General features: G+C 56.4%; 58 protein-coding genes and 4 tRNA genes (1 of these 62 only partly in view). 29 read left to right on the top strand and 33 right to left on the bottom strand.

What is annotated here, in order from left to right:
• From HMPREF0183_RS06670 to purM, 6 genes are all read left to right on the top strand, one after another.
• Window positions 1-635: the 3' portion of an asparaginase gene (locus HMPREF0183_RS06670; protein WP_005884229.1), read on the top strand. 406 nt of this gene lie to the left of the window's left edge; 635 of the gene's 1,041 nt are visible here — the last part of the coding sequence; its start codon lies off the left edge, out of view; it ends in the stop codon at window positions 633-635.
• Window positions 632-994 (top strand): sterol carrier family protein, encoded by a 363-nt coding sequence (locus HMPREF0183_RS06665; RefSeq protein ID WP_005884227.1) that lies wholly within the window; start codon window positions 632-634, stop codon window positions 992-994. Before HMPREF0183_RS06670 ends, HMPREF0183_RS06665 begins: the two co-directional genes overlap by 4 nt.
• Before the next feature lie 45 nt (window positions 995-1,039).
• A complete protein-coding gene (locus tag HMPREF0183_RS06660; protein ID WP_005884226.1) occupies window positions 1,040-2,482 on the top strand; it encodes an aldehyde dehydrogenase family protein in 1,443 nt (480 codons plus the stop codon).
• An 88-nt stretch (window positions 2,483-2,570) separates the two neighbouring features.
• Window positions 2,571-2,984, top strand: a complete 414-nt coding sequence (locus HMPREF0183_RS06655) for a hypothetical protein (protein ID WP_005884224.1) — start codon at window positions 2,571-2,573, stop codon at window positions 2,982-2,984.
• A gap of 4 nt (window positions 2,985-2,988) precedes the next feature.
• Window positions 2,989-4,452: an amidophosphoribosyltransferase gene (gene purF / locus HMPREF0183_RS06650; RefSeq protein ID WP_005884222.1), complete on the top strand. Its 1,464-nt coding sequence runs from the start codon at window positions 2,989-2,991 to the stop codon at window positions 4,450-4,452.
• Window positions 4,453-4,464: 12 nt separating this feature from the next.
• The gene (gene purM, locus HMPREF0183_RS06645; protein ID WP_005884220.1) at window positions 4,465-5,553 is read left to right on the top strand and encodes a phosphoribosylformylglycinamidine cyclo-ligase; all 1,089 of its coding nucleotides are present in this window, start codon (window positions 4,465-4,467) and stop codon (window positions 5,551-5,553) included.
• A 103-nt stretch (window positions 5,554-5,656) separates the two neighbouring features.
• Here the strand turns inward: purM and HMPREF0183_RS06640 are convergent, their stop codons facing one another.
• Window positions 5,657-5,887, bottom strand: coding sequence for a DUF3073 domain-containing protein (locus HMPREF0183_RS06640; protein WP_005884218.1), 231 nt, complete (start codon window positions 5,885-5,887; stop codon window positions 5,657-5,659).
• A 198-nt stretch (window positions 5,888-6,085) separates the two neighbouring features.
• Between HMPREF0183_RS06640 and HMPREF0183_RS06635 the strand changes: the two genes are divergently transcribed.
• Together HMPREF0183_RS06635 and HMPREF0183_RS06630 are read left to right on the top strand one after the other, a co-directional pair.
• Window positions 6,086-6,901, top strand: coding sequence for a DUF8083 family protein (locus tag HMPREF0183_RS06635; protein WP_040348407.1), 816 nt, complete (start codon window positions 6,086-6,088; stop codon window positions 6,899-6,901).
• Window positions 6,902-6,919: 18 nt separating this feature from the next.
• Window positions 6,920-7,204 (top strand): hypothetical protein, encoded by a 285-nt coding sequence (locus tag HMPREF0183_RS06630; RefSeq protein ID WP_005884214.1) that lies wholly within the window; start codon window positions 6,920-6,922, stop codon window positions 7,202-7,204.
• 77 nt (window positions 7,205-7,281) lie between these two features.
• On the opposite strand, the gene HMPREF0183_RS06625 is transcribed toward HMPREF0183_RS06630, so the two are convergent.
• The 11 genes from HMPREF0183_RS06625 to HMPREF0183_RS06575 form a co-directional block, all read right to left on the bottom strand.
• Window positions 7,282-7,947, bottom strand: coding sequence for a pilus assembly protein TadG-related protein (locus HMPREF0183_RS06625; RefSeq protein ID WP_005884212.1), 666 nt, complete (start codon window positions 7,945-7,947; stop codon window positions 7,282-7,284).
• A 28-nt stretch (window positions 7,948-7,975) separates the two neighbouring features.
• Window positions 7,976-8,221, bottom strand: a complete 246-nt coding sequence (locus HMPREF0183_RS06620; protein WP_005884210.1) for a hypothetical protein — start codon at window positions 8,219-8,221, stop codon at window positions 7,976-7,978.
• A gap of 143 nt (window positions 8,222-8,364) precedes the next feature.
• Window positions 8,365-9,036 carry a response regulator gene (locus HMPREF0183_RS06615; RefSeq protein WP_005884208.1) on the bottom strand — a complete coding sequence of 224 codons (672 nt, stop codon included), beginning with the start codon at window positions 9,034-9,036 and terminating at the stop codon, window positions 8,365-8,367.
• The gene (locus tag HMPREF0183_RS06610; RefSeq protein ID WP_005884206.1) at window positions 9,029-10,216 is read right to left on the bottom strand and encodes a sensor histidine kinase; all 1,188 of its coding nucleotides are present in this window, start codon (window positions 10,214-10,216) and stop codon (window positions 9,029-9,031) included. The genes HMPREF0183_RS06615 and HMPREF0183_RS06610 overlap by 8 nt, the downstream gene beginning before the upstream one ends.
• Window position 10,217: 1 nt before the next feature.
• A complete protein-coding gene (locus tag HMPREF0183_RS06605) occupies window positions 10,218-11,111 on the bottom strand; it encodes a type II secretion system F family protein (RefSeq protein WP_005884204.1) in 894 nt (297 codons plus the stop codon).
• Entirely contained in the window at window positions 11,108-12,034 is a 927-nt protein-coding gene (locus HMPREF0183_RS06600) for a type II secretion system F family protein (protein ID WP_005884202.1), read from the bottom strand. Before HMPREF0183_RS06600 ends, HMPREF0183_RS06605 begins: the two co-directional genes overlap by 4 nt.
• Entirely contained in the window at window positions 12,034-13,128 is a 1,095-nt protein-coding gene (locus HMPREF0183_RS06595; protein WP_425358124.1) for a TadA family conjugal transfer-associated ATPase, read from the bottom strand. Before HMPREF0183_RS06595 ends, HMPREF0183_RS06600 begins: the two co-directional genes overlap by 1 nt.
• Before the next feature lie 271 nt (window positions 13,129-13,399).
• A complete protein-coding gene (locus HMPREF0183_RS06590; RefSeq protein WP_005884198.1) occupies window positions 13,400-13,792 on the bottom strand; it encodes a hypothetical protein in 393 nt (130 codons plus the stop codon).
• Between the two features lies 1 nt (window position 13,793).
• Window positions 13,794-15,347: a CpaE/TadZ family protein gene (locus HMPREF0183_RS06585; protein ID WP_005884196.1), complete on the bottom strand. Its 1,554-nt coding sequence runs from the start codon at window positions 15,345-15,347 to the stop codon at window positions 13,794-13,796.
• A 2-nt stretch (window positions 15,348-15,349) separates the two neighbouring features.
• A complete protein-coding gene (gene cpaB, locus HMPREF0183_RS06580) occupies window positions 15,350-16,129 on the bottom strand; it encodes a Flp pilus assembly protein CpaB (RefSeq protein ID WP_005884194.1) in 780 nt (259 codons plus the stop codon).
• Window positions 16,126-16,887: a hypothetical protein gene (locus HMPREF0183_RS06575; protein WP_005884193.1), complete on the bottom strand. Its 762-nt coding sequence runs from the start codon at window positions 16,885-16,887 to the stop codon at window positions 16,126-16,128. Before HMPREF0183_RS06575 ends, cpaB begins: the two co-directional genes overlap by 4 nt.
• Window positions 16,888-17,097: 210 nt before the next feature.
• Here HMPREF0183_RS06575 and HMPREF0183_RS13390 point away from each other — a divergent pair, with 210 nt between their 5' ends.
• The 12 genes from HMPREF0183_RS13390 to HMPREF0183_RS06515 all read left to right on the top strand — a co-directional run bounded on the left by HMPREF0183_RS13390 (window position 17,098) and on the right by HMPREF0183_RS06515 (window position 30,132).
• Window positions 17,098-18,921 (top strand): OmpA family protein, encoded by a 1,824-nt coding sequence (locus HMPREF0183_RS13390; RefSeq protein ID WP_005884191.1) that lies wholly within the window; start codon window positions 17,098-17,100, stop codon window positions 18,919-18,921.
• 10 nt (window positions 18,922-18,931) lie between these two features.
• A complete protein-coding gene (locus HMPREF0183_RS06565) occupies window positions 18,932-19,471 on the top strand; it encodes a hypothetical protein (protein ID WP_156798187.1) in 540 nt (179 codons plus the stop codon).
• Window positions 19,472-19,495: 24 nt separating this feature from the next.
• Entirely contained in the window at window positions 19,496-21,304 is a 1,809-nt protein-coding gene (locus HMPREF0183_RS12130) for an OmpA family protein (RefSeq protein ID WP_005884187.1), read from the top strand.
• 7 nt (window positions 21,305-21,311) lie between these two features.
• The gene (locus HMPREF0183_RS06555; RefSeq protein ID WP_005884186.1) at window positions 21,312-21,668 is read left to right on the top strand and encodes a DUF192 domain-containing protein; all 357 of its coding nucleotides are present in this window, start codon (window positions 21,312-21,314) and stop codon (window positions 21,666-21,668) included.
• A gap of 39 nt (window positions 21,669-21,707) precedes the next feature.
• Complete coding sequence (locus tag HMPREF0183_RS06550) at window positions 21,708-22,940, top strand: hypothetical protein (RefSeq protein WP_040348402.1); 1,233 nt, start codon at window positions 21,708-21,710, stop codon at window positions 22,938-22,940.
• Window positions 22,940-23,350, top strand: a complete 411-nt coding sequence (locus tag HMPREF0183_RS06545; protein WP_005884182.1) for a hypothetical protein — start codon at window positions 22,940-22,942, stop codon at window positions 23,348-23,350. The genes HMPREF0183_RS06550 and HMPREF0183_RS06545 overlap by 1 nt, the downstream gene beginning before the upstream one ends.
• On the top strand, window positions 23,347-23,994 hold the full coding sequence (locus tag HMPREF0183_RS12125) for a prepilin peptidase (protein ID WP_005884180.1): 648 nt from the start codon (window positions 23,347-23,349) through the stop codon (window positions 23,992-23,994). The genes HMPREF0183_RS06545 and HMPREF0183_RS12125 overlap by 4 nt, the downstream gene beginning before the upstream one ends.
• Before the next feature lie 88 nt (window positions 23,995-24,082).
• A complete protein-coding gene (locus HMPREF0183_RS06535; RefSeq protein ID WP_005884177.1) occupies window positions 24,083-24,604 on the top strand; it encodes a hypothetical protein in 522 nt (173 codons plus the stop codon).
• Window positions 24,605-24,748: 144 nt separating this feature from the next.
• Window positions 24,749-26,272: an acetaldehyde dehydrogenase ExaC gene (exaC, locus tag HMPREF0183_RS06530; RefSeq protein WP_005884174.1), complete on the top strand. Its 1,524-nt coding sequence runs from the start codon at window positions 24,749-24,751 to the stop codon at window positions 26,270-26,272.
• A complete protein-coding gene (locus tag HMPREF0183_RS06525; protein ID WP_005884172.1) occupies window positions 26,272-26,688 on the top strand; it encodes a DUF779 domain-containing protein in 417 nt (138 codons plus the stop codon). Before exaC ends, HMPREF0183_RS06525 begins: the two co-directional genes overlap by 1 nt.
• Window positions 26,689-26,848: 160 nt before the next feature.
• A complete protein-coding gene (locus tag HMPREF0183_RS06520; protein WP_156798186.1) occupies window positions 26,849-29,278 on the top strand; it encodes a hypothetical protein in 2,430 nt (809 codons plus the stop codon).
• Window positions 29,278-30,132 (top strand): lytic transglycosylase domain-containing protein, encoded by an 855-nt coding sequence (locus HMPREF0183_RS06515; protein ID WP_005884168.1) that lies wholly within the window; start codon window positions 29,278-29,280, stop codon window positions 30,130-30,132. Before HMPREF0183_RS06520 ends, HMPREF0183_RS06515 begins: the two co-directional genes overlap by 1 nt.
• A gap of 59 nt (window positions 30,133-30,191) precedes the next feature.
• Here the strand turns inward: HMPREF0183_RS06515 and HMPREF0183_RS06510 are convergent, their stop codons facing one another.
• From HMPREF0183_RS06510 to HMPREF0183_RS06480, 7 genes are all read right to left on the bottom strand, one after another.
• The gene (locus tag HMPREF0183_RS06510; protein ID WP_005884166.1) at window positions 30,192-31,919 is read right to left on the bottom strand and encodes an AMP-binding protein; all 1,728 of its coding nucleotides are present in this window, start codon (window positions 31,917-31,919) and stop codon (window positions 30,192-30,194) included.
• 165 nt (window positions 31,920-32,084) lie between these two features.
• Window positions 32,085-33,437, bottom strand: a complete 1,353-nt coding sequence (locus HMPREF0183_RS06505) for an MFS transporter (protein ID WP_040348420.1) — start codon at window positions 33,435-33,437, stop codon at window positions 32,085-32,087.
• Between the two features lie 127 nt (window positions 33,438-33,564).
• Entirely contained in the window at window positions 33,565-33,987 is a 423-nt protein-coding gene (locus HMPREF0183_RS06500; RefSeq protein WP_005884162.1) for a cupin domain-containing protein, read from the bottom strand.
• A 97-nt stretch (window positions 33,988-34,084) separates the two neighbouring features.
• The gene (locus HMPREF0183_RS12120) at window positions 34,085-35,776 is read right to left on the bottom strand and encodes an OmpA family protein (protein ID WP_005884160.1); all 1,692 of its coding nucleotides are present in this window, start codon (window positions 35,774-35,776) and stop codon (window positions 34,085-34,087) included.
• A gap of 135 nt (window positions 35,777-35,911) precedes the next feature.
• A tRNA-Phe gene (locus HMPREF0183_RS06490) sits at window positions 35,912-35,984 on the bottom strand.
• Window positions 35,985-36,044: 60 nt separating this feature from the next.
• Window positions 36,045-36,118, bottom strand: a tRNA-Asp gene (locus HMPREF0183_RS06485).
• Between the two features lie 27 nt (window positions 36,119-36,145).
• A tRNA-Glu gene (locus HMPREF0183_RS06480) sits at window positions 36,146-36,218 on the bottom strand.
• Window positions 36,219-36,414: 196 nt separating this feature from the next.
• On the opposite strand from HMPREF0183_RS06480, the gene HMPREF0183_RS06475 reads away from it, so the two are divergent.
• Both HMPREF0183_RS06475 and ybaK read left to right on the top strand, forming a co-directional pair.
• On the top strand, window positions 36,415-36,765 hold the full coding sequence (locus tag HMPREF0183_RS06475) for a metallopeptidase family protein (RefSeq protein WP_005884158.1): 351 nt from the start codon (window positions 36,415-36,417) through the stop codon (window positions 36,763-36,765).
• A gap of 171 nt (window positions 36,766-36,936) precedes the next feature.
• Complete coding sequence (gene ybaK / locus HMPREF0183_RS06470) at window positions 36,937-37,437, top strand: Cys-tRNA(Pro) deacylase (protein WP_005884156.1); 501 nt, start codon at window positions 36,937-36,939, stop codon at window positions 37,435-37,437.
• A gap of 40 nt (window positions 37,438-37,477) precedes the next feature.
• On the opposite strand, the gene HMPREF0183_RS06465 is transcribed toward ybaK, so the two are convergent.
• Window positions 37,478-38,131 (bottom strand): YigZ family protein, encoded by a 654-nt coding sequence (locus tag HMPREF0183_RS06465; protein ID WP_005884154.1) that lies wholly within the window; start codon window positions 38,129-38,131, stop codon window positions 37,478-37,480.
• 115 nt (window positions 38,132-38,246) lie between these two features.
• Here HMPREF0183_RS06465 and HMPREF0183_RS06460 point away from each other — a divergent pair, with 115 nt between their 5' ends.
• Complete coding sequence (locus HMPREF0183_RS06460) at window positions 38,247-39,599, top strand: aspartate aminotransferase family protein (RefSeq protein WP_040348397.1); 1,353 nt, start codon at window positions 38,247-38,249, stop codon at window positions 39,597-39,599.
• On the opposite strand, the gene HMPREF0183_RS06455 is transcribed toward HMPREF0183_RS06460, so the two are convergent.
• From HMPREF0183_RS06455 to HMPREF0183_RS06415, 9 genes are all read right to left on the bottom strand, one after another.
• Entirely contained in the window at window positions 39,596-40,828 is a 1,233-nt protein-coding gene (locus HMPREF0183_RS06455) for a M20 family metallo-hydrolase (protein WP_005884150.1), read from the bottom strand. The genes HMPREF0183_RS06460 and HMPREF0183_RS06455 overlap by 4 nt on opposite strands.
• Before the next feature lie 93 nt (window positions 40,829-40,921).
• Entirely contained in the window at window positions 40,922-42,556 is a 1,635-nt protein-coding gene (locus HMPREF0183_RS06450; RefSeq protein ID WP_005884148.1) for an amidohydrolase, read from the bottom strand.
• 82 nt (window positions 42,557-42,638) lie between these two features.
• Window positions 42,639-43,487: a sulfite exporter TauE/SafE family protein gene (locus HMPREF0183_RS06445; protein WP_280990789.1), complete on the bottom strand. Its 849-nt coding sequence runs from the start codon at window positions 43,485-43,487 to the stop codon at window positions 42,639-42,641.
• A gap of 62 nt (window positions 43,488-43,549) precedes the next feature.
• Window positions 43,550-44,410, bottom strand: coding sequence for an amino acid ABC transporter ATP-binding protein (locus HMPREF0183_RS06440; RefSeq protein WP_005884142.1), 861 nt, complete (start codon window positions 44,408-44,410; stop codon window positions 43,550-43,552).
• Window positions 44,407-45,201 (bottom strand): amino acid ABC transporter permease, encoded by a 795-nt coding sequence (locus HMPREF0183_RS06435; RefSeq protein WP_005884140.1) that lies wholly within the window; start codon window positions 45,199-45,201, stop codon window positions 44,407-44,409. The genes HMPREF0183_RS06440 and HMPREF0183_RS06435 overlap by 4 nt, the downstream gene beginning before the upstream one ends.
• A 96-nt stretch (window positions 45,202-45,297) precedes the next feature.
• On the bottom strand, window positions 45,298-46,122 hold the full coding sequence (locus tag HMPREF0183_RS06430) for a transporter substrate-binding domain-containing protein (protein WP_005884138.1): 825 nt from the start codon (window positions 46,120-46,122) through the stop codon (window positions 45,298-45,300).
• Between the two features lie 142 nt (window positions 46,123-46,264).
• On the bottom strand, window positions 46,265-46,915 hold the full coding sequence (locus tag HMPREF0183_RS06425) for a LutC/YkgG family protein (protein ID WP_005884136.1): 651 nt from the start codon (window positions 46,913-46,915) through the stop codon (window positions 46,265-46,267).
• A complete protein-coding gene (locus tag HMPREF0183_RS06420; RefSeq protein WP_005884134.1) occupies window positions 46,912-48,417 on the bottom strand; it encodes a LutB/LldF family L-lactate oxidation iron-sulfur protein in 1,506 nt (501 codons plus the stop codon). The genes HMPREF0183_RS06425 and HMPREF0183_RS06420 overlap by 4 nt, the downstream gene beginning before the upstream one ends.
• The gene (locus HMPREF0183_RS06415; RefSeq protein WP_005884132.1) at window positions 48,414-49,217 is read right to left on the bottom strand and encodes a (Fe-S)-binding protein; all 804 of its coding nucleotides are present in this window, start codon (window positions 49,215-49,217) and stop codon (window positions 48,414-48,416) included. Before HMPREF0183_RS06415 ends, HMPREF0183_RS06420 begins: the two co-directional genes overlap by 4 nt.
• Window positions 49,218-49,299: 82 nt before the next feature.
• Here HMPREF0183_RS06415 and HMPREF0183_RS06410 point away from each other — a divergent pair, with 82 nt between their 5' ends.
• The gene (locus HMPREF0183_RS06410) at window positions 49,300-49,956 is read left to right on the top strand and encodes a YitT family protein (RefSeq protein WP_005884130.1); all 657 of its coding nucleotides are present in this window, start codon (window positions 49,300-49,302) and stop codon (window positions 49,954-49,956) included.
• Between the two features lies 1 nt (window position 49,957).
• Here HMPREF0183_RS06410 and HMPREF0183_RS06405 read toward each other — a convergent pair whose 3' ends face one another.
• The 3 genes from HMPREF0183_RS06405 to HMPREF0183_RS13505 all read right to left on the bottom strand — a co-directional run bounded on the left by HMPREF0183_RS06405 (window position 49,958) and on the right by HMPREF0183_RS13505 (window position 52,265).
• Complete coding sequence (locus HMPREF0183_RS06405) at window positions 49,958-50,956, bottom strand: inorganic phosphate transporter (protein WP_005884129.1); 999 nt, start codon at window positions 50,954-50,956, stop codon at window positions 49,958-49,960.
• A 52-nt stretch (window positions 50,957-51,008) separates the two neighbouring features.
• Complete coding sequence (locus tag HMPREF0183_RS06400; protein ID WP_005884126.1) at window positions 51,009-51,629, bottom strand: hypothetical protein; 621 nt, start codon at window positions 51,627-51,629, stop codon at window positions 51,009-51,011.
• A 258-nt stretch (window positions 51,630-51,887) separates the two neighbouring features.
• A complete protein-coding gene (locus HMPREF0183_RS13505; protein ID WP_425358125.1) occupies window positions 51,888-52,265 on the bottom strand; it encodes a MarR family transcriptional regulator in 378 nt (125 codons plus the stop codon).
• 141 nt (window positions 52,266-52,406) lie between these two features.
• Between HMPREF0183_RS13505 and HMPREF0183_RS06390 the strand changes: the two genes are divergently transcribed.
• Entirely contained in the window at window positions 52,407-52,778 is a 372-nt protein-coding gene (locus HMPREF0183_RS06390) for a VOC family protein (RefSeq protein WP_005884122.1), read from the top strand.
• Window positions 52,779-52,927: 149 nt separating this feature from the next.
• On the opposite strand, the gene HMPREF0183_RS06385 is transcribed toward HMPREF0183_RS06390, so the two are convergent.
• Complete coding sequence (locus tag HMPREF0183_RS06385) at window positions 52,928-53,500, bottom strand: hypothetical protein (protein WP_156798185.1); 573 nt, start codon at window positions 53,498-53,500, stop codon at window positions 52,928-52,930.
• Between the two features lie 168 nt (window positions 53,501-53,668).
• Here HMPREF0183_RS06385 and HMPREF0183_RS06380 point away from each other — a divergent pair, with 168 nt between their 5' ends.
• From HMPREF0183_RS06380 to HMPREF0183_RS06365, 4 genes are all read left to right on the top strand, one after another.
• Complete coding sequence (locus HMPREF0183_RS06380; protein ID WP_005884118.1) at window positions 53,669-54,628, top strand: hypothetical protein; 960 nt, start codon at window positions 53,669-53,671, stop codon at window positions 54,626-54,628.
• A gap of 5 nt (window positions 54,629-54,633) precedes the next feature.
• A complete protein-coding gene (locus tag HMPREF0183_RS06375) occupies window positions 54,634-55,776 on the top strand; it encodes a winged helix DNA-binding domain-containing protein (protein ID WP_005884116.1) in 1,143 nt (380 codons plus the stop codon).
• A gap of 108 nt (window positions 55,777-55,884) precedes the next feature.
• Window positions 55,885-56,307 carry a DUF2871 domain-containing protein gene (locus tag HMPREF0183_RS06370; RefSeq protein ID WP_005884114.1) on the top strand — a complete coding sequence of 141 codons (423 nt, stop codon included), beginning with the start codon at window positions 55,885-55,887 and terminating at the stop codon, window positions 56,305-56,307.
• 157 nt (window positions 56,308-56,464) lie between these two features.
• Window positions 56,465-56,537, top strand: a tRNA-Lys gene (locus tag HMPREF0183_RS06365).
• Window position 56,538: the final 1 nt, after the last annotated feature.

Here is a 56,538-nt window from a genome sequence, read left to right as displayed (position 1 = left end):
ACAACCCGTCGCCGGTGTTCTTCAACTGTTCTGGAAAACACGCAGCGTTCATGGCTGCGCAGGTTCATGCGGGCGAACCAACCGATGCGTACCTCGACCCGGACTCCTTCATCCAACAGCGAGTCCGCGAAGCCGTCACCGAATACTGTGGCGAAGCACCCGCCTTCACCGGTGTGGATGGCTGCGGTGCTCCCGTTCACGCGGTGTCCCTGGTCGGCCTCGCCCGAGGTGTCTCAAAAGTTACCGCGGGCCGCACCCTTTCGGGTAAAAAGTTAGTGCAGGCCGTGTTGGACAACCCGTGGGCGATCGAAGGTCAGGGGAGACCCAACACCGTGGCGATTGAACAGCTGGGGGTGTTCGCTAAGTTCGGCGCTGAAGGTGTTCTGGTCATGGGAACGCGCGAAGGCTACTGTGTGGCAGTCAAAGCATTGGACGGTTCGGGCCGTGCGACAACCTTTGTGGCCCTCGAACTCCTGGCGCACATTGGCGCACTGGACGCCCGTGACGTGCTCAATGTTTTACCCCACGTCACGCCAGCCATTACAGGTGGAACAAACCCCGATGGCAACACCAGAACCGTGGGAAGCATCAGCGCCGGTGCAGACCTCTACGCGGTGTTGCAGAGGCGCGCATGAGCAACCGCAGGCGTATCAAGGTTGAAGCCGGGCGCAGAGCTCTAAACGACTGGCGGGCAACTGACGCACCGGACCGCACCACTCTTGCAACGGCCGTGCGCTACAGCCTGGAAGAACTGGCAACCCGCGCGCCCGGAAACACCGTCGAAGTGCGTGTCCCGCCGTTTGGCGTCACCCAGTGCATCGCAGGCCCCACCCACACACGTGGCACACCACCCAATGTCGTCGAAACCGACGCCGACACGTGGCTTGCACTCGTGACCGGCGCACTCACCTGGGCCCAAGCCGTAGACGCAGCCCGGGTGAGTGCCACGGGAACCCGCTCCGACCTCGGCGAACACTTGCCACTGTGGCCGTGAACACACTGTGAAACACGCAAGCTCTCGCCGCGAGCGGGTGCCACAATGGGCGGTATGACCCATCACACAACATCGTTCATTGCCGGTCGGCATGTCCCGTCGATCAACACGTATGCCAACATCGATCCCGCAACGGGGCGGGAACTTGGGGAAGTCGGGCGCAGTACCGCTGACGAAGTCGACCAGGCGGTTGTGGCGGCAACTCGAGCCCAAAAAGAGTGGAAAACCAGCTCACCTGAACAACGCGCCAAACTGCTCGTCGCCGTTGGACGGCTCATTCAAGAAAACCGCGAAAAACTGGCGCGCATCGAAAGCGAAGACACCGGTAAGCCACGCACACAGGCGTATGCGGATGTTGACGTGTGCGCTCGCTACTTCGAGTTTTACGCCCACGCGATCGAATCGTATTACGGGCGCACGATTCCCTTAGGCGACGGCATGCACGCGTACACGCGCCGCGAACCCTACGGTGTCACTGGGCACATTGTCGCGTGGAACTACCCGCTGCAGTTGGTGGGCCGTGCGGTTGCCACCAGCCTGGCAACCGGGAACTGTGCAGTTGCAAAACCTGCCGATGAGACCCCACGTTCAACCGTGCTGCTCGCTGAGTTGGTTGCCCAAGCAGGGTTCCCGGTAGGCGCCTTTAACACGGTGACGGGTTTAGGGGCCGAGGCGGGAGCAGCTTTGGCAGCCCACCCAGGGGTTGCGCATTTAGGGTTTGTGGGCTCCACTCAGACAGGGTCGCTCATTGCGCACGCGGCAGCTGACCGCGTTGTTCCCACTGTTTTGGAACTGGGTGGCAAGAGCGCCAACATCGTGTTCCCAGACGCCGATATTGACGCGGCAATCCCCAGCCTGGTGCGCTCGATTGTGCAGAACGCAGGACAGACGTGCTCAGCGGGGTCACGACTCTTGGTACACCGCGACGTGCACGACCAGGTCGTAGACGCAATGGCTAAGACCATGAGCACCTTGACCATTGGGCGCGGAACTGACGACCCTGATCTGGGACCCTTGATTTCTGCCAAACAACTTGAACGAGTCAACGGGTTCCTCAACCGGCTCGAAGGTGGAGCCGTGGTGTGCGGAGGATCTGCGCCCGAAGGGCTCAGCGACGATGTGAAGGGTGGCGCTTTCTTCGCCCCCACGATTGTCGACGGGGTAGACCCGGCAAGTGAAATCGCGCAGGATGAAGTATTCGGCCCAGTCGTAGCGGTCATGTCCTTTGACAGCGATGAACAAGCTCTTGCGCTCGCCAACGGAACCGAATACGGCCTAGTGAGCGCCGTGTGGACTCAGAACCTTTCACGCGCACACCACATGGTTAACAACATTGACGCTGGCCAAGTCTTTGTGAACACCTACGGCGCTGGCGGGGGAGTGGAACTGCCTTTTGGCGGGTTCAAGAAGTCCGGGTATGGGCGCGAGAAATCCATCGAGGCTCTAGACGAATACACCCAGACAAAGACCGTGGTGATGAAGGTATAGCGAGACGGGGCGAAACGGCGGGTACACCGTCGACGTGCGAGTTTTTCACTCCAGGTAGACTTGTGTGGTCATCTCAGTGAGGAAGTGAATGAAGGACACAGTAGACGTCACCGTTCGCCGTAGCCCCCGCTACTCAGTTTTCGTAGGTCTAGGGGTCATCGTCGGTTTCATCATCGCCGGTATTCTGGCGTTCTTACCCGTCGATACCAGCACACTCACGCAAGAGTACTCACAAGCCGCGATGCTAGGAATCCTCATGGCGTTCCTGGGTATCGTAGGTGGATTCTTAGGGGCTCTCGTGGCCCTCATCATTGACCGTTCGTCTGTCAAAAACGCAAAAACGTATACGGTAAACGCGAAATACGAAAAGGTGACCGAACCCCAGAACACCACAGACGCGCCTGAGACCTCGGAAGTCTCTGACACCTCGGGACCGGAGGACACTGACACAGGCGCTGACACCTCGGGCGCCAAACCTGGCACACCACCTGTGGAACAATAGTCACGTGGCACGTGCAGATGGACTCCTCACAGATCAGATAGACCCTACCGAAAAAGCCCAAGACGAATGTGGCGTGTTCGGAGTGTTTGCGCCCGGCGAAGAAGTCGCCAAACTTGTGTACTTTGGGCTCTACGCCTTGCAACACCGCGGGCAAGAATCCGCCGGTATTGCAGCAAGCAACGGGTCGCAAATTCTGGTCTACCGCGACATGGGACTGGTATCCCAGGTCTTTAGCGAAAGTGACCTAGAAACTCTGCCCGGGCACCTGGCTGTAGGACACACCCGCTACTCAACGACCGGTTCATCCACGTGGGCGAATGCACAACCAACACTGGGGCCCACACCATTTGGCACTGTGGCGCTTGCGCACAACGGAAACCTCACCAACTTTGCTGAGCTGGAAGCACTGGCTGACGACCGTCGCCACATGCACCAAGAAACCGTGCGCGAAGCCACCCAAAAAGAAAAACGCACGCGCCAGTTCCGCGACTCCTCAAACGACACCTCGCTGGTCACTGAACTCCTCGCATCGACCGAAGGTGACAACCTCACGGAAGCCGCTCTTGAACTCTTCCCTAAACTGACCGGCGCGTTCAGCCTGGTGTTCATGGAAGAAAACCGGTTGTACGCGGCCCGTGACCCGTGGGGTGTACGACCACTGTCCTTGGGTCGTCTTGAACACGGTTGGGTCGTCGCTTCGGAGACAGCGGCACTGGACATTGTGGGTGCCTCATTTGTGCGCGACGTAGAACCCGGTGAACTCATCGTCATCGACGAAGAAGGCTTAAGGTCACACCGTTTTGCCGATCCCACGCCTGCCCGTTGCGTGTTTGAGTACGTGTACTTGTCACGCCCAGACAGTGTGCTCGAAGGCAAAACGGTACACGCCGCACGCACCGAAATGGGACGCGAACTGGCCCGCGAATACCCGGTTGAGGCTGATTTAGTCATCGCTACTCCCGAATCGGGAACCCCTGCCGCTGTGGGATATGCGGAAGAATCCGGGATCCCCTATGGCCAAGGCCTCATGAAGAACGCGTATGTGGGACGTACATTTATCCAACCCACACAGACCATTCGGCAACTAGGAATCCGACTCAAACTCAACCCGCTACGCGAAAACATCGAAGGTAAGCGTTTGGTGGTTGTGGACGATTCGATCGTGCGCGGAAACACCCAACGCGCCCTGGTGCGAATGTTGCGCGAAGCCGGGGCCAAGGAAATCCACATCCGCATTTCATCTCCGCCGGTTAAGTGGCCGTGCTTCTACGGCATCGACTTTGCATCACGCGCCGAACTCATTGCCAACGGACTCAACACTGACGAAATCTGTCAGTCCCTAGGCGCTGACTCACTGGGCTATATCAGCATGGACGGCATGATCAAAGCCACCCAGCAGAAGCCAGCCGAACTGTGTACTGCGTGTTTCTCTGGAACCTACCCAATTCCGCTCCCAGACAACATATAAAGGAGTGCTGACATGACTCAGAAACAGACCACCTACGCAACAGCCGGTGTCGACGTCGAAGCCGGTGACCGGGCTGTTGAACTCATGAAATCAGCGGTTGCCGCAACACACAACGAACACGTGTTTGGCCAAGTGGGTGGCTTCGCTGGCATGTTCGACGTCAGCTTCCTCAAGGACTACACGCGTCCACTGTTGGCCACCTCCACTGACGGTGTGGGAACCAAAGTGGCGATCGCTCAAGCCTTGGACATTCATCACACGATTGGCTATGACCTGGTGGGCATGGTCGTTGACGACATTGTGGTCTCAGGTGCCAAGCCTTTGTTCATGACTGACTACATCGCGTGCGGGAAGGTCATTCCTGAACGTATTGCCGGGATCGTGCGTGGTATTGCAGAAGCCTGTAAAGAAGCGGACGTTGCTTTGGTGGGCGGCGAAACCGCTGAACACCCCGGGCTTTTGAGGCCAGATGAGTACGATGTGGCCGGTGCCGCCACCGGTGCTATTGAAGCGGACGATCTGCTGGGCGCCCACAAGGTCAACGCCGGTGATGTGATTATTGGTCTGCCGTCCTCTGGTATCCACTCCAATGGCTACTCGCTGGTGCGTCGCATCATCGCTGACGCCGGTTGGGAACTCAGCCGTGACGTTGCCGACTTTGGTCGTACTTTGGGTGAAGAGCTCCTGGAACCAACCAAGGTGTACACGGGTGAACTTCTGAGCCTGTACGAACGCGTACCCGGTGCGGTCCACTCCGTGTCTCACGTGACCGGGGGAGGGCTTTCTGCAAACGTTGCGCGTGTTCTACCTGCTGGCACGTTGGCGGTCATGAAACGTGACACGTGGGACGTCCCTGCGGTGTTTAACGTGCTGGGTGATCTGGGGAACGTGCCACGCGCTGACCGTGAACGCACGTGGAACCTAGGCGTTGGCATGGTCCTTGTGGTGGATAGTGCCCGTGCCGCCGAGGTCGTTGCCGCCTACCCGGGAGCGTGGCACCTGGGTGAGGTTGTCAGCGACACCGGTGAGTACCGTGAGAACCCCGACTACGTGCAGGGTGCTAAAGGGGTAGACGGCGGAGCAGCCGTTCTTATTGACTAAAACAGGCGCATCCCGGGGGCGGGGTGCATGCCTGAAATCATTGCGTGAAAACGTGTGTGGGCCCAGCCGTTCTGGCTGGGCCCACACACGTGATGCGTCATGTTTAACGCCAGTTGTTGACCTCGGAATCTTCCTCTTCTTCGTCGTAGTGCGCGTATTTGTCTGCGTACTCGGCGTAATCCGGGTCCTCGTCGTACTCGTCGTAGTCGTTGTCTGAGCTTACAGATCCTGCACCGAGTTCACGCTGGAGTGCGTTCAAGTCAGTTTCCGGACTGTAGTATTTGAGCTTCCGGGCTACCTTGATCTGTTTTGCCTTTGCGCGGCCGCGACCCACAGACGTCGACCCCCTTATCTTTGTGTTCCAGGGCTTTGAGGTGGCTGTGCCCTGGCAGATCTCTTGTTAGTATTCGACAAAAGTCTAGCGTCAAGCAACGATAAAGGCCATTTGGCAAAGAGCATTCCAAGGAAAAACTGAGACACAATTGCGGGGCCCTCGGTGTGCAAAAACTGCACTTGTCGATAGCATGCACGTATGCCCTATCAGCGTGACTATCTTATTCATTTGCGCGTGTTTGAGCCTGTAGAAGTCTATTCACACGCACATCGCGGAGCCATTCCTCACAGGGCAGGTTTAGAAGATCTGGTCTGCGCTGACGCAGATCGTCGGCTCATTTCGATGCCGCCAGACCCCGTGCCTTCCAGATTTCGAGACGCCCCGCTGGTGCTGTCTGGTGAAGACGCAGGAGACAACCGTGACAGGGTGTGCCCGGTGCAGGATGACGTCCGTGGGTGGCAAGCACTCGACATTCTCATGGAAACAACACCTCGGGCTGAACTCGACGCGATGGTGCCAAAAGTGGCACGGAGGCGGGCGCACGTCCGCCGGGTCGACTGGATGAACTCCGAGGTGGACGACCGAGTCTTTACCCGCACCTCGGCCTGGGATGTGCCACCAATCTGGTGGCTGGCCGTGGACCCGGACACCGATACGATAGTTGAAGAAGAGCAACCCGACGGCGCCGTGCGGGTGAGGATCCGAACGGAAATGTTGACGGCCTCGGCTAGAACCGAATGGGCGCTGGACATTCTGCGCAACAAGTCCCAAGCCGAGTTTTTCACGGAATCGGTGTCCGATTTCCTGGAATGGTTGGACAGCTTTGACATGGGGTCCATTCTGGAACTGGACTTAGGTGGGATGAGCGACGTGCAGTGGCCGCACACCGGGGCGGAACTGGTGCTCGACTGGCTGGACGCGTTGGATTCTGACGACATGGAATCGGCACGGATCGCGTTTGACATGTTCACCGAGGAGTGGGAAATGCGCTCCCTGTTCGCGCACAGTAGCTAGACCGCTAGAATCGGTGGTGTGAACTCCCCACACATTCCTCCAAAACCCGCAGCCCCGCCCAAGCCCAAAGAACCCCCGGCGGCGGAGGCTGATTCCGATAACCCGTGGCTGAACCCGCAACAGCGTCGGTCATCTGAGAGTGGCGAACCTGGTAAGGCATCGAAACCTAAGAAGGCGAAGCGGCAACGAGCTAAGCACAAGAAAACGCGTGAACGGAAACCGGTGAATGTCCCCAAGCTGGGGTGGTACTTGTTTGCCGTCACAATGCTGGGTGCTGTTTTTGCGGCTCTAGCTTTGGGGTAAACGGCTCGCATGGAATAAAACATGGGCCAGGAAAACCTGGCCCATGTTGGTGTTTGAAGTATGGTAAGTCAAACTAACTACTTGTCGAGTTTGATGTCAAACACACGACGCCACTCCTTTTTGCGTGAGTCAATGTCACTCAAAGTTGTGGTTGCTCCGAAATAGTTGACGCGGGCTGTGTGGCCGTTGCCGGAACACACCATCGACCATGACAAAACGTGGAATGGTTTCGTTGGTGCGCGCTTAATGTTCGTCGAATAGCAGTGTACGTTTTCTGTTTTGATCTTCGCTACGGCATCGCCTGGAGCACTGATCTTTTTGCGCGCACGAGACCCCACTGGTGAACCAACTTCGCGCTTGTTGGACTGCACGTTTGCTTCGAACCGGTTTCCTTGGGCGACGTAGCGCGAAAGCTGGGACTCATTTTTCTGGGCAAACGTGAAAGCACCGTGGCGTCCCACCTCGCCCAATGGAGACAGCACCACGGTTGGATTCGCTGGTACTGCGGGGCCCGCAACAGGAGGCGGTGGGATGTGCGCACGTGCAAACGCGGGGATGAAGCGTTCTCGCACGTCGCGTGCTGCGGCGAGTGCGGAAGCGTCTGCGGCTTTTTGTGCACGCGTACGTGAGTCGTTCGCCTCACCGAAGATAAATGCTCCGACCGCGGCGGCGATAACCAACACTGACAGCAGGAGGACGGCCAGGGAGACCTGGCCGTCCTCGCGCTTTAAGCGAAACTTCATATGTTCACTCAGGTTCTAGTAAGCGGTCTTACTGAGTGTTTCCGAAAATGTTGGAGATGACGTTCACGATGTTCTCCTTAAGTGCATTCGCGATGTCAGTCTTGAATGCTCCAACCAATCCTGCAACAAGCAGGGAGATGAGTACTGCAATACCGAGGTATTCAATGGTTCCCTGTCCGTTTTCACGGCGTTCCTGGAGTTTTTCGACTGCGAGCTCAGCGAATGCGCGAGCGTTAACGTCTACCTTGTGAGCCATGAGTTCGAGCTTGTTCATGATGTACCTTTCGAGATATGTCCGGGTTGAGGGTGTGCCTGACGTTCTGTCTGACATGTTTAACTATTCCGCATATGCTGGCCCAGTTCGAGGGCGTACGGGCCCAATGTCGGGCCCAGTTATTTTTTGGGCCCACGGGCCCGTCATCGTTTGAGCCATATGCTGACCGCTTCAGCGCGTGATGTGACGTTCATTTTGGCAAATATGCGGTTGATGTGGTTCTTCACGGTCTTCTCGCTTAGAAAAAAGCTTTCGGCGATTTGGCGGTTGTTGAGTCCATCTGCCACTAAAACCATCACTTCAGTTTCGCGTCGGCTGAGTCCGAACTGATCGGTAGGAGACGGAACTGTGGCACTGCTGGGTTCGCTCACATTCTTATCTAAGTGCTCTTCGACGTGGGGGGTGGGGCTCAACAATGCGCTTGAGGCAGTAGGGGAAACAACCATGGCGCCCGCCAGAACTGACTGCATCGTTTGGTAGATATAATCAGTATTTAGCTCGCTATAGACAACATAGCCACTGGCGCCATTGGATATTGCGGCAGTTACATTCTCGGCATCTTCACTGTGTGTCAGCATGAGCACTTTACACGTTTTCGATATTTCTTTGGTTGCCTCGATTCCGTTCATCACCGGCATGCGTACGTCCAAGAGACACAGGTCAGGCTTGAGTTCTTCGACTGCCTTCACCGCTAGAGATCCGTGTTCCACTGATGCGACGACTTCAACGGAGTCGGTGGCTGCAAGAAGGGATTCGAGACCCATACGAACAATTCCATTGTCGTCGGCGATTACTACGCGAATGCTCTTAGACATATGCCTCTCCTTGCTCTTGATTGATATCGAGCAGCACGACTGTGCCCTTTCCGGGAGTTGAACTGATTGCGAGTGTTCCTCCAATATCAGTGGCGCGTTCACGCATGCTCGTTAAACCTATGTGGCCTTCTCTTTTCTGGCGTACACGAAAGCCTTCGCCGTAGTCAGTCACTGTGACTCGCATGCGTGTATCGGATTGTGTGAAAGCGACGCGTACTCTGTCAGTACCCGAGTGCAGTGCCGCGTTCGTAACCGCTTCGATAATGATCTTTTCGACGTTATGCGCATGCTCGGTGCTGACCTCGCATCCATTTATTACGAGCTCCACTGAAATACCATGAACGACCTCGATTTCATCGAGTCCGGCACGAAGGAGCTTTTCGAAATTATCTGAAGTGCCACTTCGAAGATTGCTCAATAATTGTCGTGATTCGTCGACAGCAGATTCGGCAGCATTTTTAATTGCTTGTGCCAGCCGGGCGCTGGCGTCGGGTTGCTTCCGAATTGTGTCGGATAAGAGCGAAATACCAACAAGCGACTTGACTGTTGAGTCGTGAAGCTCTCTGGCGATGCGTGAACGTTCTTCTCCCAGAGCAGCTTCCCGAGCGTTGCGGGTTGCGAGTTGTAATGCTGTATTGACCTGGGCTTGGAGCGTGCGCATCCGTGCTCCCAAAATGACAAAAAGAACGATAATAGACGCTGAAATAAGGTCACTTACGACTTGTTGCGCAGAGGTATGGTTTGGTGATCCGTTCGTGAGTGTAATGAGAAGGAAACCCGCAATGAGCAGGCCGGTCAGAATTACGCGGTTAACTCCATCGACAAGCAGACCAATGAGGAGCGCAGTTGCACCCAAGTAGAGAAAATATGACGAACTTGATCCAGCTCGCGCCATGACTAAAACTGAAATAAAAATGTCGATGCTGACTGCCAAAGGATGTTTTACAGCGAACGTGACTACACTGTCCCAAAAGGAAAAAGTGATAAGGGAGACAGACGCTAGTACGACTACCCCTGCTGTTTCCCAGAATGCGTACTCTGAATCCCCCCAAGCAATAAGAACGGGGTATAGAAGCACCATCCTTAACACGATGATGAATTTTCCGAGTTGAGTTGTGATGCTCTTCGTCTCGAGTGTTCTGGTGCCTCTATCGCTATACCGGTGCTTCGTCGTGACCACGTTAAAAGCTCAGCTCGTCGAGTCCTGCCACGAAGTAGACAGAAACCATGATGAGGGCCATAGTTCCCGGCACCATGATGATTGTTACGACTCCAGCAATCTTTGGGGACGCTTTTGCAGCTTTTTGACGTGCTCGCTGGGCCGTCGTCTGTCGCATATCTAATGCGATAGTAGCCAGTGTGTCAGCGAGAGGTGCACCGAGCTCTTCCGCTTGCAAGAGTGTCGTAATAAAGGAGTCTAGAGATTCTGAAGTTGTTCGCTTGCGAAGTGCAGAAAACGCATCATAAACGGTCTCGCCCATATTTAGCTGGTGCAAAACAGTATTGAGCTCATCCGCGAGTGGTCCTTGCGTTCTTTCGGTGACTTTCGCGATTGCAGAACGGAACGAGAGACCCGCCGAAACAGTAACGGCAAGAACGTCGAGAAAATCTGGCAGGCTATCTTCAATTGCCTCTTGGCGTTTTCGTCCAGATTGTATGAGTGCAAAATCAGGGAAAAGTAGTCCGATCGCGATAAATATGAACAAAATGAGTGGTGCTTTTGTGACAAGGAATATAGAAACACCACCTGCTGCGCACAGCAGAAATACTGAACCTTTGAAAGCCATGAACCCGGTAAAGTCCTGGTACTGCTTCTTATCGGTGAGTTGGATTTTTGACTCTACCCAGCTGGGATACTTGCCCCCGAACAAGCGACCGAGGCTCGGTCCTAATCGAGCGCCAAGGCGCTTGACAGGACCGTCCGCACGTCGTTTGAGGCGGGTCTCATCTTTGATAAGCGCCCTGTCTTCCGGAGAAAGGCTACTCAGTGGGTCGGTGCGATAAGCACGGAAACCAAGATAAAGAATAATGACGGCACTAGCCGCTAGGAGACCCGCTAACAGTCCTACGATCATAGCTTGACCTTGACTAGGCGGTTAATAGCAACAAGGCCAATTGCGTAACAGACAGTGGCGATGACGATCGCAATCTGTCCAATGATTGTTGAGGTGAGTTTTAACAGAAGACCATCATTGAAACTGGCAAGAAGAAGAACGAACCCAACCCCAAACGCCACTACCAAATAACCCGTATAGCTCGACTGGGAAACGAGCGTTTTTACTTCGCGTTTGGTTTCCTTGCGGAACTCCAGCGTGTCGCTCATATTGCGAAGCGAAGAGATCAGGGATCCGCCTGATCGCTGTGCAATCACCAAGGTACTCACTAAAACATCGAGGTCACGTCCGGAGATTCTTTCAGACATGCGTTCGAGAGCGATGTCGAGAGGGGTTCCGATTTCTAATTCGCGCTTGAGGGCGGAAAACTCCCGGCTGGCAGGGTCTGGAAGTTCAGAAGCGGCAACACCAAGTGCCGTGTGGATAGACAATCCAGCGCCGGTTGAGTTCGCCATGATGCGTGCGAATTCGGGCAACTGCTGAAAGAACTTTGCGCGCTGACGTTCTTTTAGCACGTCAAGAACTTTCCAAAACCCGAAAAGCAAGAGTGCTGAAAGTAGAAATGCATAGAGAATCGCGATGTAGCGGTTCAAGATAATGAAAACAACTGCAGTGATGAGAAGTGCAATGAGGAGGTACTCGATAGATGTGATGGAACGCAGATTCGCTTGAATAAGTTGCTGTGAGAGTTTGTCCCCAAACCTCGTTTTACGGAAGATTCGATCTGCAGGAAAAATGCGGGACGAGCGGAATGACACTGTACCGCCAGACCGTTCGGCGCGAACGATGTCGTGCTGTTCGCCGGTTCCAAGCGCGAAGACAACAAGCCCGATCGAACCCAGGACCAGTACAGCGAGGGTACCGAGGAGAATCCCAAGCATCATCAGTGACCACCCCTGCACGCAGCGGTGGGTGAAATGTCGAAGTTTTCTGAAAGCCCGTTACCACTGATCCAGAGTCGGTCGGCGATGTTGTCAGGAATCTGACGCATCACGTGTCTTCCGCGCACTACGCGGTCAGCGGTCAGAGGCTCCGACTCAAATTTCATGAGGGTCGTAAGCTCGAATTCTTCGCGGCTTTCCGATGTCACAGCAGCGACCTCGGTCATACGACGTGAACCGTCAGCTCCACGCCCCAGCTGGACAATGAGGTCTACAGCACTGTTAATTTGGTCGCGGAGGGCTTCGAACGGAACCTTAACCTCACTCATACTGGCCAAAGTTTCCAGACGTGATACCGCGTCGAGCGGGTTATTAGCGTGAACTGTTACCAATGATCCGTCGTGACCCGTGTTCATCGCTTGGAGCATGTCGAGTGTTTCACCACCACGGACCTCACCAACAATAATGCGGTCGGGACGCATACGTAGGGAGTTCTTTACGAGGTCACGGATAGTCACCTGACCTTTACCTTCAACGTTTGGCGGGCGTGATTCAAGGCGAATGACGTGCGGTTGTTGAAGCTGGAGTTCTGCCGAGTCTTCAATGGTGACGATACGGTCGCCGTCGGGAATCATGCCCGACAGAGCATTGAGCATGGTGGTTTTCCCAGTACCTGTACCGCCGGAAACCACAATATTGAAACGTGCTTTGACACACGCCATGAGGAATTCGCGGGTGAGCTCATCAAAGCTCCCCTTGTTCTGCAGGTCCTCAAGGGTAAACGGTTTGGGAAAGCGTCGAATGGTGAGGGTGGGGCCATCCATCGCCAGCGGGGGGACAATGACGTTGACACGTTCGCCCGTAAGCAAGCGAGCGTCCACCATGGGCGACGACTCATCAACGCGCCGATTCACTTCCGCAACAATACGGTCAATGACCTGCATCAACTGTTCGTCGTTGCTAAACGAAAGGTCAAGTTTTTCAAGGCGCCCCGCACGCTCAACGAAAATGGTGTTAGGCCCGTTCACCATGATTTCGGTGATTGATTCGTCAGCCAGTAGCGGTTCGAGAATACCGAGTCCCAGAGACTCGTCCACTACGCGTTGTATCAATTGCGATCGTTCACGTGCGGAAAGGACCGGACCTTGTTGTGAAAGCAGGTGGCTTAGGATGCGTTCCAGGCGGACACGTCTCTGTGTACGTTCAAGCTTAGAAAGTTCTTCCAGATCGACTTCTTCAAGAAGTAGCCGGCGGTAGAAACTTACTTGTTCGTTGAAACTCGACTGCCTAGGGTCAATGTCCTTATCGGTACCAAGGGTACCCCTAAGCTGCCTCTGCTGTTCGGCGCGTTTGAGTAGTGACATTCACTTATTCCGTTGTGATTGGTTGTGTTGCTGAACGACTGACTTTTAGGGTTGGCAACCACAGGGAAGAGTCGGTGCCCAGGTTAGGGACAGCAACTGTCACCTTGCACGTGATTGACCCGTTGTGTACTCGGGTGCCGCTACACGATGTCGAAACACCCGCATCACGTAATCCAGGAGAAACTGCGTGCTGTGCGGCTGTAACTCCTGAACCGGGGTTGAGGACTTCCGCTCGTGCGGCATTACGAGCGGCAGAGTTAGCTTGCGAAAGAGAAAACACTGCAAGCATGGCTTGAAGAGCAGTAACAAGAATAATGAAGAAGGCAAAAAGCATTCCCACAAACTCCAGGCTAACTGCACCCTGTTGCCGAGACCGCTTGATCAGTCGGGATACCACGCTAGTCCTCCTTGACGATTCCGGCTGAGGTGTTGATGATAAGTGCGTAACGCTCGCTCATTTGAACAATGGTGGGCGTCTTAATGCTTACGTGCACTGAGTCGTGCGACTGGGTGACAGACATGTTCTTGCGCCACGCGGCTGGAGTGTGGCTTTCTGCTGCGCTCACAGCTGATTCGTTCACCGCTGCCGCACGTGCACCTTCGTTAGCCGCTCCGGACGCGTAGATCCAGGTCATGCCCAGCAGCACTGACTGAAAACCTACAAGGGCGATGAAGATGAAGAGTACGAAAATTCCGGCGAACTCAAGTGTGCTTTGTCCGCGCTCTTTTCTGTTGCGTTTCCTTGTCTTGCGCTTCTTGGGTTTGGCTGGAGGGGGTGCAACTGATAACTGTTCTTCAGGCAGGATTCCCATTTCTGCTCCCAACCGTTTGACGCGTGCCGACCAGACTGGTGTGACAAGACTTGGATCACGGTGGTTCATTGCGAGTTCAATTGCGCTAATTGATTCTGGAATGTATTGAGGAATGACAGGAAGTCCTACAACCTTCTTGGCAGCTTCAGGCTGCAGGTCTTGTTTCTTGTTGACCTTGTTGAGAATGACTTTTGAGCTGTCCGTGGGTCGTATCCCCAGGCGCTTCCATAGCTGTGCAAGCCGGTGGCTACCCCTGAGGCTGAGCACATCGCTCGTTGCTACGATGTAAGCGTCGTCAGCCATCTCAATGGCCGCCGAATTGGCTTCATTCAGGTGGCACCCAGCGTCAACAATGACCAGGTCAAAATGGGAGCGAAGCTGACCAAAAATTTTCCGCGTTACTAGCTCTGTTACAAGCTCTGACTCTTCACCATTCTTGGGGCCGAAGAAGACACTGAATCCGTCGGGAGATGTGTACAGCACATCCTGGATCTGTTGCCGACTCAGCTCCTCAACTACGCCAAGAATGTCGGTGACAGTGCGTGATTGGGGTACGTTCAGCACGATTGATAGATCGGCTTTTAGCAGATCAAAGTCCACAAGAACGATCGCTTTGCTGGGGTCGGCTTTAGCTGCTTCACGAGCTAGGTGAGTAGCGATTGTAGAAACTCCCACACCACCTTTAGAACCGGACAGTGTGATCATGCGTCCAGCTTTGCTGGGTGAACTCCCTTCAGCAGTCCGGTCGAACACTACGGTGCGAACTGTTTTTGCCCAGGCGAGAGCCGACTGGACTTTCCGCTGGACATCTTCAAACTCAAGCGGGTAGGCAATGACACTCCGAATATTCGCATCCATTGCGCGGGCATAGTCTGCTTGGGTGGGAGAGTCGAGCACTACCGCGGTGGGAAGCGCAGGGAAACGCATCGAGATTTCTCGAGCTAGGTCCCACGCGTTGATAGGCTCAACGTCCTGGTCGATCACAATGAGGTCGACTTCATCGGACATAGTAGGCAGTGCCGCCAGGAACGCAGACGTCGAGGAATACTGCCGGTAGATTGTGAGGCCTGCGTCACCCAGTGAGGCACGGATGTTTGTGCCTCGATCCTCACTCGAACTAATGAGCACGGCGGATGTCATTGTCACTTATCTCCTTCGCCAGAAATCGTGCCCTGCAAATCACGGTCGTCGAAGGACTTGTCGGATTCGTTGACCTTGGTTCCAGTTTCGTTATTGCCAATTCGCATAACGCGCATACTTACTGCAAAGGCTTCTGCGTAGGACAAACGCCCGGCTTCTTCTACCGATACCGCGAACGTCACCGCTACTGCTTCAGCTTCAGCGCCAGACTGGTCAGCGGCTCCCACAACGGCATTTGGGTCTACCGGTTGGCCGACGGAGACAACGGTCGCGTTGCTCACGACGATTCCGGAAACGTTGTAAGGAATGTCGGCGCGTTTGTATGCGGTTTCGCCTTGGTCGTTTTCGCGTGCACGCGCGAATGAAGCGACGACATCGACTTTGTCTCCCGGGGAAACACGCCCGCTAACTCCAGCGTCACCAACGAAGGTGATCGAGATTTCACGTTGGCCGTCTTCGATTGAAGATGCCGGTTCGATGGCGTCTGTTTGGATGAAGGAACCAGCTGAAATTTTTACGGATGCCTTTTGTCCTGCAACCTGCTCAAGGCTCGTGACCATGTCTTCCGTGATGTAACGGTTTGGGACTGTTTTAGTTTCGAGCATGTCCTGCTCGATAGGTTGAAATGCAGTAATGTCCTCTTTTGCAACGTACACCTCGGTTGTGGGGCCCACCTTAGACGAGACGTTTTGCACGTACACGACAACTGCGATGAAGACCATGATTGCGAGCAATGTAGCCGCAATCATGAGGAGTAGGCCCCTGCGTTGCTTCGGGTTCATTGAGTTTCTCCAATCAGGGATGGTGCGCTACAAACCGCGCAACGTGGGGGGACATAAGGCTCGGAACACCACGGGCACAGCGTTGAACGATTCCTGATGTTGTCAACGTGCGCCCACAGGTCGGTGGGTGCAAAAACCCATTCAAAAACTGGTTTGGTGCCCCAGAACCCCGCGTCATGTACGTTTCGGGTTGTCACTGATGAAGCCTGCGCGAGTTCAGCAATTCTCTGTGGGTTGAGGGTTGACTGTTGTTCCCGTAAGTCGCTTATGAACAGAACTTCGTGAGCGTTGTCTTCCCAATACTCCGCGTCTTGGTCAAACTTCTTTGCGAAGTGTACTCCCGCGTGCGCCGTGGCGACGAAGCGCGTTGGAGGTAGCCAGCTCATCACGTGATGCCACATATTGGTTCGTGATACTTGCAATTTCGTGACGGAGCGGAGGTAAGCGCTGCATGTGATTGCTGTTTCAAGCTCGGTAGCAAACGCTGCGAGTTGCGCGGTCGAAAGTGACTCTTTAGCAACGTGAAGCATATCGGCTAGAACGGTGATCCCTAGCGGGGATAGCTGGGAAACATGGACCACGACCTGGTTGTGCATGCTGACGGCACGAGCGTTAAAGATTTGAGCGATTCGCTCTTTTTTCTGTGCAATGGGGACAACAAAAAAAGAGCGACTGGAGTCAGGGCACTGTTTGATGCGGTCTGCGACCTCGTCAAACTCCAGCGTGTCCGTATGCAAAACAGTTGGGGATGGGGTCATTCTTCAGTTCTCTTGGGAATGAAAGGGAGTCTTAGCTAGAACAATAGTATGGATCAACAGAATGTGTCTAGACGGCTCACAAGGCATCTCACTATTGCTTGTGTGCCTACACAACGTTAGTGCTATGTCGTTCGTCATTCATGAAAAGTGCATCAAAAAGCGGCTCAATTGTGTTTGCGTTGCGGGTTGTGTTCGTTATAGTCCTTCATTATGAAGCCCCTCATAATCCCCGCTGTACGCCGCCCCCGTTTGAGTGTTCTCGCCACACTGATTCTTGCCACTGTGGTCCTGACCGGCTGTATCCCCGGCTTGGGTAGAGGAAGTGACGGCGGTGGGGGCGGTCAGCAACCGCCTGCACCCAAAATGATCGAGAGTGACGGTTTTTGGCGTCCAAACACGCTAGGCGAACCGCTGGCGAAAAAAGTGGTTGAGCGTCCTACTGATGACGGTCCAGCGAAAGCTCGGTTAGAAGTGGTGTCGCTCGATTCTGGTGGCACGGCTGCGCGCATGGTCGCGGCGTGGTTGCCACCCGTTGAGGGTAAGTACCTTGAGGGGTCTGAGCTTCAGACTGAGCTTGCGACAGTTTCAGATATGCCATTCATTCGTCTTCTCGACTTTAAAAGTCACGAGCTTCTATCGTCCTATGAGGGCGAAAAGTTGCAGTACTCCGACAACTTCAAAAACGAACCCAACCCCCAGCCAACAGGACCGGACGAATTCCAAAGAGCGTACTCAAACTGCACTTGCTCAAACATCCCCAAGACTGAGGAATACCAAGGGGAAAAACCAGAATCCGTCCCACTCTTTTACGCAGACTTCCCGGCTCCGTCCTCGGACTCCGTTGGCATTGCTTTTGGCGACAACGCTGCCGTATTCACTGATGTGAAGCTCAGCGAGAACCAGCGTTATGAAGCACCTAAACTGACAGAAATTGATTACCGTTGGGCCCACCAAGAAGACCTGTCTAACCCGTACGGTGGCGGCGCAATTTATGAGAGGCGCTACCCCATGAGTCTTGTTACTGAATCGGTCATGGACACTTCGGTGTCTGACCGGGGTGACTCATCGGCATTGAACGTGAGCGCCGATGTTTTGTTTGATTTTGACTCAGACAAAGTTAAAGACTCCGATTCGAAACTGATCGACGGCATCGCGAATGAGTTAAAGAAATCAGCGGCGGGCCAGAAGGTGACGATTGAAGGCCACACCGACGATGAGGGTGATGAAAAATACAACGTCGACCTGTCGAATCGCCGTGCTGAGTCAGTCAAAAAAGTTCTCGAACCAAAGGTAAAGGGCTCGGGAATTTCATTTGAGACGAAAGGCTTTGGGGAGTCGCAACCTATTCTTCCTAACCGCACTGCCGGTGGCGACGCTATTAAGAAGAACCAAGCGAAAAATCGCAGGGTCTCGTTTAGTTATAAGCCCCAAGGAGATATCGACCCTAACGTGGACACTGGCAAGAAAATCTCTGACCTGAAAAAGATGGAGCCAGGCGATTCCACAGACTCCATAGCCAGTGGGATTGTTCCGTCTCCGAAAGATACCGATGCTCCTGAAATGCAGCTAGATATCAAAGAGTTTGAGGAGTATGGCGAGTTCTTGAAGGTGACTTTTGCCTTGCGAACGGCATCTGGTCAAGATGTTGAACGGGCTTTTACGCAAGGAGCCAACATTGAAGGAAAAATGGCCTTTGGAAACAACCCGGTCACTCACTACAGGGACACTCCCACCACGATCGACATGCAGCTGTGGGACAAATCGAGCAACCTGCTGGCTCACTCGGTGACAGCCGGCCCACTGGACTGCCTGTGCTCGCGGTCTGTGCGACCAACGGATAAGGACAAAGCTCGTGGCGAAGCTGTAGAAATGTTTGCGTTCTTCCCCAAGAAAGGCATCACTTCTGACACGCTTACGCTGCGTGTTGGTGGCATGTCGCAGATGGAGTTTAACCGCAATGGTTCGACCGGACAGTCGGACGCTCCAAGTAGTGCACCTTCTCAGTCCACTTCTGAGCCGACTTCCACCCCTTAGTGCGATGAACGTGTTGAAACGAGTCATTCCTCTTGTGACAACAGTGTTTCTTGTGTCAGCCTGCGGGTTGGGCGGAGGTGAAGGTCAACCGGGTGATGACAATTCCAACCGTTCTGGCGCGTCCACGATTACGTTTGAACTTCCTGACGGCGTGAGCGAGGTGCCTGACTACGAGCCGACCGACGGTTGGACGAAGTCGTTCACGGACAACCCGTCTGACCCTAAAGTCGTTATCCGTGTCAGCGACGATCTTGGCCGTACTGCGGAAGCTGACTCGACACTGGGCGTTATCCAAACTGAAGCGATGTTTGGCGGACCGTATGGTGAAGACTTTTCTTCTGAAAAGGTGTCAAAGCTTGAGGTCAAGAACGCCGATGTTGGGGTAGAAGCCTCCTTTACAACCACGCAGGAGGAAGCGACAGTCAATGGTACGTGGATGTTTGTGTCGAATCGTAAGTCTGAGAAGGTTGCAGGCGTCGAAATTATTGGCACGGGCGTATCACCTGCCATGGTCAACGGTATCCGTGACTCGCTTGAGTACACCCCCTGACGAGCGTCACTAAAGGTTGTTTGCATGAAGTTTGTTGCGTTCCCTTCCCTGTCACAGGCACGCATGGGCGGCATGACGGTTTTGGCCGTCGTGGCGTTGGTTCTTTCTGGTTGCATCCCTGGCATAGGGAGAAATGGTGACGGTGGCGGTGGTGGTGTGCAGCCTCCCGCTCCCGAAATGATCGAGAGCGACGGTTTTTGGCGCCCGAACACGCTAGGCGAACCGCTAGCGAAAAAAGTGGTTGAGCGTCCTACTGATGATGGTCCGGCGAAGGCTCGGCTTGAAGTGGTGTCTTTGGATTCTGATGGTAAATCTGCGCGCATGGTCGCGGCTTGGTTGCCACCGGTGGAGGGTCAGTACCTTGCGCCAGATGAGCTACTTAGTCAAAAAGGGCGTTCACAACTCGTCCCGTGGACGAGGCTTGCTGATTTTGAGGCTCATGAGTTCATTGAGCCCTATCAGGGGACAAGTAAATTAGCAGATGGCTCATTTAAGAATCCACCTCGGGCCAAGGACCTGCCTGCCACTGATAAAGTCACGCGAAACACGGACTGCGTGTGCTCGTACGGGCCCGAAGAGATTGACGACACGTCCACCGCGCCAAAGTCGTTGCGTTTGTTCTACGCGGATTTCCCTGCGCCCGAGGCTGATGAAGTTTCGCTGTTTTTTGGCGACAATGCAGCGGTTCTTGAAGGTGTCACAGTCAGTAGTGGCAAGAAGTTCGACGTTCCGGAGCTTGTAGATTTTAACTTCATTAAGATCGGTCAAGACGCTTTGCCTGACGTTTACGGCTCTGGTGCTGTAGGGCAGAGGCGGATCCCGATGGATGTGAATACTGAATCTGTAACCGATGCTTCGGTATCTAATCGAGGTGATACCTCTGCGTTGAACGTGAGTGCGGATGTGTTGTTTGAGTTTGACTCGGACAAACTCAACAAAGACGCGCAGAAAACGATTGATTCAGTCGCTGAAGAGCTGAAGAAATCAGCGAAGGGCCAGAAGGTTGTGGTCGAGGGCCACACTGATGACGAAGGTGATGAAGGATATAACCAAGGCCTATCCGAGCGTCGCGCGGAATCAGTCAAAAAAGCCGTTGAGCCTAAGCTTTCTGGTGCTGGAATTCAGTTAGAGACAAAAGGATTCGGTGAGACAAAACCGATCGTGCCTAACCGCGACGGCAAAGGAAACCCCATCAAGAAAAACCAGGCGAAGAACAGACGCGTCTCGTTTAGTTACACGCCTCAAGGTCAGATCGATGCAAATGTCGACGCTGGCAAGAAAATCAAAGACCTTCCAGAAATGAAATCAGCAACATCGAACGGGGGCATCACTGCAGGCATCCTTCCCACTCCTAAGGGTAGAAGTACACCTGAGCTGAATTTTGATGTCAAAGCGCTGGAAGAGCAGGGAGACTTTCTGAAATTGACTGTCGCGATAAGTACAGCATCCGGACAAGACGATGCATCCGCGTTTAGCCAACGGGATTCGAAAGTCGAGACAATGCCGTTCGGGCAAAACTTCACCGCTGAGTATCCCGCCACTCCATCGCTGAGCAATCTGGCACTGTGGGATAAGACAACAAACATGATGGCGACCACTGTGACGGCGGGGCCTGGTAACTGTCTGTGTTCGCAAACGATGAGCCCGGTTGACTATGCGGTTGCTCGTGGGGAGCCGATCGAAATGTTTGCTTTCTTCCCTAAAGTGAGCATGGAGTCAGACGAACTCATCATCCGCGTGGCAGATACTGCGCAAATCAAAGTGAACCGCACCCAGTCTGCAAGCGCACCCAACTCTTCGACACCTCGGCCATCACCCACCGCACAAGGCTAGAACACGTATGAAAGACCTCAACAAAAAAGCCCGCGAAGTTTGCCTCACAACCCCGCAAGGCACCCACTACACGGTCCAACTCGCTGGGACCGCACTTCGCCGCCTCCGTGGCCTGTTCTTTAGTGACGCTGAAGCGCTCATGATCGTGCCATGTAGCTCCGTGCACTCTATTGGGTTTAACCGCCCACTTGAAGTGGCGTACATCGACAAAGACGGCCAAGTGCTCACCGTGAAAGACCTCAAACCATGGACCATGCACATGCCCGTCCGCAACGCTCACGCCGTTCTAGAGGCCAACCCCGGACTTTTGGAGCAGTGGGGCATCCACCAGGGTGTTCGTATTATCCTGGCAGAAGAAACATAGCCCCCGTACCCCAGAATCCCCACACAGAGTGCGAAAGCCATGAAACTGAAACTGTCCTCAACGCGCCAGCGGAATCTCAAAACCAAAGCGCGTGACCCGCGTCGCCTACGCAAACAACGAACCGTCATGCTGTCGGTGCTCACGGGACTTGCAATCATCGCCACACCAATAGCCCGCCCCCTGGGATACTCCCTGGCAGACGGCCTATGTTCCGGCGAAGGTTGCTCGACCAGCGTAGGGCAGATGCCACAGTGCTCAGGTGTGGGACGCGACAAGGCAATATCATCCAGCCTCACATCGTTTTCCACCACCGCGCCTGCAAAACAGCCAATGCACCTTGCCGGCGTGGTCAACGGGGCCGTGAAAATCGCCACCTCGTCACAGCACGGGGGAGTGGACATCTACTCATTTTCAGACCAAGAACAAGCCAAACGGTTCGTGTACGACGAATCCACCTCGCTGCCCCGCGCGATCGACGCCGGGGTAGGCCCCACCACTGACGGGATGTACAAGGGCTTCACCAAACTCATGGGCAAGTTGGGCCTCGTGTCCAAAGAGTCTGCCGAACCGTGGGCAGAAGGTGCCCGGTTTACATCCGGCGAAATCTCTGAAGGTGTCATCAGCCAAAACGTACGTGACCAGCACACTACCCAAACGTTAGTCACTCAGCTCCCCGCAGACGACACCCCGTCGTTGAACCGCTTAGCTGCCACTCTGGGCATCACAGGTGCTTTACGAATGGACGTGCGAAAAGCACCAGACGGCTCGCCATATTCGCTCACCTTTTCCGGGCCCGCCTCAGAAGCGTGGAATCTGAGCGTCATCAAAGCTTCAGATTTCAAGCGAGCCACTGTCGACACCAAGGTGAAAACCGAGGGGGACAGTTTTATTGTCCGCTCCTACACGCTAGATCTCAAACAAACCACCAACCGTGAAGCCTACAAAGCGCTCGTGGACCAGAAAATCGTTCAAGGTGTAAAGGTCGACACTTTAAAAACCGGTCTTTTCGACAAGGACGTGGCAGAAGGTAAAGCGGCCACAAACCCGTACTCAGCCATGCGCGACCGTACCCGAGACACCGCGGTGGTCACAGAAACGACCTTTGCCACCTCGGCGGATCTTGACGTAGAAAACCTGTCAGAAGCGTTCACCAAGCACGCCCTCATGCACGAATCCACAGCCGGACTGGAAGCCCGCGAAGTCAACGCCGCTGACTTGGCCCTTCCGCACGCACAGTTCGAACCGTTCGTCAGCTGCGAGACGGAGTCCTGATGTTTTACGCAAAAGGATTCTACGCATCCCTGCTGATGAACGCCGCCGTGAGCGTTATCGCGTTCGTGGCAGCCGTGATTCTGGGGCCCACGCTCGCACTCAACCTAGGAACCGGATTCACACGCCTGCTTTTCGTCGCACTGGTGCTGTTCTGGCGCTTTGGGCTCACCAGAATGACGGCTGAACGCATGTGGGAACTCGATGCCCCACTGCGCCGCATCCTCTTCAACCTAGTGCCAGCCGGCATGTTAGGCGCGGTCATCCCGCTCATCCCTTTCGCTTTGATCGCCACCCTGTCCAGCGACTCACTGGCACTCGTTGAGCTGCTCATCGACGCGCTCTTTGTGGGCGCTATCATTACGGCTGCCTCCATGGTCAGCAAACCTCAAAAAGAGGAGGTGGCGCAGTGAGCGAGCATCATGACGATCTGGATTCCGGTGAATCTACCCAGAACCCCGCCGAGGTGGAACCCGCCGACCGTGGCTACCGCCTGTTAGAGACGTGGAACCCGCCGAGGTGGGTGCTCGTTGCGCTGTTCGGTGCCGGTGGCGTGCTGGCCGTTGTCACCCTGGTTGCGTACGGGTGGAACCACCCGAGCGCGTACGTGGCAGCTGTGTTTGTGGCGGTTTCCCCTATATTGACTGCGATCGACTTTGCTGAACGCAGGTTGCCCGATGTGGTGACGTTGCCGGCGGCAGGTGCGAGTGTCATTGCGCTGATCGTTGGGGGACTGGCGTCTGGTGACTGGGGGCCTGCCTTGCGAGGTGGTGCCGGCATGCTCATCTTGTTCGCCGCGTTCTTCGTCATGTTCATCGTTGCTGGGGGAGCGTTCGGGTTCGGTGACGTGAAGCTTGGCCTGTCGATGGGGGCTGTGCTGGGAACCTACAGTTGGTTCGCGCTACTTTTGGGCCCGTTCATCGGAATGCTCTTGGGCTTTGCGGTGGGAGTCGTGCTGATGATCATGCGCAAAGCAACCATGAAAACTGCGATCGCTCTGGGGCCATACCTCATCATCGGAACGCTGGTGATCATAGTGATTGGCGCGTTAGGCTGACGTAAGCCAGTTCCATCAAGGAAAAAAGGTAACCGAGCACGGCAAAAGGATCCCTGCTAGAAGGACCCCTGTAAGAAGGAGTACCCCAATGTTTGATTCAAACTTCTTTCCACCGGGCGGGCCTCAGTATGGGTCCTTCCTTATCATGCTGGCAATACCGGCAGTTGGCATTCTGGGAATGATCATGATCATCCGGATGCGCAAGGGCACAAAGCAAGTGTTCCGCACTGGCGCTCTCCCTGGACGCATCACCGGGGCGACCGTGACGGCTAAGCATGTTGGCACTTCGGACACTATGGGGAAAGAACCCTACCTTGCCCTCCATATCGAGTACTTTGAGGACGGGCGGACGCATTCAATCACAGAACCTCCGGCATACAACCTGACGATGGTAGACAAAGTGCGCAAGCAGTTTGTCTACCACGGTCGCTACGATCTTGGCCGTAATCCCAAGAACGGGGTTGCGCCCCTCAAAATCTCAGACCCAGCGAAAAAAGACCGGGCAGAAAAGACGATTGCGAATGGCGGGTCGTATGAGTTCACACTCGAACAGCCCATTCCCATCTCTGTATTTAAAAACGGCGACCAGATAGATTGGCAGGTGGCGTAGAACCGTCTCGCCTAGACCATGCGCGCCGCTGACACCGGGCCCCAGTCCACATCAAACTTAACGATTGATCAGTTTTTGGTCTGCCCTTATAGTGCCTACAAGTCTCCAGAATCGGAGGCGGAAACACACTCAACGAGGAGTACCATGACCGTTTACGCTCAGCCAGGAACCGACGGCGCGAAAGTCGAATTCCGCTCTCGCTACGACAACTACATTGGTGGCGAATGGGTCCCCCCAAAATCTGGAAAATACTTCGAAAACGTCACTCCCGTCACCGGAAAAGTCTTCTGCGAAGCCGCTCAATCAAACGCCGACGACGTTGAGGTAGCTCTCGATGCAGCTCACAAAGCAGCGCCCGCGTGGGGCAAGACCAGCCCGGCAGAACGCGCAGCAATCCTGCACGCAATGGCAGACCGCATCGACGAAAACCTCGAAAAGATCGCCGTTGCTGAAACCTGGGACAACGGCAAGCCAATCCGCGAAACCCTCGCTGCTGACATCCCTCTGGCCGCTGACCACTTGCGCTACTTCGCCTCGGCGATCCGCACGCAAGAAGGCCACCTGTCCCAGCTCGACGAAGACACCGTCGCGTACCACTTCCACGAGCCACTGGGCGTTGTAGGTCAGATCATCCCGTGGAACTTCCCGATCCTCATGGCCATCTGGAAACTCGCCCCCGCGTTGGCCGCCGGTAACGCAGTTGTGCTCAAGCCAGCCGAGCAAACCCCAGCCTCCATCATGGTTCTCATGGAAATCGTGGGCGACCTTCTGCCGCCCGGCGTGGTCAATGTGGTCAACGGTTTCGGTGTCGAATGCGGTAAGCCGCTGGCCTCCAACCCGCGCATCGCAAAGATTGCGTTTACGGGTGAAACCACCACGGGACGTCTCATCATGCAGTACGCGTCCCAGAACCTCATCCCCATCACTCTGGAGCTGGGTGGTAAGAGCCCCAACATCTTCTTCGAAGACGTGGCCCAGCAAAAGGACGACTTTTACAACAAGGCAGTGGAAGGTCTTGCCATGTTCGGGCTCAACCAGGGTGAAGTGTGTACGTGCCCTTCGCGCGCCTTGGTGCAGGAAAGCATTTTCGACGAATTCGTCGAAGCCGGTATTGAGCGTGTCAAGAAGTTCGTGCAAGGCAACCCGCTGGATACGAACACCATGGTGGGTGCGCAGGCGTCCAACGATCAGCTCGAAAAGATCCTGTCGTATCTGGCTATTGGTAAGGAAGAAGGGGCCGAGGTGCTCATCGGTGGCGAGCAAGCTCACCTTGACGGCGATCTGGCCGGTGGCTTCTACGTTCAGCCCACGGTGTTCCGCGGGAACAACAGCATGCGCATCTTCCAAGAGGAAATCTTTGGTCCGGTGCTCGCGCTGACTTCGTTCAAGGACTACGACGAAGCGCTGAGCATTGCCAATGACACGTTGTACGGTCTTGGGTCAGGTGTGTGGAGCCGTAACACCAACACGGCTTACAGGGCTGGCCGTGAAATCCAGGCCGGGCGCGTGTGGGTGAACAACTACCACACGTATCCAGCGCACGCAGCGTTCGGTGGGTACAAGAACTCTGGTATTGGCCGTGAGAACCACCTCATGATGCTCAGCCACTACCAGCAGACCAAGAACATGCTGGTCAGCTACTCTGAACAGCCAACTGGACTGTTCTAATGAGCAACGCGCAAGCGGGGGCGCCGGTACTAGAGGCACCGGCGCCCCCGGGCGAATATCACTCCAGGGTGGCCCTCACTCAGGAAGCAGTCGACCTGCTGGTAGAGCTGGCGGGTGTTCATGGGCAGCTGATGTTTCACCAGTCGGGTGGGTGCTGTGACGGTTCGGCGCCCATGTGTTACCCGGCAGGGGAGTTCATTACCGGGGACAGTGATGTACTGTTAGGGGTTTTCACCCTTCCCGAGGTGGAAGAGGCGGCCGCGCAGTGCGAGTTTTGGATGTCTAAAGCGCAGTTCGAGTACTGGAAACACACCCACATTACCGTCGATGTGGTGACGGGGCGTGGCTCGGGCTTTTCGGTTGAGTCGCCAACTGGAAAGCGCTTCCTTATTCGTTCGCGACTCATGGAGTCGTAGAGGGCATTCTCTGGGGAGCAAGTACTTCAGAGCTCGTATTACTGCTGGTGGTACCCTTAGCGGACGTTTAGCCGTAACAGTGAGTTTCCTGTGTGTTAACCTTTGTGTGGTCTACTCGATCTTGGCCATTTAAGGCACATGCCCCCTCAGGAGAATACTCGTGCGGATGTTACGCAGTCCGCGAGTGCCCGGCGCAATCCCCGCAGTAGCGGCCGCGGTACTTGCACTTGTCATCATGCCTGGACACTTTGTCGAGGCAGCGCCCACGATCGTTTCTAACGAACGGTCGGACACGCAACCGGCAGACAGTGCAAAGGACCGCAAGCTCCTCGACCAACCCTCGCTGAGGGTCGGCGAGGACGGCCTTACTATCGAAGCCCCACGTGGCCAAGACAAGGTCTTGCCCGCAAGCGACGTCATTATTGGAGCCGAGTACGGCACATTCGAATCGGTCATCCGGTCTCACGGTCTCACGCCCCAAGACCAACCAGTAAGCGTTTCTATTACGGGCGCAAAGGCAGTCAAGCCTAACGGTGAGAAGAAATCCGGCGCGCGCGTCGACATTACCTCGAGCGCAACCAAGCACAAAGTCTCCACCTACTCGCCAACCAGCTCCAACCCTTCCCGCGCGTTCGATGTCGACCACGAGTACCCACTTACATGGGAACTCACTGAAGTAGAAGACCTCGCGGAAACTCCCGGGATCGAACCAACTCCAACGACCTCGGCGACACCTGAACCAACCCCCACACAAAGCGGGCAGTCCACCGAGAATGCCTCCGAAACCCCCTCACAGAACGCCACTCCTGGCGCGGAACCAACCCCGGATCCAGAGGAACCGGACGTTTCCGTGTTCTGCGTAGCTGTGACGGTTTCACACGTCCGTGAAACATTCCAGCTGGGAAACTCATTCCCAGCAACCGCCCCCACCCTCACGCAGAAAACCAGCAACCTGACCATTGCTGTCGGGAAAGACTGGAAGGAAGCTGCCCAGAGCATCACCGTGGACTGCGACGCCAAGAACACGCCAAGGCCAAGCGAAGCCGGCGCGCAGATGACGCCACTGGATCCGGCAGGAAAAGCCGACTCCACGACCAAAGAACCGTACTACGAGGTTGAGAAGGATACCAGTGACCTCGGGTTCTCCTTCAGCGGAGACACACCTCTGCAACAATTCCAGTTCAACCTCATCGACGCACCTGAAGGCGCAACCGCCTACTACCGCAACGGCACAGTCAACCCTCACACCAAGAAGCCGGTCAAAGACGAACCCAAACCAGGGAAGAAACCTGCCATTGAATCGTCTGAACCGAAAGAATGGGCCGGATCGCTCGAACTGCGACGCAACACGGTCAGCAAAGTGCGCCACCGCTCCAACGCCTCGCGTGACCTGTTCGCCACCTGGAAGTTCAGCAAGCCGGGTGTGTACTGCGTGGGGTACGGAACCCGATCCTTGACCAAAGTCGGCGCTCCAGACGAATGGACCGACTTCGCTGGGATCCTCAAGTTCGCGGTCGGTGGAGCGGACCCGGCGACGGTCGACTGTAAAACGTCCGCACTGGATAATAACGCTGGACTCCGGTTCCCCATCACCACGCCTTATGTGAAGGACGAAGAGCCCACTCCTGGGCCAACGGGAACTCCAACGAACTCGGCGACACCAAAGGTGACATCCACGCCAACAAAGGCAACAGAGGCAACAGAAACGCCAGAACCAAAAGATCCCGCAGCGGTCGAGACTAGGGACGACGCAACAGACGAAGCCACGACAGAAGGAGCCACGGAAGGGGCCTCGGCAACCCCCACCGCCGACCCCAAAATCAAGATTGTGCGCGCGCCGTCCGGTGTGAAACTGTGCCCCGCCAACGTTGAAGACGAACAGCAACTCCGCTCCGGAAACTTTGTCTTCCACACGGCAGACAACATCAAAGTGAGCAATCGCAAGGGCACCCGTTCGGTGCCAGCAGGTTCGACCTCGGTGATCTCGCAGTCCGCAACCCGTACAGCGCAAGCCGGAATCACCGACTTCGTAGACCCGCAGGGAAGCTACTGGGCAACCGGTGGCGCTGGGGCAAGTGCCCCGTCCTTCGAATGGAACACCTCGGGAAGCAACGACGAAGTCGAGATCAGCATGCGTCAGATCAGTGGCACGGGTGACGCAATCGTGTTTGGCCCCGAAACAGACGGGGCTGGGCTTAGCGACGGCGACACCGGAAAATTCGCTGCAGGGGAAAGCGGTGCGCTCACATTCGGTTTCAACAAAGTGGGCGAATACGAAATTGAACTCAAAGTGGGCTCAAAGGGCTACACCATGAAGTTCGCGGTAGGTGACACGACCGACACCGCCCGATCATTGGTCACGTCTAACATCCTGAGCACATGCGCCGGCAGTGCCGTGCAACAGAATCTGTTGCAGCCATCCGACGATGAGTCGGAACAGACTGAGGCCAAGCCACACGACAAGAACATTGACCAGGCTAAAGGACAGCTGGGCGACGAATGGTGGACCATTTCCATCGTTGGAATCGTACTTGCTGCCATTCTGATTGGCTTCATCGTCATGGTCGTACTGAACAGCAGGAGGTACTGATGGGCACCGGCTCTAAAGTGTTCGTTGCGATCGCAGGACTCTTGGCGCTGGGCCTCTTGGTGGGATCCGGTGTTGTGATCACTAAACTGTCCCTCCAGCCAGACAGTAGCCAAGCGGCGGGATCACAGACGCCGGACCCCGCGCCACTGCCCACACCAGATTCGTTGGACGGTGCAGGTGACGATCCAACCGCAACACCTACCGCGGACCCCGCTGCCGTTGCCAAAGCTGATCTGTCGCTGGACTGGCTGGACGACACGTCGGAGAAAACCAACATTCCGCGTCGCGTTCTGCAGGCCTACGTTGGGGCCACGCTGTGGGGTGCGCGCGAGTACCCGTCGTGCAACCTCAACTGGAACACCCTGGCAGCGATCGGTGCCATTGAGTCCAACCACGGTCGCCTGGGCGGAGCCTCGATTAAAGACGACGGCAACGCTGATAAGGACATTCTGGGCCCTCAGCTCAACGGTCAAGGGTTCAAGCGCATCAATGACACCGACAAAGGGCGCCTGGACGGCGACACCGAATTTGACCGTGCAGTAGGGCCCATGCAGTTCTTGCCGCAGACCTGGCAGAGCATGGCCAAAGACGGAAACGGGGACGGCCGTACCAACCCCAACAACATCGACGACGCTACCGTCACCGCAGTCGCGTACCTGTGCCAATCAGGCAACATAGGAACGTCGGTCGGTTGGGACAAAGCAATTCGCGCATACAACGACTCAGATGACTACGTGCAAAAGGTCTTCGCTACTGCGAACAACATTGCGCGCGTGACATCGCCTGCCCCAGCGCCGGCTCCTGCGACCGTCCCGGCTAACAACAACTCCAACAACAACGGGCAGCGCCGCTAAACGAGGCTAACAACAGTGGTCGGCGCCGCTAACGACCGTAATAGTGGCGCTACCCAGCGTTATTTGCCCTCAATGAGCTGTGCACCTTCAGCGCGCAACTCCACTTTGCGGATCTTTCCGGACACCGTCATGGGGAACTCCGTCCGTACTTCCACATAGCGCGGAATCTTGTAGTGCGCGAGCTTGCCTTGAGCGAAAGCCTTGACGTCCTCGGCGGTCAGCGTGTCAGTGGGGTCCCGCAAAATCACCCATGCCAGGAGCTCTTCGCCGTACGTGGAGTCCGGCACACCCACCACCTGAACATCGCGAATTGCGGGGTGCGTGTAGAGGAACTCCTCGATTTCACGCGGGTAAATGTTTTCACCCCCGCGAATCACCATGTCTTTAATGCGGCCGGAGATGTCCAGGTAGCCGTCTTCGTCCATGATGGCGAGGTCGCCCGTGTGCATCCACCCGGCGTCGTCAATGGCTTCAGCGGTCTTGTCTGGTTCGTTCCAGTACCCACGCATCACCGAGTACCCGCGCGTGCACAGCTCGCCTTTCTGCCCGCGTGGCAACGGCAGTCCCGTGACAGGGTCGGCGACCTTCACCTCTACGTGAGGCATGACTCGGCCAACGGTCTGAGTGCGACGCTCAATCGAATCGTCGGCACGCGTCATCGTGGACACAGGGGAAGTTTCGGTCATGCCGTAACAGATTGCCACCTCGGCCATATTCATCCGATCAATGACCTTGTTCATAACCTCCACCGGGCACGTGGAGCCGGCCATCACGCCCGTGCGCAGGGTGCCGAGGTCGTAGTCCCCAAAGTTCTCCAACTCCAGTTCCGCGATGAACATGGTGGGCACGCCGTACAGTGAGGTGGCCTTGTGTGCGGTGACGGTTTCCAGGGTTTTCTGCGGGTTGAAACCGGGGTTGGGGATGATGGCGGTGGAGCCGTGCGAGTAGGCCGCCAGAATCCCGATCACCATGCCAAAACAGTGGAAGAACGGCACGGGAAGGCACACGCGGTCGGCCGGCGTGTAGCTTAAGAGCTCACCGATGAAGTACCCGTTGTTGAGCAAGTTGTGGTGGGTCAGGGTCACACCTTTAGGGAACCCGGTAGTTCCCGAGGTGTACTGCAAGTTGACGGGGTCGTCGGCGTTGAGTTCGTGGGAGATCGCTTCGAGGCGCTGGGCCATTTTGGCGCCCGAGGTCTGTGCGAGTTCATTGCCTCGCGTCAGCAGGGTGGAAAGGAGTTCGGCGGGGTTGCGGGTGTGTTCGGTGTGGGTGTGTGGGGTGGGCGCCGAGGTGGTTTCTGGGTTGTGGTTGGGGTTTGGCGTGTCGATGTAGACGAGTTGGAGACCGGGCACTTGCGTGTTAACTTCGCGGGCAATGGCCACGAAGTCGGAGTGTGGGGGTGCCGAAATTTGGCTGATGAGCATGCTCATACCGGACTGTTTGACCACGTATTCAAGTTCGTGGGCGCGGTATGCCGGGTTGATGTTGACCAGAATTGCGCCCAGTTTGGCGCATGCGTACATGACGATGACCCATTCGGGAAGGTTTTGTGCCCAAATGCCTACTCGGTCGCCTTTCTTGATGCCACGTTCGATCAGGCCATATGCCAAAAAGTTGGCTTGTTCGTTGAGCTGCTCGTACGTGTATGTGCGCCCTGTGGGGTGGTCGATCAGGGCTATGGCCTGCGGGTCGGAGGCAACCAGTTTTTGGAAGTGCCCATCGATCGTGTCACCTAACAGGGGTGCTGATGAAGGTCCAGATGAGTAGGAGAGTTGGGTCGACGTCATTGGCGCTCCTTTGCGTGCAACGCGTGAGTGTTGTTTCAGTTAGTCACTGTTTACTGGCTTGGTTTGTAATATAGGTCACATGCTGGCGTGACGCAATTGTGCGTCGAGGGATGAAACCTTCACGGCTGGGCAGAGCGTTGTGAGCGCCGTGCGGAGTGTCAGAGCCTATTTTTTGCGTGAAACATCGGGCAGTGAGGTTCCAGCGAAAACGCCCACCAACCCCATGATTGCAAGGAAGCCCAGCGCGTAGAACACGTGGATTGTCGCCAGTGCTGAACTGACTCCACCCACGATCAACAGAATGAGCCCCATAGCTGAGTTGGACACGGCCACATACGTTGTGCGCTTATCACCTTCGGCCATATCCACCACATATGTTTTACGCCCCACACGAACACCGGTGTGCATGAGCGTGATGAGGAAATACGCCACAACGAACGCCACACTAATGAGCGTGTGCTGATCCGTCAGAGCAGGGATAGAGGCGATGAGGATCGTGGCCAGGATGATCGCGGAGGCAATTCCTGCGCCGATGCTCATGAGCCGCTTGCTTGATTTGTCGGCAAATCGGCCAAAGATCCGGCCACCTAAAAGTGACGCCAGCCCAGATGCGATCACGAATCCGCCCAACCCTGTGAGGCCCGAGGCTCCTGACTGCACCGAAAGCATGACAATGAACGGCGGGCTCAGGGAGGACACCAAGAGGAGTGAGCGTACCGTGAAGAAATGCCGGAATAACTTGTCAGTACGCAACAGGTCGATGGTGTCGTTGAACCAGTTGGACGCCTTTGCATCCTGCGTGGCCTTTGCGGGAGCAGATTTTGCAGAAGCGGACTTCGAAGACTCTGTATCGCTGGGCTCGTCAATGCCGATGTACACGGCGGCTACGCCCACCCACAGCACTGCCCCTAAGCCCAGAATCCAGGCAAGCATCTGCGGTGTGAGGTCATCGCCACCCCACACACGAATCGCAAGCCCCAAGGTGATCGCCACGAACCCGGCAACCGTGGTGGCAAGCCCGTTGATCTGGCCGCGCTCACCTTTAGGGATCGTGCGACCCTGCACGTCCTTAGATGCAATAGAGCACAGGCACCGGCCGAAAGAGAATACTGCAAGTGCGGCAATGATGATGAGCCCGGCCACAAGCCCAGATGCGAAAACAGCGGTCCCCGTCATCACTGCCACCGAGGCCGCCTGCGTGAGCGCTCCGGCTACGAACACGTGTTTGCGGTAGCGCGCTTTCACCACCAGGGGAGTGAGCGCTGCTTGCGGAAGCATCGAACCGGATTCGCGAATCGGAACCAGAAGTCCAGCCAGCGCTGGCGGTACGCCCAGGGCTGAGAACAGCCACGGCAACACGGTCGACGCATTGACCGTTTGGTCCCCGGAGGACTGCAAGGCGTTGGCCGCGATGAGTTTGAGCCCGTTGGATGCGACTTGTGAGCGTGCTTGCTCAGGCATGTCCGCTTCAGCCTCACGTTTCACGAGTGCTGAATACAGTTTGTCGGTTGTGCTCACGGTCGTTGTCCTACGGGGGTGGTTGGTGGTGGCAGAAAACATGCCCGAGGTCGTTCCCTCCTTAACAGCGCAAGGTGGGAACGACCTCGGCGGGCTAGATACCGGTTACCTGAGTATCAGGTGTAACTCAGTGTTCGTAGGCTTCAGCTTCTTCTGCTTCTTCCTGCGTCTTGTGTACCGTGCCGTGTGGGTGGTGGGCAGGCGCGTAGATGCTGTACAGCTTCATGGGTTCGTCGCCGATGTTGACGATGTTGTGCCACACGCCCTTGGGGACGATGACGGCCCAGTCGGCTGACACTTCCTGCTCAAACGTGAAGTTGTCCTTGGCGGGGCCCATCTTTGCGAGTCCCTTGCCCTGTTCGAGGCGCAGGAACTGGTCATTTTCGGTGTGGACTTCCAGCCCTACGTCGCCACCGACGGGAATTTCCATGAGAGTGACCTGGAATTCCTCGCCAGTCCACAGTGCGGTGCGGAAGTTTTCGTTTTCTAGGGTGACTTCTTCAATGTTGACTGCGTACGGGTGAGGCCCGTTGTCCTTGATCTCTGCCATATATCCACTGTATGCGCCCGAGGTGTGGGTGTTCTAGCGAGGAAAGGCTTGGCTATGTTCTGTGGGAGGTTTCTTGCTGGCTTTGGTCTGCGGTCTGTTACTTGGAACGGGCTTCGAGGTCTTTGAGGTCGATGTCCCACTTTCCGGAGTCTCCGATACGGAGTGTGACCTTGCCTTCGTCAAGCAGTTTCTTGGGGAAGTATCCGTACATGGGCGCTGGCGTGGAGTAACCAGCGCGGTCGGTGCCGGTCGCTTCAGTACACAGGCATCCGCGTCCGGCTGCTTGCGGTGAGAAGTGCATGATGTTGTTGGAATCGATGAGGGAGACGTATCCGCTGGACGGGGCGAGACCGCCGGTGAAGTCGTTGAGTCCGAACTGGAACTCGGTATTTCCGGGCACTCCGCTGAAGTAGGAAAAGTTGGGTGTGTTGCCGGTGACCGAGAAGCCATAGTCGAGGCGGACATAGCCGTCCTTTTCGGCGACTTTGTTGATGTCGACGCGGATGGGGTTGTCGTGGCTCTCGGGTAGGAAGAACTCTGCTGAAGCAAGTGCCCCGTCGGGTGGAGTGGTGCTCTTTACTTTGGGTACGTCCTTTGTGTGTTGCCCGGTGTCGACTTGAAGGTCTTCAGTGTCGGTGGGTTTGAACTCGAAGCTGACGCGCCGGTTTTTGGCCTGGTTAGCTTCGAGGTCGTTGCCTTTGTCGTCGAAGTTCTTTGCGATGGGTTGTGTTTCGCCACGGCCTTCGGTTTCGAGTTTCACGTTGTTGAGTTGAGGCTGGAGTTCTTTTTGAACTGCTTTTGCGCGGTCTTCGGAAAGTTTCTTGTTGTAGTTTTCGTCGCCTTTTGCGTCGGTGTGGCCTACGACTTTCACGGTTTGGCCGGCTGCCTGTTGGTTAAGAGTCTTAGCGACGTTGCCAAGGACCTTATGACCTTTGTCATTAATCTCGGATTTGTCGAAGTCGAAGAGGACGTCGGCCGTGATGTTCAGCGCGGTAGTTGCATCGGCTGTGGTTGTCGATGAACCTAGTAAAGATTCTGTTTTGTCCTGGAGTTTGTCGATGTATCGCTTGGCCTCTGGTGAACCGTATTCGTCGGCCGGGTCCTCATTGTCAGCAAATGTGGCAATGTCGGGGGCTGGGTTGTTGAACGGTTGGTTGTCGGTGATGGTGACGGGTTGGTCGATGGGGCCACTCCACTCACTGGGGATAACCCGGACTTCTTTGTTTGCCGGTGCTGGGAAGTCGACCCAGAAGAGTTCGACACGTTCCTTCGTGGTGGGAACATCACTGGAACGAGAGTGAATGCCTGAACAGTGGCACTTGTCCCTGTTTGATTCATCATTGAGCTGAAGCGGGGAGATGATCTCGTTGGTCTGAGGGTCCCAAAGCTTGGTGGTGGGCGAATAATTAAGAGCGTCCATGCCACTTGCCAGAGCACGGGAACCCATGAATGGGCCCGACTCTGGTTCGAGCCATGCCGCGACCATGCGCACGTTGTCGCCCTTACGGTCTAGGGAGAGGACCTGGAAGCGCCCTTTGGTCATGAGCTCAGGGCCACCGTCTGACCAGGGAAGCTCCAGATCGATGTGAGCCAGCCCGTCTCCCAAGCGTGCGTCCGTCTTATACCCGTCGATGGTCTGGATGCCCGGTGTTGCGTCCGGGTTCGGGGCGCCAGGAGCTGGTTGTTCGTTGTTTCCGCTGGAGTTGGATCCGGCTTCCTTGCTGGTACAAGCGGAAACACTTAAGGCAGCGCACAGAGTGACAGCGATAGCAGCGAACAGTTTTCGCACGGGGACTCCTGAGGGGGGATGGGCATCCACTTTATTGTAAGTCACACTATCAAGGTGTGTGGCCCGGAGCCGTGGCAAAAGTTAAGAGGCCTCGTTTTCCCAGGTCAGGCTGGGTAACAAGGCCTCTTCATGTTGTGGCTCCGACCGGCGTCGATCCGGTGACCTTTCGATTTTCAGTCGAACGCTCTACCAACTGAGCTACAGAGCCATGGTCGCTTAGCTAACCATAGAACAAAGGCTCTTCTTTTCAGAAGAGCCAGGTGCTCCGCGACCCTGACGGGACTCGAACCCGCGACCTCCGCCGTGACAGGGCGGCGCGCTAACCAACTGCGCCACAGGGCCTGATATGCATGGAATGTTTCCACTGCGTACCCCCAACGGGATTTGAACCCGTGCCGCCGCCGTGAAAGGGCGGTGTCCTAGGCCGCTAGACGATGGGGGCCTGCCGATTCGACCTTGCGCAACCGTAATTGCGACCTGGTGTCTTTCGGACCTTGGATAGCTTAGCCTGAAACTAGTGTGGAATGCAAAACGAGTGAAGAGTGATATAAAACACCCCACGCAAGACAGGTGTCTTTCCGTATGAATTCCGCAGAAACACGGGCCACATGAACCAGCAGATTCCGTAAGATTCAAGCGTGGAACAGATCAGCGATGAGGACTTTGATGCGCTTGTAGAGGAAGCGCTTGAACTCATGCCTGAAGAGTTGAAGGCACACATGGACAATGTGGTCATCTTTGTTGAGGACACATCCCCAGAAGGGGAGCCACCCATGTTGGGCGTCTACGACGGAATCGCGCTGACGGAGCGTGGCTCTGACTACGGGTTCGTTCCACCGGATACCGTCACCCTGTTCAAGGAACAACTCGTTGACTTCGCGCTCAATGAAGAAGATCTGCTCGAACAGATCTACATCACGATCGTCCACGAAATCGCGCACCACTACGGAATCGACGACGAACGCCTGCACGAACTGGGGTGGGGCTAAAGCCACCACGCGTTCTCAGGCGCCCTGAAAAAAGTCCGACTACCCTGCAAAAATACGTGATCCGGGCTTTACAATTGGCTCCTTGCCGACTCGTTCGTTTATGGTTGCTTGGATAGCTTTAATCACGAACTTCGCGTTCGAACCGGTGAGCAGGGAGGCGTACCAGCGCACATGTCGATTGCATCTCGATCGCACACGACCGCCACTCCAGCACTTCGGGTTCTCAACCTCGCTGGAGTTGAGTACCAAGTGCACGAATTTGAACACGACCCACATGTGCGACGCTATGGAACCGAAGCGGCACAGAAACTGGGTGTGGACTCCGGGCGCGTTTTCAAAACCCTCATCATCATGGTCGATGGTGAACCATTTTCAGCCCTAGTCCCCGTTTCAGGTCAGCTGGATCTGAAACTTCTGGCGCAGGCCACCGGAGGTAAAAAGGCGCAACTGGCCGGAATCGCGACCAGTGAGCGACGCACCGGATACCCCACCGGCGGTATCAGCCCGTTCGGGCAACGCAATTCGTGCCCAGTGGTGATTGACCATTCGGCCAACGATCACGAAACAATTTTCGTGTCCGCAGGTAAGCGTGGTTTGGAAATTGAAATCCGCCCCGCCGACCTCATCATGATCACCGACGCTCGCGTCGACCGGATCGCAGCCCTCGACTAACCACCCACGACTAACCACCTACGCAGCCAAGAATCCCCGTTCACGCGTACCTCGGTTCGCGTGCCATGGCATGCGCCTGACCAGCTGAAAGATCGGCTAATACCGCAGCCATTTCCTCAACCTCGGCAGGTGCCACCCCAAACGTCAGCGTCACCGCTTGCGCATATTGCGCGTCAATCACTGCCCAGCCGTGCTGTTCGCACTTGGTCTTTGCCACCTCGGCCCGGGCGTAATCCAAGCTCACCGTGACCGGCACGACCAACTGGCGGGTCACCCGGGTGAGACCCTCCAACGCCGCCGAGGTCGCCGCCCCGTACGCGCGCACCAAACCTCCCGCTCCCAGCAGTGTGCCACCGAAATACCTGGTCACTACCGCAACCACGTAGGTGAGCTGGTTGCCAGTGAGCACGTCGAGCATGGGAATGCCCGCCGTACCCGAGGGCTCCCCGTCGTCATTGCACCGTTGCGTGCGCGCATCCGGATCCAGAACAAACGCCGTACACCAGTGCCGGGCCTTAGGGTGCTTCGACCTTTCTTGCTCAATCACCTCGCGGGCGGCCTGCTCGTTCTCGATGTGCGCCACACGACCAATGAAGCGTGACTTCTTGATCTCGATTTCGGCCGTCGCATCACCTTTCACCGTGGTGTATGACGTGACGGGGAAACCGTCTAACAGGTCAGCGTCGAAGTCCATACGTGCCAGTTTCTCACACTGTGGTCACAGTGTGGGCACGGCCGAGGTGCGTGACAACTCTGCCGTAACCTGGCTCCAATCCTGTTAATAGGCTCAAAGGATGAAAGGAAGCCCCATGAACTTCAACGATGAAGAACTCACGGCGTTAAAAGAGGAATCGGCACGTGCATATGAACTGGATCGCGCGCATGTTTTCCACAGTTGGTCAGCTCAGCAGACCCTCACGCCCATGGTGATTTCACGCGCTGCCGGATCGCGCGTGTGGGACGGGGAAGGCAACTCTTTTCTGGACTTTTCTTCCCAACTGGTCAACACGAATATTGGTCACCAACACCCTGCTGTGGTTCAGGCGATCAAGGATCAAGCAGACCTGCTCACTACGATTAACCCCGCGCACGTCAACGCTGCCCGTTCAGAAGCGGCACGGTTGATCGCTGAATTGCTCCCGGAATCGCTCAACCATGTGTTTTTCACCAACGGAGGTGCGGACGCCAATGAACACGCGATCCGCATGGCCCGGTTGCACACGGGCAAGCACAAAGTGCTGTCGCGGTATCGCAGCTACCACGGTGGCACGAACCTTGCGATCAACGTCACCGGTGACCCCAGGCGTGTTCCGAACGACGCGCCTGCCCAAGGTGTCGTTCACTTCTTTGGGCCGTTCCGGTACCGCTCCGAATTTCATGCTCAGACCGAAGAAGAAGAAACACAGCGGGCTCTCCAGCATCTGCGTCGCACAATTGAGCTGGAAGGGCCGTCGACGATTGCCGCGATCATCCTGGAATCCATTCCAGGTACTGCCGGCATCATGCTCCCATCTGTTGAGTACATGCAGGGTGTGCGTGCGCTGTGCGATGAGTTTGACATCATGTACATCGCTGACGAGGTGATGGCCGGGTTCGGGCGTGCAGGCGAATGGTTTGCGTTCAACCGTTACGACATCACGCCAGACCTTGTGACCTTCGCTAAGGGTGTGAACTCCGGGTATGTGCCACTGGGCGGTGTGGCTATGAGTGACGACATTTACGCAACCTTTGGTGAACGCCCATATCCGGGCGGGCTCACATACTCCGGGCACCCGCTCGCATGCGCTGCCGCTGTTGCCACCATCAACGCGATGCGTGATGAACAGATGCTGGAACACGCACGCACCATGGGTGAAGAAGTTGTGCGTCCGCGTTTGGAAAAGATCATGGCGAACTCAGCGCACGTGGGAGATGTGCGTGGAACGGGTATGTTCTGGGCCATCGAGTTGGTCAAGGACCAAGAGACGCGCGAACCACTGGCGCCATATGGCGGGTCATCACCGGAGATGAACCAGATCGTGAGCGGAATCAAAGCAGGAGGCGTTCTGCCGTTCGTTAACTTCAACCGCATCCATGTTGTTCCACCGCTCAACATCAGTGAGGACGAACTCAGCCAGGGACTCGACGTTATTGAGGACGTCATCACGAACGCGCGGTTCTAAAGGGAAGGCGTGCCCAACGCGCCTTCAATGAGCTTGTCCAAAACTCCGGTGAGCATGGTGACACCGGCGACCATGTCCTCTGGTTTTGTGTACTCACCTTCGTTGTGGCTGATCCCGTCAACACTGGGCACGAACAGCATCACGGTGGGCACCGTGTCTTTCATGTTTGTGGAGTCGTGGCCGGCAACCGTCATGATGTTACGGTGACTCAAGCCCATTTCCTCTGCGACACCTCGGGCCAATTCCACCCCGCGTTCGTCATACGGCAACAGATCCCACGAATGCGCGGTGTCCTTCTCGATCTTGACGTGCGCAAGCCCTTCGATCTGCGTGATCTTCTGGTGCAGTTTTTCGTCAGCACGCTTCACAAGATCGGAGTCAGGCGAGCGCATGTCCATGTGCAACCGGACCTCACGGGGCACCACAACGGGGGAGTTGGGAAGCACGTTGAGCTGCCCCACAGACGTGTGGATGCCGAACTCGTCAGCGATTTCGCGCGCGGTCACCACCAGGTGTGCGGCACCCAAGAGCGCGTCCTGCCGGTCAGCAATGACCGTTGAGCCAGTGTGAGCCTGTTCGCCGTGCACAATGAAGTGGTACTTCTGCGCAGCCCACGTGGCGTCAACCAAGCCAATGTTGATGCCTTCTTCGTCGAGGATACGGCCCTGTTCAATGTGGATTTCTGCGTAAGCGGCAGGTGTGGGACCTTCGCCGCTACCCAAGTACCCGCCGGCCTCAAGCGCCTCATGGACGGAAACGCCTGCGCTGTCGGTAACCTTCAACGCGGTGTCAGCATCCATCTTTCCGGTGAAAACCGAGGACCCCATCATGGAGGGCTGGAACCGCGAGCCTTCTTCGTTAAACCAGTTGACAACGCCCAGGTTGAACTTTGGTATGCGTCCGCTCTTCTCAACTTCCTGCTGGATCCGCCACACGGCGTGAGCACCTGCCAAAACCCCGTACGCGCCGTCGAACTTCCCTCCCAAGGGCTGCGAGTCCATGTGTGAACCTACCAGGACATAGGGTGCGCCCGGAGTCCATTCGACCAGCCCAAACTGGTTGCCAATACGGTCGGTGGTCACGGTAAAACCACGTTCACGCATCCACGCGCCCAGCCAGTTGCGCTGTTCAACGTCAGGGCCTGTCATCGCTTCACGGTCCACACCTCCGGCAGGGGTTTGACCAAATGACGACATGGTGTCGAAGTCATCAAGAAACTGCTGATCCATAGTGGGCTCCTTTGCGTGGGTAGTGCGCGTAATACGGGCGAGCGGGTCAGGGACGAACGGTGAAGGTAGCGGGCGGTAGTGGCCAGTCATGGTCTAGAGTTCCCGGTGCGTGAACTTACCACCCACCATGGTGGCGCGCACCGGAATCTGCGCAATAGTGGTGGGGTCAACGGCAGTGGGGTCAGCCTCTAAGAACACCAGGTCGGCGAGCTTGCCTGGCGTGACCGTGCCCTTGATGGCCCCGTGCCCAGAAGCTTCCGCCGCCACCGAGGTGTACGCTTCAAGCGCCTGCTGCGGCGTGATGCATTCGTCTGCAGACCCAAACACGCCACCTGATCTGGTGCGACGGTCAACAAACGCTTGGATACCACGCATCACGTTTCCATCTGCACATGGCCGGTCTGAAGTACCTGGCACACGAACACCGGCGTCAAGGAAGGACTTGGCGCGGTAGAGCAAACGCACGCGCTCGTCACCCAGCGACACGTTCATCGAGTCTCCGATCGCGTCTGCGAACGCCGCCTGCGGGGTGACCGCGATGTTGTATTTCGCAAGAGTGGGGATGAGTTCGTCGGCAACCATGCCGGCGTGCTCGATCCGGTTGGGAATGCCCGAGGCGGGAGCCCCAAATCTGTCAACGGCCTCGGTGATGAAGCGGGTGGCTTCATTGCAGGCCAAGTCGCCAATCGCGTGGACGGCCAGCGACCACCCGGATTGGTACGCGGTGAGGATCTGCTGGCGTAACACCTCGGGGTCTTCTTGCAGATAACCAGGGTGGTCTTTGCCGTGGTAATTCTTGGTCAGTGCCGCGGTCTCACCACTCATCGCACCGTCCATGAACACTTTGGTGGGGCCAATGTTAATCCAGTCGTCACCAAAGCCGGTGACCACGCCAAGGTCCAGCCCAACACCGTAGTTATCGGCCGGGTGAGCCTTGATGGTGTGTAGTGCCTCGATCATGGGCATGAGCTGAGCACGGGCACGCAGTTTTCCTTCACGGCGGGCGCGCATGTATGCGGTGACTTCAACGGGAGAGTGTCCGATCCACCCGGCCGCGATACCGGCTTCACCAAAGCTGGTGATGCCTTCTTTTGCGTACTGTGCGGTGGCCAGGTCCAAGGCTTCAACGATTGCGTCTTGACTGTACGGGCGGATCAGGTCTTGGATGAGCGACTGAGCTGTTTCTTCCACCAAACCAGTGGGGTTGCCGTCGGCGTCACGAACCACCTTTCCACCTGCAGGCACCCGGAAGTCTGGGTCCAAAATCCCAGCCATTTCGAGTGCGCGCGTGTTGGCGATTGCTGCGTGACCTGAAACTTTGCGCATGAAAAGCGGACGCCCGTGCGTGATGCGGTCCAGCACCTCAAGGCTGGGGTATTCGTCGTTGTAGTCCTGCTGCGCGAACCCGGTCGCGTTAATCCATTCGCCTTCTGGTGTGTTCTTCGCGGCTTGTTCGACCTGTGCGTAGAGTTCGTCCATGCTGCCCAGCTTTTCGACGTCCAGGCTGGCAAGTGTTAGGCCGTACCACGTGGTGTGACAATGAACGTCGTTGAACCCGGGAGTGACACACACGCCCTGCGCATCAATGGTTTCGTGGGCGTCCAAGCCTGCAACCTCGTCATCGAGACCCACAATCTTGCCGTCGTAAATCCCAACCGTTGTAGCTTGCGGGTGGCGCGGGTCCAGGGTCTTCACGGATGCGTTCGTGATCAGGGCATCAAGCTTCATTTTTCACCTCTGGCGTCATTGCAAGTTGGTCAAAACCTAGCCTACGCTTTGAAACCTTCGACCGCGATTGACAGACGCGGGCCTATTTTTCTTTTTTCCCAAACCGCACCCAGTGCGGATACCTCCGTGCGATCAGCTGGACCGCGGTGAAGATCAGCAACAGTGAAAACGCGTAGTTCGACTGTTTGGGCGTAATGAACTCAGCCAACCAAATGCCCAGCGGCGACACCACCGAGGCGGTGATTCCCACAATCGCGGCGGCCTTCAGGTCCACGTTCTTGTTCCGATAGTTCACGGTCGTGGCAGAAATTGAACCAGGGATCATCATGAGCAAGGACGTTCCTTTAGCCACAAGGTCATTGGCCCCAAATAGCAACACGAGTACGGGCACCATGACGATACCGCCACCCACGCCCAAAAGGGCCGAAAGGATCCCCACGATCACTCCGGTGATGACCAGGAGAATCCCTACAACAACCGTGATGTCGATGTGCGCATCACGTGAGGGAACGACTAAGAACAAGCTCGGAATGATGAGAAGAAGCGCTACGAGGAACATCCAGAACAGAACAGACTCAGGCAAGATCTGCAGGAGTCGCCCACCTACTTGGGTTCCCACAATCATGCCCGTAGCCAGCAAAATCGCTGCCAGCCAGTCAACCTGCCCCAGCGTCATATACCCAATAGCGCCAACGATTGCGGTGGGAAGAATCGCGGTGACCGAGGTCCCTGCCGCCAGTTTTTGCTTCATGCCCAGTAACAGCAACAGAGGCACAATAATGAAACCGCCGCCCACCCCAAAGAGACCGGACATCAAACCGGTGAACGCACCAATGAGCAGGAGGGAGATTGGTGAGAGGCGGGGCGCAGTCGAATCAACCATAAGAGTCCTCCTAGCTACAGCGCTGACAAACAAACCATACTTCCGCACAAGAAACCGTGTGGCCCCCACCCATATGGGGCGAGGGCCACACGGCCACACCAGTAATCTGCCTAGTCCGTGTCGATTTCCCCGTGGTCGGACACGCGAGCCAAGAACGACTTGGTGCGTTCGTGCTGGGGGTTGGACAACACCTCGGACGGGGGCCCTTGCTCAACCACAACCCCGCCATCCATGAAGACCACCTTGTCAGCGACCTCGCGCGCAAACTCCATTTCGTGCGTGACCACAACCATGGTCATGCCTGCCGCGGCGAGTTCGCGCATCACTCGCAAAACGCCACCCACGGTTTCTGGGTCCAGCGCCGAGGTGGGTTCGTCAAAGAGGATGAGGTCAGGGTCCATGGAAAGGGACCTGGCAATCGCCACGCGCTGTTGCTGACCGCCAGAAAGCTGGTCGGGGTGACGGTCTGCCAAGTGGTCCAGGCGCACGTGCTTGAGGTTGCGCATGGCGACTTCTTTGGCCTTTGCCTGGTCACGTTTGAGCACTTTCACCTGTCCAACCACACAGTTTTCAAGTGCTGTCATCTGCGGGAAGAGGTTGAAGCCCTGGAACACCATGCCCACGTGGCGACGCATCTTGTTGAGATCAGTTTCCGGGTCGGTGGCAACAAAACCGGCCACTTCGATGGTCCCCGAATTCGACGTTTCCAACACGTTGATACAGCGCAACAGGGTGGACTTACCGGATCCTGACGGGCCGATCAGGCACACAACCTCGCCGGGCTTGACTTCAAGGTTGATGCCCTTGAGGACCTCAACGTTGCCGTAGCTCTTGTGGAGGTCAGTGATTTTGACGCCCTTGACGTGCTTGGTGTCAGCAACGTCAGTGGCGACGGTGCTGCCTGAGTTGTCAGGGTTGTGTGAGGCGTTGTTGCCCGAGGTGTTAGGGGCTGTGGAGTCTGCGGGAGTCATGCTTTCCTCTCCTTTGCCTGGCGTGATTCGAACTTCCGTGCAAGCCATCCCAGTGGGAGTGTGATCACCAGGTAGCAAGCACCTGCAACGACCAGCGGGGTCAAACCGGCTGATGGGGCCGCAATAGCGTTCTTACCGAACAGGGCAAGTTCGAACTGAACGGCGGACAAGCCCAACAGGTAAATCAGGGACGAGTCCTTGGTCATGATGATGATTTCGTTAGTCAGCGGAGGCAGGATAATGCGCATGGCCTGCGGAACCACGATCGTGAACATGGCCCGTGAGTGGCTCATGCCCAGCGAACGGGCTGCCTCGTACTGGCCCTTAGGAACCGCCTGCAGGCCAGCACGCAGAGTTTCAGCAATGTAGGCCGACTCCACAATTCCCAAGGCCAACATCACCGTGACATATGTGTTGAGGTTGATCGAGAATGCGGCGGGGATACCGAAGCCAAAAGCGATGAACACCAGAAGGGCAGGAACACCTCGGAAGAACTCAATGTAAGCGGTGGCAATCCACCGGTACGGTGCTACCGAGGAAATCTTCATGAGCGCCAGGATGTTCCCCAGGAGCATCGCGAAGACGAACCCGAGCGCTGTATAGATGATGGTGTTCTTCAGCGCTGTCGTGATAACGAGGGGGAACTGTTGCGCGATGATTTTGGGGTTGAAGAACTTGTCAACAATGTTTCCCCAGTCGATAAAGATTGCAAGGGCGAGCACGACCACGACGAGGATGCCGTACTGGATTCCCAGTGACATCTTGGCGCGCTGTTGCATTGTGAGGGCCATAGAAGCTCCTGAAAGTTGGGGGTGTTGCCCGGGCGGTTGCGACCGCACTCAGTGCGACCGCGCCACAGTTCTGTGACGCGGTCGCATGTCTAGTGTTTATTTGCTTGCTTTGGCTTCTTCTTGGTCAACGCGAGCGGCATCGGCGACCGGGCCAAACCATTCGTCGACCAGCTTGTCGTATGAACCGTCTTCGAACATGCCTTCAAGCATTCCGTTGAACTCGTCGAGCAGTTTGGAATTGCCCTTCTTCACGGCAGCTCCAACAACTTCACCAGTTTCGAAGTCCTGAACCAGGGTGAGTGAGTCGTCAGCCTGTGTAGCAGCGTAGATGGTGGAGACGTTGGCGATCGCAGCGTCGATCTTGCGAGTCTGCATTGCCTGTGTGAGCAGACCGCCGGTTTCAAACTGGGTGGGGGAGATGCCCTTTTCCTTCGCGTACTTTTCACCGGTGGTAGCTGCCTGGGCGCCGACCTTCTTGTCCTTGACATCGTCGATTGACTTGTAACCGGAGTCCTTGGCTGCCATGAGAGCCAGGTTGTCCTTGAGGTACATCATGGAGAAGTCCATTTTGGACTTCCGCTCATCTGTGATAGCCATTCCGGAAAGCGCGATGTCGCACTGGCCTGTGTCCAGCGACGAACCTGACTGGATGCCTTCAAACGGTGTGGTCTTCACGTCCAGTTCCACGCCCAGGCGCTCAGCAAGCTTCTTCGACAAGTCGATGTCGAACCCAACGGTTTCGTTCTGGTCGTTGACGTACTCAAATGGTTCGTACGGGATGTCCGAACACAGAGTCAGCTTGCCGTCTTTAACAAGGTCGACTCCGCTTTCAGTGGTGCCACCGCCACCACCGCCGGAGCACGCGGCCAGGGCCAGAGCGGACGACGCAACAACAGCGATCGTGGAAAAGAAGCGTTTCACAGGTCCTCCTGAAGTGGGGCGCTGCGTTCAACTGAACACCGCGCATTGTTGTATCTATGTTCTAGATCACAATGCAAAAAAGCATACAGTGCTCTGGCTCACATTTTGTGGTCGTTATGAAATTTTTTCCAAGTAGGTTCCGTCAGTCTTCGAGGAGCACAACATTGAGTGTGCGTGGACCGTGCACACCTTTGACGCGTTCCAGCTCAATGTCCACGGTTGCTGAGGGGCCGGAAACCCACGTCTGCACTGCCGTGTCGAGTTCGCGCTCAATCAAGGTTTCGACTGCCTGGGGCACGCTTTCGACAACGTCGGACAGTCTGACAACGACCACGTGGTGATCCGGAACCAGCGTGATTGCCCGGCGTCCAGTAGTGGCCCCAGCTAGGCAGATCGTGCCGGTGTCTGCAATCGAAACTGTTGAGCCAGTGACAACTGCATCAACCGTGTCCAACTGGTCCACGCTGAGTGGCTCGTCTGCCGAATCCACGTGAAACTGCGCCTGTGAGGCGGCCGTCCAGTCTGACGGGAGGTCGTGCGGGATCACAACGCTGTGCGCGTCCCCTAAAAGCTCTGCCACCTCCTTGCCAACCGTGTCCGAGGTGGCGTGCGTGACGGTGGCGTTGTAGTCCACCAGGCGGTCAGTGAGAAGGTCCACAAGCGCCGAGGTCGTCTGGGCTTTCAGCGGGTCTGTAGGGACCGCTGGTGGGAGTGTGGGAGAAGCCGGGGGTGCTACCTGTGGCGAGCGGCCCAGGGCGTCGTAAATGCGGTTGAGAATAAGATCGCGACTCATGCGTCACCTCGGTTTTTGCGCCACCATGAACGGAACGATTCGCGTGGAGGGGCGGGGATAGTGCGGGTGTGTGTCCATTTTCCTGCGATTCCGGGGAGGGACTTAAAGCCGTCACGGCCCAAAAGTGCAGCGAGTGGAAGCGCTGATTCGGCCGCACTCATGCGACGGCCGTCAGACATGACCCAGGACGCGACTTTCAGAGCCGCGTTGAGCTGGGACGGTGAGGAGTTCTTTTCAGAATCCTGTGCGCGCAAACGAACAAGCATTTCAGGGATGTTGATCTTGACTGGGCACGCGTCATAGCACGCGCCACACAGACTGGACGCATAAGGCAGGGAACCGTTTTCGCCTTCTTCTACGCCAGTGAGCAATGGGGACAAGATCGCGCCAATGGGGCCGGGGTACACCGATCCGTATGCGTGGCCACCCGTACGTTCATACACAGGGCACACGTTCATGCACGCTGAACAGCGAATGCAGTGCAGTGCCTGTCTGCCGTGCTCATCGGCTAACGCCCGGGTGCGACCATTGTCTAGGAGCACCACGTGGAAGTTTTGTGGCCCGTCACCTTCCGTGACACCTGTCCACAATGAGGAGTACGGGTTCATGCGCTCGCCGGTAGAGGACCGGGGGAGGAGCTGCATAAAGGTTCCCAGGTCAGAAAAGCGAGGCAGGATCTTCTCGATTCCCATGACAGAAATGAGAGTTTCGGGCAAGGTCACGCACATGCGACCGTTGCCTTCGGATTCGATGATCGACAGTGTTCCTGTTTCCGCGATACCAAAGTTGGCCCCGGAAACTGCGACCTTGGTGCTGAGGAACTTCTTTCGCAGGTGGACGCGTGCTGCGCGAGTGAGATCAGTGGGGTCGCTGGTCAGGCTTTCGTCTGCTGACTCCATGCCGCGAATAAAAATGTCGCGGATCTCGTTGCGGTTGCGGTGAATGGCTGGAACCAGGATGTGGCTGGGGCGGTCATTGCCCAACTGCACAATCAGTTCTGCGAGGTCAGTTTCAATCGCGTCAATGCCACGGGCCTCAAGGTGTTCGTTCAGCCCGATTTCTTGCGTGGCCATGGATTTCACCTTGATGACTTCACGCCTGCCAGACGGAAGCACAGGGGCATGTTCGCGGGCAAGTTTTTCAACAATGGCGTTGGCTTCGCCTGCGTCAGCTGCCCAGTGGACGTGACCGCCACGCTGTTTCACCGCTTCCTCAAACTGCACGAGCAGTTCCGGCAGGTGCTCCATGACATACGCTTTAACGTCATGACCAGTAGTTCGCAGGTCCTCCCAGTGAGGCATTTCTGCGACCCGCTGAGCCCGCTTGGTGCGGATCGTGGTGGTGGCCTTGGACAGGTTCGACCGAAGCTGGACGTTGTTCATTTCGTGTTCGGCCAGCGTGGGGAACGGAGTTTCCTCCACAATGTTCCCCGTGCCGGGGACGGCTCGCGCTAGTCGCGGGTTGGTGGTTCGACGGCGCGGAATTCCCAAAAACGTGGTCATCGGACTGATCCTCCCGTCAGAGTGAGGGGCCGTTCTTTTGTGGATGCCAAAATACGAGCCAAGTGAACAGTAGGCGGAATGTGCGTATCTTGCGGTTTCAGTTCACGCGTACGGGATAGGCCACCGCCGATGTGCATGAGGCAACTGGCGTCACCGCCGGTACACACGTCAGCGCCAGTGTTGATGAGCGCATCGACCTTGTCGCTGAGCATCGCAGAACTGACTTGAGGATTCTTCACTGAAAAAGTTCCACCAAAACCACAGCACGTATCTTCATGAGCTGGCGAAATGACGGTGGTGCCCTCAACTGTTTCCAGGAGCTTCTTCTGACGGTCGCCCAGTCGCAAAAGACGCATCCCGTGACACGACGGGTGGTATGCGACAGTGTGGGGGAAGTAGCTTCCCAGCTGTTCGGCTGCGTTGTCGATCTTGGCGACATCGGTCAAAAACTGGGCCAGCTCAAACGTGCGGGAGGCAACCTGAGCGGCGCGCTCCTCAAGATCGTGGTCCCCAATGTGCTGTGCGATCATGCCGTGCTGGTGAGACAAAGACGCAACGCATGAACCTGATGGAGCTACTGCGTAGTCAAAATTCGCGTCCTCAAAAGCGTTGACGTGATTGCGTACAACGGGTGCGGCCTGGTCAAATTTTCCCGAGTTGATATGCATTTGACCACAACACGCCTGCCCCTGAGGGAACGTCACAGTGTGGCCCAAACGCTCCAAAATTTCGACGGTGTCGCGCGCGACTTCGGGGTACATCGCGTCGACAATACACGTGGCAAACAGTGCAATACGCATGAGTCCACTTTATACGTTGAACGCCCAGTTCCCTTGCGGTTAGCGAAGCTTTCTCGTTTTCTTTTAGCTGTGCGCTCACTGTGTGAGAAGATCGTTCGCGGAGGTAACGGTGGCAGAATCAGCGGTACAAAAAGAAGCCGAAAAACTCAATCTCAAACACTCGTGGGCAGAAGACCTCATGGGTCTCATCACGGGGTGCTTCGTTGCATCCTTGGGTCTTTTCTTCTTGAAAACCGCGGGTGCCGTGACAGGCGGGACAGCAGGGTTGTCCCTCCTTGTCAGCTACCTTGTTCCGCTTCCTGTCGCCTGGCTTTTTCCGCTGGTCAACGTTCCTTTCTTTATCTTGGCCATTTGGAAAAAGGGGTGGAGCTTCACAATCCGCACCATCCTGTGCGTCGTGGCCGTGGGCGTCCTTACCGACTTCCACCTGTTGATGATGAACGTGCACGTCCACCCCGTTTACGGTGTCATCTGCGGAAACCTTCTGGCAGGAGTGGGGCTGTTGATCCTGTTTAGGCACAAAGCCAGCTTGGGTGGTGTCAACATCTTGGCGCTCATCGTGCAAGAACGTGCAGGCATCAGCGCCGGCTACTTCCAAATGTCCTTTGACGTTCTCATTGTCTTGGCGTCGCTCTTTGTCACGCCCTGGTACATCGTTTTACTTTCAGCCGGCGGCGCTGTCATCCTCAACCTGGTCCTGGCGTTTAACCACCGGCCAGGGCGCTACATGGGTTACTGAACTACGTCAGCATGAGAAGCGGCAGCGTGAACAACGCTGCAACACAGGACGTCGCGGGAATACCCAAAATCCAAGCCGCTACAACCTTCATCAACGGGCGAAGACGAATATCCTGGCGTCTCCGGGCAGTCCCTAAGTTAGAAGCGACGACCACAAAACTCATCGACGCTGGCAAGCGGAAAACAAACGCCGCCAAACTCAGAAAAACCGCAGAAGTGGTGTTCGAAATGACCGAGGTGACCGGGTCCAGTCGCACCATTGAAACCGAGACCGTGCGAGCTACCCGCCAACCAGAAAACCACGTGCCCGCAGCCAAAGCCACAGCCGTCAACACGATAAGGGTCCACGGACGGCCGTCCATAACGACCTCGGCGCCGGGATGCACACCCGACACCCACACAAGCCCCATAACAGCGCCAATTTTCTGAGCATCCTGCGACCCGTGAGCCAACGACAAGCCAGCCACCATGACACTGTTGACCTGACGGCAACGCTTAAACAGAGGCTTGGGCGGATAACTCGCTACCACGCGGAAGACCACGCGCGTGAGCACGATCGAAGCGAAAAATGCCACGAACGGCATGATGAAGATCGAAATAATGGTTTCGTCGAACATGATCGATGGCCGGTCTTCCCACCCGACCACCAGCCACGCGCCAACCAAACCACCCATCAGAACGTGCGTGGACGCGATCGGAACGGCCATGAAATACGTCACCACGTTCACTAACAGTGCGCCCGCAATTCCGCCACCTAACACCGCTAAAAGCTGGTTGCTGGAATGAGGGAAACTCGCAACCTCGGTGGCAACCACCGTGGCGATTCCCTGCCCCAAAAGCGCGCCAACAAAGTTAAAACCCGTGGCCAGGGTGAGCGCGACCCGTGGGCTCAAACCGTGCGTGGCCACGATATTGCCCACCGTGATACCGGCGTCGTGAAAACCGTTAAAGAATGCGAACGCGAGGCCCAAGAGCAGAACACACAGAGTTGCTAGTTCCACGGGGCCTCACTTGCGGACGGGTTTGACAGGCTGGGTGTGCTCATGGGAGCCGTCAAGATTCGTCCAATGCGATTTCTGCGACCACCGCAGCGACGGACTGATAGCCGTCGGAGGCGCGAATAAACGCCGCGCCTAGCGAAGTGGCGGCGGCCAAGAACGTCAGACCCATGCGCGCGCCCGGTACAACGTCCGTCACCTGCTGTTGCAGGGTGACCGCTCGCAGGTGCAGTGTTTCGATGGTGTCGACGTATTCCCACTGATCGGGTTTGGCACGCAGGCGTTGGGTCATGCGCAATGTGTTGTCAGCCTGGTTGGACAGCAGGGCCAGCATTTCAAGCACGCCCACGGGCAGTTCGTCGAAAGCCGAAGACGTCATAGCGAAACCAACCGCGTCCTGCCGGTGAACAACGTCACGCATTGCTTCAGACAGGCGATAAATGAGGCGCCGGTCAAAGCGTGTGAGGTAGTTTTCGCGGAGCTGGCGTTTGATGGCGCCGGCGTGGTCGTCTGCCGCCTGAGTGATTTCATGAATCCGGCTTAAGGCCTCGCGACGCTTACCCACAGGGATGCCCGAAAGCTCAGCCAGCACCAGATTTCCGTCGCGTACCGTGACCGCTATCTTGTGTAGCAGTTCGTAAATAGCATCATCATTTGATAAACGACGAAGACTCATAGCGACCTCTGGTTCAAACCGATATGACGGATGCCGATCCGAGAGCGCCTCTCGGCGGAAGGCCGCTCGTAGCGGCAAATGTTGGAGCCCGGGGCTTCAGCGGATCGGCATCCGCGACCATTGTAACGAACGTGGGGCGGGGGAGTGGTTTTGGTGGGGCGGGGGCTTGGGCTGCTCCGCTTTCGGTCTCTACTCCGGTTACGCGTAGCTCGCTGAGAGTGAGAACGGATTACCGTGGTCGATGTTGAAGAAACATCTTTAAGAGTGAGGGTTCAAAGATTTCTGCAGATTGCCAGAACAACGGGCGATTAACTCTGATAGCTGTGCTCGCTCTTCGATGCTAAGCCCGTGAACCATGGCTTTTTCTACATGAAAAATCCCTTCCCTAGTCTGAGCTAGCAGATCGGCTCCTCGTTGGGTTAGTTGAACTCTCCGGACCCTCCCGGACTCTGCTTGTTGAGGTCGGGAAACAAGCTCCTTTTCTTCGAGGCCTTTAAGAACTTTGTTCATTGCTTGTCGGCTCACGAAGGCTCCCCTCGCCAGTTCCGAGTTAGACAGGTGGGAATGTCTACCCAGCAACTCCAAGCAGGCAAATTGCGCAACTGTAATCTTGTACTCCCTTAGTGATTCCTCCATTGCTGCCCGTAGGAGGGTAGTGAGTTCTTTTAGCTTGTACCCCGGCGAAAGGGTTAGCGATTCTTCAATTTGGGGTTGCTTCATGTCAACAGTATGACATAGCCTACGAGTGTCAATACATTGACATAGAAAGGATATTCAATGACCGCCGTCGGACCAGACTTCGTTGCACTCCAAGTTCGCGATCTAGAAAAATCGGCACAGTTCTACGAGAAACGGATCGGACTACAACGCGCTCCACATCATCCTGATGACGCGATCGTGTTCAACACGCATCCCATTCCTTTCGCTGTGCGAAAGCCACTGCCAGGCGTTGACCTCGACGCAACTGCTCCTCACCCAGGAACAGGGGTCGCACTATGGATCTACGTTCCAGATTCCCAGCAGCTATTTGATGAACTTGAGGGATGCGGGGTAAGAGTCGAGACCACTCTCAATGAAACCCCGTTCGGTAAGGCTTTTAGTCTGCGAGACCCCGATGGTTATCTGCTCACAATCCATGACAAACAGTAGACAATCCAGCTAAGTAGGAAATGCCTCTTGATGTCTAGCTTGAAGAAAGTGACAGCTAGGATTCTGCAGACCTAGGTGTTGCTACTTTAAGCCTCTAGGGATTGTGTGTTCAGTCTGTCGCATCGCGCTGGTCGGGCGTGTAGCTTCCGCTATGCCAGGCCGCCCTCGCGGTACAGGCGCGCGGCCGCCCGCAGGTCCTCACCCATCCGGTGGAACTCGGCAAGGCCGGGGCCGTCTTCAGTGGCACGACCTCGGGCAGCGACAAAAACAAACGCGGCGGCCCGGTCACATGCGTGGGCAAAATCACCGCGGAATGCACCAGAGAGGATCTCCCGGGCCATGGACTCAACCTCACGCGGACCCGGCGGGTCAGCGACACCGGCGACGACCTCAGCGGGGGACGACAACCGGCCAGCCGAAAACCAGCCAGACGCCTCATCCGGCTGGCGCGTAATCCAACTGTGCAACGCGTACAGGCGATACAACGCGCCCGGCAGTGACACCGCGGGGGCGCTACTCCACAGCTCGGCGAGCGTTTCCAACCCGAACTCCTGCTCTAACGCGATGAAGCGGTCGGTGGCGGCTTGATCGCGGGGCACGGACGGGTCGTGGATGAGTAGATGGGCGAGGTCGTGCGCGGCTTCGGCCTTCTGGGCAGGGCCCGGTGCCTCAGAGTATCCGTCAAGGTCCGGGCGCATGACTGGCTTGTGAAAATCTCCCACGTGCCCAGTGTAGGACGTGGCCGGGGTGGCTTTGGGCGGGTGCGGAATAAAAGTGAATGTCCGCGTGTTTTGTCATGGTTGCCTCAATTGGTGACCTGGATGTTCAGGACACATTCACCAACGATCCGTAAGCTTCTTAACGAACACGCATTCGCGGGAAGGAATGGAATGGCAAACTCGCGCGTCACTCACGGTGCAGGCAAGCTCGCCGACAAACTCGTTCAAAAGGACGGAACGGTCAACCCCATGGCCGCCAAGGCCATTAGCAAGCTGTTGAGCGTTCAACGTCCCATTGTTTTGGCCTACGTTCGTAGCGTCCGTCGCCGCCACCCACACGCGACCCCCGCTCAGATGGCCGACATTTTGGCTGACCACTACAAGAACCTGGTGACAGGTGGGGGTGCCGCAACAGGTGCAACTGCTGTGATCCCGGGGCTGGGAACAGGGGCGGCACTAGGTGTCGCGGCTATTGAAACGGGCGCGTTTTTGGAAGGCTCCGCGCTGTATGCCCAGTCGATTGCGGAGATCCACAACTTGCCGGTGGAGGATCCAGCTCGCGCGAATGCGCTGATTATGGGCCTCATGCTGGGGAACGACGGCAAAGACATGGTCAAGAAGGTCGCAGCTCAAGCGCAGGGTGAAGACGTGCCTCGCCGTGACGCGGCTTGGGGTGCCATGATCACCAAGCAGATTCCTACGCAGATGGTGGACATGCTTACCAAGCAGATGCGTAAGGCGATGTTTAAGCGGTATGCACGGAGGTCTGCTGGGTCGCTGATTGGGCGGATTCTGCCGTTTGGAATTGGTGCCGTGGTGGGAGCTGCGGTTAACCGGAAGATGGCGAAGATCGTGATTGAAAACGCCCAGCATGCGTTTGGGCCCGCGCCAGCTGTTTTTGAACCTGAATTGGAGCCAAAAGTGAGTACCCAAAAACGTGACACTGACATCATGGGCGGCTTGAAGCAACTGCTGAAGGCCACCAAGAAGAAACGTCGTGGCGGTAATGACGATGTTATTGAAGGTGAAGTTGTGGAACGGTCTGCTTCTTCTGGTTCGTCTTCGTTTGATGGCGAACCGCAGGTACGTGATGACACTCCGCGCACGTACCGCCCGGATGTACGGCTGTAGTCACCGTGGTTGATAAGCCGTTGGTGCGCGCCCGCCTGGTGGCGCAGGGCATGTGCCCTGTGCCGGGCGGGCGTTCGTCGTTTGAAAGTCCCGAGGCGGTAGCGGCTGAGCTCGGTGCCCTCCAGGGGCAGGATTTGCCGGGGGCTTTGTCCTCAGTTGCGTTGCGTGTGATGCAGGCGGGGTCCGGTGTTGAGGCGAGTGTGGCGCTTGAGCGGACGCGTGAAGCGTTTGCTCGTGGCCGGTTGGTGCGTGGGTACCCCATGCGGGGGACGGTTTTCGTGACCTCCGCGGAGGACTTGTGGTGGATGACTGATTTGTGTGCAGGCCCAGCTGTGAAGCAGGCGCGGAAGAACAGTCCGCGTTTGGGTATTGACGATGAGCACTTTTCTGTGGCGCGAGACGTTTTAGAACGTTTGTGCGTGGGGCGTGAGGGTGCGACGCGCGCGCAGGTGTTTGAGGCGTGGGCGACGGCCGGTGTGCCTACGGAAGGTGGATGTGCGTATCACTTGCTCAAGCATTTTCTGTCAACAATGGTCGTTACTTATGGGCCGTTGACCGAGGGCGGTCCGGTGGAGAATCGCGTGGTTCTGTCACGTGAGTGTTTGCCGCAGAGCAGTCAATTGGCGGTTGCGTTTAATGACGACCGGCAGGCCGCGACGGCCGAGCTTCTGCGTCGGTATGTGTTGTTGCGCGGGCCGGTGACCTTGCGTGATTTCCAGTGGTGGACCAAGCTCCCGTTGACGCTGATTCGTGCGGCTGCGCGGGATATTGAGTCGTCCGTGGAGGAATGGGGGACTGATGAGTCGGGGGAGGCGCTTGTGTGTGCCCCGGGCCTTCCCGAGGTGGTTGCTCAGGTGGGGCGTGTGACGGACCGTCCGCAGTTGTTGCCACCGTTTGACGAGCTGATTTTGGGGTATCCGGACCGCACGTACATTGTTCCTGCTGAACATCACTCAACACTTGTGCCGGGTAATAACGGTGTTTTCCGGTCAGCTGTTGTGGCCGGTAGCCAGGTGGTGGGCTATTGGCGTCGTAAGGGGCAGAAGGGTAAGCGGTCGTTGGTGCTTGAACCTTTTAAAGTCATGTCTGAGGCGCGTGAGAACAAAGCGCGAGTACTTTTTGAGCAGTTCCCGCACGCGACCGCGTAATCAACCGAAAGGTTGATGCCAGGTTCAACCGATTGGGCGCTGTTTGTGGGGCTGGTTTCTGGCTGAATAGAGATAACGGAAATTATCTCTATTGAGTGGGGGAAGAAAATGCGGAAGTTGTACTACGCGGCTCTGACGTACTTGATTCTGGGGTTGGCCTCTGGGGTCTTTTATCGCGAGTACACCAAGATCGTTGGGTTTGAGCAGGGGCAGTACACCCAGTTGAGCACCCTGCACACGCATCTGTTGATGTTGGGTTTCTTTGCGATGCTCATTGTTCTGCTGTTGGACAAAGCGTTTGACCTTTCTTCTACTAGGTCGTTTTCTGCCTTCTTCTGGACGTACAACGCAGGTATGGCGGTGACGATCACCATGATGGTGGTGCACGGCATCATGGCTGTGGGTGGTTCAAGCAGTAACGGAATGACAGCTGGAATCGCGGGGCTGGGCCACATTTTGCTGACGTTCGGTCTGGTGAGCTTGATGATGTCGCTGGGTGGGCGTGTGAAGGAAGTTACGGCCCGTAAGTAGGCAGGTTTTGCGTGATGGCGAATCACGCTGTTGTTCGCCCGGTGGTGCTGGTCTAGTGCCACCGCGCGAACGTTTTGGTGAGGGTGTGGCGAGAGTTTTGGCGATTTTTGGCAAGGAGAGGCAAAACCCGTACACTATAGGAGCGTTTAAAACGCGTGGGCCTCTAGCTCAGTTGGTAGAGCAACGGACTTTTAATCCGTGGGTCGTGGGTTCGATCCCCACGGGGCCCAC

It is taken from the genome of Brevibacterium mcbrellneri ATCC 49030 (assembly GCF_000178455.1).
GTDB classification, from domain to species: domain Bacteria; phylum Actinomycetota; class Actinomycetes; order Actinomycetales; family Brevibacteriaceae; genus Brevibacterium; species Brevibacterium mcbrellneri.
Note: the sequence above shows the minus strand (reverse complement) of the source record. Positions and strands in the feature narration are given on the sequence as shown.

Excerpts from the sequence above, each read along its gene's own strand:
- HMPREF0183_RS06665 (WP_005884227.1), top strand. The coding sequence starts at position 632 with ATGAGCAACCGCAGGCGTATCAAGGTTGAAGCCGGGCGCAGAGCTCTA.
- HMPREF0183_RS06660 (WP_005884226.1), top strand. The coding sequence starts at position 1,040 with ATGGGCGGTATGACCCATCACACAACATCGTTCATTGCCGGTCGGCAT.
- HMPREF0183_RS06655 (WP_005884224.1), top strand. The coding sequence starts at position 2,571 with ATGAAGGACACAGTAGACGTCACCGTTCGCCGTAGCCCCCGCTACTCA.
- purM (WP_005884220.1), top strand. The coding sequence starts at position 4,465 with ATGACTCAGAAACAGACCACCTACGCAACAGCCGGTGTCGACGTCGAA.
- HMPREF0183_RS06635 (WP_040348407.1), top strand. The coding sequence starts at position 6,086 with ATGCCCTATCAGCGTGACTATCTTATTCATTTGCGCGTGTTTGAGCCT.
- HMPREF0183_RS06625 (WP_005884212.1), bottom strand. The coding sequence starts at position 7,947 with ATGAAGTTTCGCTTAAAGCGCGAGGACGGCCAGGTCTCCCTGGCCGTC.
- HMPREF0183_RS06620 (WP_005884210.1), bottom strand. The coding sequence starts at position 8,221 with ATGAACAAGCTCGAACTCATGGCTCACAAGGTAGACGTTAACGCTCGC.
- HMPREF0183_RS06615 (WP_005884208.1), bottom strand. The coding sequence starts at position 9,036 with ATGTCTAAGAGCATTCGCGTAGTAATCGCCGACGACAATGGAATTGTT.
- HMPREF0183_RS06605 (WP_005884204.1), bottom strand. The coding sequence starts at position 11,111 with ATGATCGTAGGACTGTTAGCGGGTCTCCTAGCGGCTAGTGCCGTCATT.
- HMPREF0183_RS06600 (WP_005884202.1), bottom strand. The coding sequence starts at position 12,034 with ATGATGCTTGGGATTCTCCTCGGTACCCTCGCTGTACTGGTCCTGGGT.
- HMPREF0183_RS06585 (WP_005884196.1), bottom strand. The coding sequence starts at position 15,347 with ATGACATCCGCCGTGCTCATTAGTTCGAGTGAGGATCGAGGCACAAAC.
- cpaB (WP_005884194.1), bottom strand. The coding sequence starts at position 16,129 with ATGAACCCGAAGCAACGCAGGGGCCTACTCCTCATGATTGCGGCTACA.
- HMPREF0183_RS06575 (WP_005884193.1), bottom strand. The coding sequence starts at position 16,887 with ATGACCCCATCCCCAACTGTTTTGCATACGGACACGCTGGAGTTTGAC.
- HMPREF0183_RS13390 (WP_005884191.1), top strand. The coding sequence starts at position 17,098 with ATGAAGCCCCTCATAATCCCCGCTGTACGCCGCCCCCGTTTGAGTGTT.
- HMPREF0183_RS12130 (WP_005884187.1), top strand. The coding sequence starts at position 19,496 with ATGAAGTTTGTTGCGTTCCCTTCCCTGTCACAGGCACGCATGGGCGGC.
- HMPREF0183_RS06555 (WP_005884186.1), top strand. The coding sequence starts at position 21,312 with ATGAAAGACCTCAACAAAAAAGCCCGCGAAGTTTGCCTCACAACCCCG.
- HMPREF0183_RS06550 (WP_040348402.1), top strand. The coding sequence starts at position 21,708 with ATGAAACTGAAACTGTCCTCAACGCGCCAGCGGAATCTCAAAACCAAA.
- HMPREF0183_RS06545 (WP_005884182.1), top strand. The coding sequence starts at position 22,940 with ATGTTTTACGCAAAAGGATTCTACGCATCCCTGCTGATGAACGCCGCC.
- HMPREF0183_RS06535 (WP_005884177.1), top strand. The coding sequence starts at position 24,083 with ATGTTTGATTCAAACTTCTTTCCACCGGGCGGGCCTCAGTATGGGTCC.
- exaC (WP_005884174.1), top strand. The coding sequence starts at position 24,749 with ATGACCGTTTACGCTCAGCCAGGAACCGACGGCGCGAAAGTCGAATTC.
- HMPREF0183_RS06525 (WP_005884172.1), top strand. The coding sequence starts at position 26,272 with ATGAGCAACGCGCAAGCGGGGGCGCCGGTACTAGAGGCACCGGCGCCC.
- HMPREF0183_RS06515 (WP_005884168.1), top strand. The coding sequence starts at position 29,278 with ATGGGCACCGGCTCTAAAGTGTTCGTTGCGATCGCAGGACTCTTGGCG.
- HMPREF0183_RS06510 (WP_005884166.1), bottom strand. The coding sequence starts at position 31,919 with ATGACGTCGACCCAACTCTCCTACTCATCTGGACCTTCATCAGCACCC.
- HMPREF0183_RS06500 (WP_005884162.1), bottom strand. The coding sequence starts at position 33,987 with ATGGCAGAGATCAAGGACAACGGGCCTCACCCGTACGCAGTCAACATT.
- ybaK (WP_005884156.1), top strand. The coding sequence starts at position 36,937 with ATGTCGATTGCATCTCGATCGCACACGACCGCCACTCCAGCACTTCGG.
- HMPREF0183_RS06465 (WP_005884154.1), bottom strand. The coding sequence starts at position 38,131 with ATGGACTTCGACGCTGACCTGTTAGACGGTTTCCCCGTCACGTCATAC.
- HMPREF0183_RS06460 (WP_040348397.1), top strand. The coding sequence starts at position 38,247 with ATGAACTTCAACGATGAAGAACTCACGGCGTTAAAAGAGGAATCGGCA.
- HMPREF0183_RS06455 (WP_005884150.1), bottom strand. The coding sequence starts at position 40,828 with ATGGATCAGCAGTTTCTTGATGACTTCGACACCATGTCGTCATTTGGT.
- HMPREF0183_RS06450 (WP_005884148.1), bottom strand. The coding sequence starts at position 42,556 with ATGAAGCTTGATGCCCTGATCACGAACGCATCCGTGAAGACCCTGGAC.
- HMPREF0183_RS06440 (WP_005884142.1), bottom strand. The coding sequence starts at position 44,410 with ATGACTCCCGCAGACTCCACAGCCCCTAACACCTCGGGCAACAACGCC.
- HMPREF0183_RS06435 (WP_005884140.1), bottom strand. The coding sequence starts at position 45,201 with ATGGCCCTCACAATGCAACAGCGCGCCAAGATGTCACTGGGAATCCAG.
- HMPREF0183_RS06425 (WP_005884136.1), bottom strand. The coding sequence starts at position 46,915 with ATGAGTCGCGATCTTATTCTCAACCGCATTTACGACGCCCTGGGCCGC.
- HMPREF0183_RS06420 (WP_005884134.1), bottom strand. The coding sequence starts at position 48,417 with ATGACCACGTTTTTGGGAATTCCGCGCCGTCGAACCACCAACCCGCGA.
- HMPREF0183_RS06415 (WP_005884132.1), bottom strand. The coding sequence starts at position 49,217 with ATGCGTATTGCACTGTTTGCCACGTGTATTGTCGACGCGATGTACCCC.
- HMPREF0183_RS06400 (WP_005884126.1), bottom strand. The coding sequence starts at position 51,629 with ATGAGTCTTCGTCGTTTATCAAATGATGATGCTATTTACGAACTGCTA.
- HMPREF0183_RS13505 (WP_425358125.1), bottom strand. The coding sequence starts at position 52,265 with ATGGAGGAATCACTAAGGGAGTACAAGATTACAGTTGCGCAATTTGCC.
- HMPREF0183_RS06390 (WP_005884122.1), top strand. The coding sequence starts at position 52,407 with ATGACCGCCGTCGGACCAGACTTCGTTGCACTCCAAGTTCGCGATCTA.
- HMPREF0183_RS06380 (WP_005884118.1), top strand. The coding sequence starts at position 53,669 with ATGGCAAACTCGCGCGTCACTCACGGTGCAGGCAAGCTCGCCGACAAA.
- HMPREF0183_RS06370 (WP_005884114.1), top strand. The coding sequence starts at position 55,885 with ATGCGGAAGTTGTACTACGCGGCTCTGACGTACTTGATTCTGGGGTTG.